Annotated in this window: 49 protein-coding genes, 4 tRNA genes, 1 pseudogene and 1 riboswitch (1 of these 55 only partly in view); of the genes and pseudogenes, 16 read left to right on the top strand and 38 right to left on the bottom strand. The window is 59.3% G+C overall.

Annotated elements, in window-relative coordinates:
• Nucleotides 1–118 precede the first annotated feature (118 nt).
• The 8 genes from JFT44_RS10775 to JFT44_RS10740 all read right to left on the bottom strand — a co-directional run bounded on the left by JFT44_RS10775 (nt 119) and on the right by JFT44_RS10740 (nt 6,852).
• Nucleotides 119–451 carry a hypothetical protein gene (locus JFT44_RS10775; protein ID WP_198830626.1) on the bottom strand — a complete coding sequence of 111 codons (333 nt, stop codon included), beginning with the start codon at nt 449–451 and terminating at the stop codon, nt 119–121.
• Nucleotides 452–667: 216 nt separating this feature from the next.
• Nucleotides 668–1,987, bottom strand: a complete 1,320-nt coding sequence (gene flgE, locus JFT44_RS10770; RefSeq protein WP_057960428.1) for a flagellar hook protein FlgE — start codon at nt 1,985–1,987, stop codon at nt 668–670.
• A 31-nt stretch (nt 1,988–2,018) separates the two neighbouring features.
• On the bottom strand, nt 2,019–2,750 hold the full coding sequence (flgD, locus tag JFT44_RS10765; protein ID WP_198830625.1) for a flagellar hook assembly protein FlgD: 732 nt from the start codon (nt 2,748–2,750) through the stop codon (nt 2,019–2,021).
• 16 nt (nt 2,751–2,766) lie between these two features.
• Complete coding sequence (flgC, locus tag JFT44_RS10760; protein WP_029294486.1) at nt 2,767–3,210, bottom strand: flagellar basal body rod protein FlgC; 444 nt, start codon at nt 3,208–3,210, stop codon at nt 2,767–2,769.
• Nucleotides 3,211–3,213: 3 nt separating this feature from the next.
• A complete protein-coding gene (gene flgB / locus JFT44_RS10755) occupies nt 3,214–3,621 on the bottom strand; it encodes a flagellar basal body rod protein FlgB (RefSeq protein ID WP_057439685.1) in 408 nt (135 codons plus the stop codon).
• 308 nt (nt 3,622–3,929) lie between these two features.
• Nucleotides 3,930–4,835: a hypothetical protein gene (locus tag JFT44_RS10750; protein WP_198830624.1), complete on the bottom strand. Its 906-nt coding sequence runs from the start codon at nt 4,833–4,835 to the stop codon at nt 3,930–3,932.
• Nucleotides 4,836–5,048: 213 nt separating this feature from the next.
• Entirely contained in the window at nt 5,049–5,876 is an 828-nt protein-coding gene (gene cheR / locus JFT44_RS10745) for a protein-glutamate O-methyltransferase CheR (RefSeq protein ID WP_198830623.1), read from the bottom strand.
• 43 nt (nt 5,877–5,919) lie between these two features.
• A complete protein-coding gene (locus tag JFT44_RS10740; protein WP_057439688.1) occupies nt 5,920–6,852 on the bottom strand; it encodes a chemotaxis protein CheV in 933 nt (310 codons plus the stop codon).
• Nucleotides 6,853–6,933: 81 nt separating this feature from the next.
• Here JFT44_RS10740 and flgA point away from each other — a divergent pair, with 81 nt between their 5' ends.
• The 4 genes from flgA (at nt 6,934) to JFT44_RS10720 (ending at nt 9,518) form a co-directional block, all read left to right on the top strand.
• On the top strand, nt 6,934–7,698 hold the full coding sequence (flgA, locus tag JFT44_RS10735) for a flagellar basal body P-ring formation chaperone FlgA (protein ID WP_057960431.1): 765 nt from the start codon (nt 6,934–6,936) through the stop codon (nt 7,696–7,698).
• A 141-nt stretch (nt 7,699–7,839) separates the two neighbouring features.
• The gene (flgM, locus tag JFT44_RS10730) at nt 7,840–8,157 is read left to right on the top strand and encodes a flagellar biosynthesis anti-sigma factor FlgM (RefSeq protein WP_057960432.1); all 318 of its coding nucleotides are present in this window, start codon (nt 7,840–7,842) and stop codon (nt 8,155–8,157) included.
• Nucleotides 8,158–8,205: 48 nt separating this feature from the next.
• A complete protein-coding gene (locus tag JFT44_RS10725; protein ID WP_057439691.1) occupies nt 8,206–8,673 on the top strand; it encodes a flagella synthesis protein FlgN in 468 nt (155 codons plus the stop codon).
• Between the two features lie 95 nt (nt 8,674–8,768).
• A complete protein-coding gene (locus JFT44_RS10720; protein WP_120733932.1) occupies nt 8,769–9,518 on the top strand; it encodes a flagellar brake protein in 750 nt (249 codons plus the stop codon).
• Nucleotides 9,519–9,578: 60 nt separating this feature from the next.
• Here JFT44_RS10720 and JFT44_RS10715 read toward each other — a convergent pair whose 3' ends face one another.
• A complete protein-coding gene (locus tag JFT44_RS10715) occupies nt 9,579–10,958 on the bottom strand; it encodes an MFS transporter (protein WP_057439693.1) in 1,380 nt (459 codons plus the stop codon).
• A 384-nt stretch (nt 10,959–11,342) separates the two neighbouring features.
• A complete protein-coding gene (locus JFT44_RS10710; protein ID WP_169990015.1) occupies nt 11,343–12,731 on the bottom strand; it encodes an MBL fold metallo-hydrolase RNA specificity domain-containing protein in 1,389 nt (462 codons plus the stop codon).
• Nucleotides 12,732–13,011: 280 nt separating this feature from the next.
• Between JFT44_RS10710 and JFT44_RS10705 the strand changes: the two genes are divergently transcribed.
• The gene (locus tag JFT44_RS10705) at nt 13,012–13,575 is read left to right on the top strand and encodes a GNAT family N-acetyltransferase (RefSeq protein ID WP_198830622.1); all 564 of its coding nucleotides are present in this window, start codon (nt 13,012–13,014) and stop codon (nt 13,573–13,575) included.
• A gap of 54 nt (nt 13,576–13,629) precedes the next feature.
• Here JFT44_RS10705 and JFT44_RS10700 read toward each other — a convergent pair whose 3' ends face one another.
• The 3 genes from JFT44_RS10700 to JFT44_RS10690 form a co-directional block, all read right to left on the bottom strand.
• On the bottom strand, nt 13,630–14,553 hold the full coding sequence (locus JFT44_RS10700) for a universal stress protein (protein ID WP_120733938.1): 924 nt from the start codon (nt 14,551–14,553) through the stop codon (nt 13,630–13,632).
• Nucleotides 14,554–14,654: 101 nt separating this feature from the next.
• The gene (locus JFT44_RS10695; protein ID WP_120733940.1) at nt 14,655–15,893 is read right to left on the bottom strand and encodes a DUF4010 domain-containing protein; all 1,239 of its coding nucleotides are present in this window, start codon (nt 15,891–15,893) and stop codon (nt 14,655–14,657) included.
• 315 nt (nt 15,894–16,208) lie between these two features.
• Nucleotides 16,209–17,282 carry an NAD(P)-dependent alcohol dehydrogenase gene (locus JFT44_RS10690; RefSeq protein ID WP_057444072.1) on the bottom strand — a complete coding sequence of 358 codons (1,074 nt, stop codon included), beginning with the start codon at nt 17,280–17,282 and terminating at the stop codon, nt 16,209–16,211.
• A 263-nt stretch (nt 17,283–17,545) separates the two neighbouring features.
• Here JFT44_RS10690 and JFT44_RS10685 point away from each other — a divergent pair, with 263 nt between their 5' ends.
• Complete coding sequence (locus JFT44_RS10685) at nt 17,546–18,469, top strand: universal stress protein (RefSeq protein WP_057960439.1); 924 nt, start codon at nt 17,546–17,548, stop codon at nt 18,467–18,469.
• Between the two features lie 400 nt (nt 18,470–18,869).
• On the opposite strand, the gene JFT44_RS10680 is transcribed toward JFT44_RS10685, so the two are convergent.
• Nucleotides 18,870–18,946: transfer RNA gene (locus JFT44_RS10680), tRNA-Arg, on the bottom strand.
• A gap of 330 nt (nt 18,947–19,276) precedes the next feature.
• On the opposite strand from JFT44_RS10680, the gene JFT44_RS10675 reads away from it, so the two are divergent.
• From JFT44_RS10675 to JFT44_RS10665, 3 genes are all read left to right on the top strand, one after another.
• On the top strand, nt 19,277–19,501 hold the full coding sequence (locus tag JFT44_RS10675; RefSeq protein WP_115128775.1) for a hypothetical protein: 225 nt from the start codon (nt 19,277–19,279) through the stop codon (nt 19,499–19,501).
• Nucleotides 19,502–19,512: 11 nt separating this feature from the next.
• On the top strand, nt 19,513–19,692 hold the full coding sequence (locus tag JFT44_RS10670; RefSeq protein WP_198830621.1) for a PA3371 family protein: 180 nt from the start codon (nt 19,513–19,515) through the stop codon (nt 19,690–19,692).
• A gap of 412 nt (nt 19,693–20,104) precedes the next feature.
• Nucleotides 20,105–20,431, top strand: a complete 327-nt coding sequence (locus tag JFT44_RS10665; protein ID WP_057439705.1) for an Arc family DNA-binding protein — start codon at nt 20,105–20,107, stop codon at nt 20,429–20,431.
• Nucleotides 20,432–20,527: 96 nt separating this feature from the next.
• Here the strand turns inward: JFT44_RS10665 and mgtE are convergent, their stop codons facing one another.
• The 8 genes from mgtE to ltaE all read right to left on the bottom strand — a co-directional run bounded on the left by mgtE (nt 20,528) and on the right by ltaE (nt 28,313).
• The gene (mgtE, locus tag JFT44_RS10660) at nt 20,528–21,970 is read right to left on the bottom strand and encodes a magnesium transporter (protein ID WP_057960442.1); all 1,443 of its coding nucleotides are present in this window, start codon (nt 21,968–21,970) and stop codon (nt 20,528–20,530) included.
• Between the two features lie 375 nt (nt 21,971–22,345).
• Nucleotides 22,346–22,422, bottom strand: a tRNA-Arg gene (locus tag JFT44_RS10655).
• Nucleotides 22,423–22,494: 72 nt separating this feature from the next.
• Nucleotides 22,495–22,571, bottom strand: a tRNA-Arg gene (locus JFT44_RS10650).
• Between the two features lie 108 nt (nt 22,572–22,679).
• Nucleotides 22,680–22,770, bottom strand: a tRNA-Ser gene (locus JFT44_RS10645).
• Nucleotides 22,771–22,832: 62 nt separating this feature from the next.
• Nucleotides 22,833–23,021: a carbon storage regulator CsrA gene (gene csrA, locus JFT44_RS10640; protein WP_003178872.1), complete on the bottom strand. Its 189-nt coding sequence runs from the start codon at nt 23,019–23,021 to the stop codon at nt 22,833–22,835.
• 183 nt (nt 23,022–23,204) lie between these two features.
• On the bottom strand, nt 23,205–24,446 hold the full coding sequence (locus JFT44_RS10635) for an aspartate kinase (RefSeq protein WP_057439706.1): 1,242 nt from the start codon (nt 24,444–24,446) through the stop codon (nt 23,205–23,207).
• A 97-nt stretch (nt 24,447–24,543) separates the two neighbouring features.
• On the bottom strand, nt 24,544–27,162 hold the full coding sequence (gene alaS, locus JFT44_RS10630) for an alanine--tRNA ligase (RefSeq protein WP_057960444.1): 2,619 nt from the start codon (nt 27,160–27,162) through the stop codon (nt 24,544–24,546).
• A 146-nt stretch (nt 27,163–27,308) separates the two neighbouring features.
• A complete protein-coding gene (gene ltaE / locus JFT44_RS10625; protein WP_198830620.1) occupies nt 27,309–28,313 on the bottom strand; it encodes a low-specificity L-threonine aldolase in 1,005 nt (334 codons plus the stop codon).
• Nucleotides 28,314–28,498: 185 nt separating this feature from the next.
• A riboswitch (FMN riboswitch) is annotated at nt 28,499–28,668 on the top strand.
• Between the two features lie 113 nt (nt 28,669–28,781).
• On the opposite strand from ltaE, the gene JFT44_RS10620 reads away from it, so the two are divergent.
• Nucleotides 28,782–29,291, top strand: coding sequence for a 6,7-dimethyl-8-ribityllumazine synthase (locus tag JFT44_RS10620; protein ID WP_057960446.1), 510 nt, complete (start codon nt 28,782–28,784; stop codon nt 29,289–29,291).
• Between the two features lie 130 nt (nt 29,292–29,421).
• Here the strand turns inward: JFT44_RS10620 and astE are convergent, their stop codons facing one another.
• From astE to acs, 14 genes are all read right to left on the bottom strand, one after another.
• On the bottom strand, nt 29,422–30,426 hold the full coding sequence (gene astE / locus JFT44_RS10615) for a succinylglutamate desuccinylase (protein WP_057960447.1): 1,005 nt from the start codon (nt 30,424–30,426) through the stop codon (nt 29,422–29,424).
• A gap of 12 nt (nt 30,427–30,438) precedes the next feature.
• Complete coding sequence (locus JFT44_RS10610) at nt 30,439–30,729, bottom strand: hypothetical protein (RefSeq protein WP_029294458.1); 291 nt, start codon at nt 30,727–30,729, stop codon at nt 30,439–30,441.
• 23 nt (nt 30,730–30,752) lie between these two features.
• Nucleotides 30,753–32,099 carry an N-succinylarginine dihydrolase gene (gene astB, locus JFT44_RS10605; RefSeq protein ID WP_057439710.1) on the bottom strand — a complete coding sequence of 449 codons (1,347 nt, stop codon included), beginning with the start codon at nt 32,097–32,099 and terminating at the stop codon, nt 30,753–30,755.
• A gap of 121 nt (nt 32,100–32,220) precedes the next feature.
• Nucleotides 32,221–33,690 (bottom strand): succinylglutamate-semialdehyde dehydrogenase, encoded by a 1,470-nt coding sequence (astD, locus tag JFT44_RS10600; protein ID WP_164844863.1) that lies wholly within the window; start codon nt 33,688–33,690, stop codon nt 32,221–32,223.
• The gene (astA, locus tag JFT44_RS10595; protein ID WP_057960449.1) at nt 33,687–34,712 is read right to left on the bottom strand and encodes an arginine N-succinyltransferase; all 1,026 of its coding nucleotides are present in this window, start codon (nt 34,710–34,712) and stop codon (nt 33,687–33,689) included. Before astA ends, astD begins: the two co-directional genes overlap by 4 nt.
• A gap of 51 nt (nt 34,713–34,763) precedes the next feature.
• Nucleotides 34,764–35,783 carry an arginine/ornithine succinyltransferase subunit alpha gene (gene aruF, locus JFT44_RS10590; RefSeq protein WP_032861580.1) on the bottom strand — a complete coding sequence of 340 codons (1,020 nt, stop codon included), beginning with the start codon at nt 35,781–35,783 and terminating at the stop codon, nt 34,764–34,766.
• A 194-nt stretch (nt 35,784–35,977) separates the two neighbouring features.
• Nucleotides 35,978–37,198, bottom strand: a complete 1,221-nt coding sequence (locus JFT44_RS10585; RefSeq protein WP_115128780.1) for an aspartate aminotransferase family protein — start codon at nt 37,196–37,198, stop codon at nt 35,978–35,980.
• Nucleotides 37,199–37,439: 241 nt separating this feature from the next.
• Entirely contained in the window at nt 37,440–38,420 is a 981-nt protein-coding gene (locus JFT44_RS10580) for a GlxA family transcriptional regulator (protein ID WP_057439714.1), read from the bottom strand.
• Between the two features lie 228 nt (nt 38,421–38,648).
• Nucleotides 38,649–39,413: an ABC transporter ATP-binding protein gene (locus tag JFT44_RS10575; protein WP_029294441.1), complete on the bottom strand. Its 765-nt coding sequence runs from the start codon at nt 39,411–39,413 to the stop codon at nt 38,649–38,651.
• A gap of 27 nt (nt 39,414–39,440) precedes the next feature.
• Nucleotides 39,441–40,553, bottom strand: coding sequence for a succinylglutamate desuccinylase/aspartoacylase family protein (locus tag JFT44_RS10570; protein WP_057439715.1), 1,113 nt, complete (start codon nt 40,551–40,553; stop codon nt 39,441–39,443).
• Nucleotide 40,554: 1 nt separating this feature from the next.
• On the bottom strand, nt 40,555–41,253 hold the full coding sequence (locus tag JFT44_RS10565) for an ABC transporter permease (protein WP_115128781.1): 699 nt from the start codon (nt 41,251–41,253) through the stop codon (nt 40,555–40,557).
• The gene (locus JFT44_RS10560; RefSeq protein ID WP_029294434.1) at nt 41,250–41,939 is read right to left on the bottom strand and encodes an ABC transporter permease; all 690 of its coding nucleotides are present in this window, start codon (nt 41,937–41,939) and stop codon (nt 41,250–41,252) included. Before JFT44_RS10560 ends, JFT44_RS10565 begins: the two co-directional genes overlap by 4 nt.
• A 91-nt stretch (nt 41,940–42,030) precedes the next feature.
• Complete coding sequence (locus tag JFT44_RS10555; RefSeq protein WP_057439716.1) at nt 42,031–42,816, bottom strand: ABC transporter substrate-binding protein; 786 nt, start codon at nt 42,814–42,816, stop codon at nt 42,031–42,033.
• A 583-nt stretch (nt 42,817–43,399) separates the two neighbouring features.
• A complete protein-coding gene (acs, locus tag JFT44_RS10550) occupies nt 43,400–45,355 on the bottom strand; it encodes an acetate--CoA ligase (RefSeq protein WP_029294430.1) in 1,956 nt (651 codons plus the stop codon).
• A 393-nt stretch (nt 45,356–45,748) separates the two neighbouring features.
• Here acs and JFT44_RS10545 point away from each other — a divergent pair, with 393 nt between their 5' ends.
• From JFT44_RS10545 to JFT44_RS10520, 6 genes and pseudogenes are all read left to right on the top strand, one after another.
• The gene (locus JFT44_RS10545; RefSeq protein ID WP_057444078.1) at nt 45,749–46,018 is read left to right on the top strand and encodes a DUF2790 domain-containing protein; all 270 of its coding nucleotides are present in this window, start codon (nt 45,749–45,751) and stop codon (nt 46,016–46,018) included.
• Between the two features lie 496 nt (nt 46,019–46,514).
• On the top strand, nt 46,515–47,765 hold the full coding sequence (locus JFT44_RS10540) for a ribonucleotide-diphosphate reductase subunit beta (protein WP_090291778.1): 1,251 nt from the start codon (nt 46,515–46,517) through the stop codon (nt 47,763–47,765).
• 51 nt (nt 47,766–47,816) lie between these two features.
• Nucleotides 47,817–48,005, top strand: a pseudogene (locus tag JFT44_RS10535) (HNH endonuclease); the annotation flags it as partial.
• Nucleotides 48,006–48,077: 72 nt separating this feature from the next.
• Nucleotides 48,078–48,722, top strand: coding sequence for an HAD family hydrolase (locus tag JFT44_RS10530; protein ID WP_057960453.1), 645 nt, complete (start codon nt 48,078–48,080; stop codon nt 48,720–48,722).
• A gap of 116 nt (nt 48,723–48,838) precedes the next feature.
• A complete protein-coding gene (locus JFT44_RS10525) occupies nt 48,839–49,789 on the top strand; it encodes a hypothetical protein (RefSeq protein ID WP_198817649.1) in 951 nt (316 codons plus the stop codon).
• Between the two features lie 123 nt (nt 49,790–49,912).
• Complete coding sequence (locus JFT44_RS10520; RefSeq protein ID WP_057441910.1) at nt 49,913–50,287, top strand: helix-turn-helix transcriptional regulator; 375 nt, start codon at nt 49,913–49,915, stop codon at nt 50,285–50,287.
• A 21-nt stretch (nt 50,288–50,308) separates the two neighbouring features.
• Here JFT44_RS10520 and JFT44_RS10515 read toward each other — a convergent pair whose 3' ends face one another.
• Nucleotides 50,309–50,857, bottom strand: a complete 549-nt coding sequence (locus JFT44_RS10515) for a hypothetical protein (RefSeq protein WP_169990009.1) — start codon at nt 50,855–50,857, stop codon at nt 50,309–50,311.
• Nucleotides 50,858–51,183: 326 nt separating this feature from the next.
• Nucleotides 51,184–51,616, bottom strand: the final stretch of a protein-coding gene (locus tag JFT44_RS10510) for an MBL fold metallo-hydrolase (protein ID WP_057960456.1). Its footprint extends 623 nt past the window's final position; the window shows 433 of its 1,056 coding nt (coding positions 624–1,056); its start codon lies off the right edge, out of view; the stop codon is at nt 51,184–51,186.

The following is a 51,616-nucleotide window of genomic DNA, read 5'->3' as shown; positions in this document are numbered from 1 at the left end:
TGAAGTCACTGCGCGAGAAGCGGGGTGTATGCATACGTAAGGTAGTTGTAGACAGCGAGATCAAAGAGCCAGATGACAGGTCTCTTGCTTCTGTCAAGCGTTTGCTGGAGGAAGAGTGTCACGACGAAGGAGCGATACAGATCCAGCCAACACCAAGAAGTGGCGGGGTCGGTGGTGCTACATCCTCGGGAAACCATTCCTCCAGCAACCGCTTGAGAAACTCAAAAAACTTGTCATCAGCGTCTTTGATCTCACTGTTGAGAATTTCCTTGAATTTCTCGTCACCCAGCTTCTCGCGCAGCGCATTCAACTTGTCGCGTAGATCCTGAACCGTCTGGGTCCTGGCGCCTTGCTCAGCATCGAACATCTGGCGCAGCGACGTCGTGACCGTAGACTCTGCGCTTACGGACTGGGCAGGCGATGGCACACTTGATGCTGCAGGTACAAACATTGCGCGCCCAGCACCTGGCGCAGACACCCCTGAACTCCACATTCTCAGCCCCCCTGATGGATGAGCCCGCAGGGCTCTGGACCAATCAGTGGCAAGGCAGAAGCGGCGTGTTCCTTCCTAAGGATTTCACCGCGTTACCTGACGCGTCGCGGGGGATTTTCCAACGCCCACAAAAAAGCCCCTCTTCCGAGGGGCTTCTTGTCCAGCGCTAGCGCATCACGTCATCTGAATGATGGTCTGCATGATGGTGCTCTGGGTGGAGATCGTCTTGGCGTTCGCCTGGTAGTTGCTCTGGGCCTTGATCAGGTCCACCAGCTCATTGGTCAGGTTGACGTTGGAGTTCTCCAGGGAGTTGGCCACGATCGAGCCCAGGGTCCCGGCTTCCGGTGTATCGTAGCCAGGCTGGCCCGAGGCAAAGGTTTCTTTCCAGGTGGTGCCACCGGCAGGCTGCAGGCCTTGCTCATTGTTGAAGCTGGCCAGGGAGATCTGGCCAATGGCCTTGCTCTGCTGGTTGCTGAAGGTGGCGAACAGCACACCGCTGCCGTCGATTTTCAGCCCGGTGATTTCGCCGGTGGCATAGCCATCAGTGATCGGCGGGTTACGGTAGCTGGCCGAGTTGTACTGAGTGATGTCGGACATGTTGATCGCGATACCGCCCGGGTTGGCAGCAGCCCCGTTGTCAGGGTTCCACACGCCATTTTCCATGACGCCCGGCTTCCAGTCGCTGATGGTCAGGGTGGTATTGGATACGGTGCTTGGCGGGGTAATGATCCCCGTCAAGGTGCCTGAGGTATCAAATGTCACCGTGGAGGCCACCGGAGCAACCGCACCGGTTCCCTTGAGCGGCGTACCGTCAGGGTTACGTCCGTCGATCAGGGTGTAGGAGTTCCAGGTATTGGAGCCGGTTTTCACCATGTACTGCACCATCTCATGGGCGTTGCCTTGAGTGTCATACAAGGTGGTGCCGTACTGCTCGGTAAACGAGCTCGCTACAGTCGGGTCAAACGGGTTGGTCGTCTGGTCGATTACCGGTTTGGAGGAGTTCAGGTTGCTGCTGGAGTCAACCTTGGTCGACGCTTTAGGCGGCAGGTTGGACAGGTTGATCCGCAGATCGGTCAGGCCGCTCTTGGAAATCTTGCCATCTTCATCGGCAGCATAGCCCTGCAGGCGCGAGGTGCCGGTGTTGTTGGTGATGTAGCCGTCCTTGTTCGCCTGGAACGAGCCATTACGGGTGTATTCCAGCGAACCGTCGCTGCCCTTCTGCACGAAGAAGCCGCCGCCCTGGATACCCATGTCCAGCACGCCGCCGCTGCCGTTGACTTCACCCTGGGTGAACTGCTGGGAAACGGCCGCCAGGTTCACGCCGGTGCCGATGGTTTTATTGCCGGTGCCCAGGCGGGACGCGGCATAAATGTCGCCGAATTCTGCGCGGGACGACTTGAAACCGGTGGTCGCGACGTTGGCGATGTTGTTGCCGGTCACGTCCAGTTGTTTGTTGGCCGCATAGAGGCCGCTAAGGCCGATATTAAAAGACATGTTTCTCTCCTCTTGCCGTATTTAGCCGGCTCTATGTACCGATAGTCTGAATTTGCGACAGCTTGATGCTGCCCATGCCGCCAGAAAGATTGAGCAGCATTTCGCCGCCGGTCTGGCTCAAGGTCACGCTGGTGACCGTGGCCGGCAGCGAGGTTTTCAGGGAGACCGAATCACCGGCGTCATTCTTGGTGCTGGCTGCGAAGGTGTAGGTGCCAGAATCAAGCTGCTCGCCCGCTTCGTTTTTACCGTCCCAGATAAAGTCCGACTTGCCGGCGCTCTGGGCGCCCAGCTCGATGGTCTTGACCAGCTTGCCGTCCTTGTCGGTGACCTTGACGGTGACACTGCCCACCGACGCCCCCACGGCAACCGAGCCGGTAAAGCTCTTGCTGGTATCAACCAGGGCCTTGTCGGTTTCAATAATCACCGAGCGCCCTACCAGCGAAGACGCTTGCAGCGCTTGCGACGACTTATAGTTGCCGGTGATGGTGTTCACCGAGTCGTTCAAGGTGTTGATGCCTTCCAGGCTGCTGAACTGCGCCAGTTGGGCCACGAACGCGCCGTTGTCCTGGGGCGACAGCGGGTTCTGGTTCTTCAGTTGGGTGACCAGCAGTTGCAGGAATGCATCCTTGCCCAGGGACTGGTTGCCCGAGGCCGCCTTGGCCGTATCGGCCAGATTGCCCTGGGTGGACTTGGCATCCTTGACCTTGGAGTCGAACAGACTCTGGATCGTCGAATTACTCGACACATCGTTAGTGACAGACATGCTTTAGCGCCCCTTATCACTGACCGAGGGTCAGGACCTTCTGCATCATGGCTTTGGCGGTGTTCATCATTTCCGCGTTGGTCTGGAACGAGCGACTGGCGGAAATCATGTCAGCCATTTCCTCGACCACGTTGACGTTGGGGTAATACACGTAACCCTTTTCGTTCGCGGCAGGATGATTGGGCTCGTAGCGCGCGTCGAGGTTGCTCTGGTCTTCGACCACCCCCAGCACCTGGACGCCCTGGCCAGCGGCATCCTGGCTCTGGAACAACGAATCGCTGCCGCCGTTCTGACCGGCCTGGAACATGGTGGCGAACACTGGGTGCCGGGCGCGGTAGGTCTGGTCGATGCTCGACGACACCGTTTCGGCGTTGGCAATGTTACTGGCGACCGTGTTCAGACGCGTGGTCTGGGCGCTCATGCCACTACCGGCAATATTGAAAACACTGGATAGAGACATGGCTTATTCTCCGCGCAGGGCTGACATCAGCCCTTTGAATTTGCTGTTGAGCAGGGTGAAGCTGGCCTGGAAGTTCACCGAGTTCTCGGCGTAGTTCGATTGTTCCAGCTGCGCGTCGACCGTGTTCTGGTCGATCGACGGCTGCATCGGCGTGCGATACATCAGCGACTCATCGCCACTGCTCAGGCCCTGCGCTTCGATATGACGGTTATTGGTCATGTTCAAGGCGAAGGAGCCGTTCTTGGTCTTGTCGCTCTGTGCGGCGAGCACGGCGGCAAAGTCCAGGTCCCGAGCCTTGTAGTTCGGGGTATCGGCGTTGGCGATGTTGTTAGCCAGGACTTCGGCACGCTGGGCGCGGAAGCCCAGGGCCTGTTCATGGATACCGAGCGCTTTATCGAAGCTGATGCTCATGGCGGAAACCTTTAGGGGCTGACCTGCTTTTCTGTAACAGGGTTATAGCAAGCGCCATGCCAGGTTTTTCAGAGCCCATAAATCAAGGGCTTAGGGAGATATTGCCGGTGGCAATGCCGGAAAAGCGGCAACGCTTGACCGCGAAACGTCAGGAAAGCGGCAATGGGTGTTGCCGTTTTATGCCGGGGAGATAATCGATGGCGTTGCCGCCAGCGATGGCCGGCCGGGACCTTTGGTTGACGATGAGCAACCAAAGGTCTTTTCTTGCAAGATTTCCACTGCCGGCATCACGTGCCTTGAAGGCGCCATCAAGTCAAAAGGATTACGTTTTCCTTAAATACGACGCCGTTTCCGGTCATGGTTCCCCTCTGGACCCTGCCGCCCTTGCTCCCCCAGTGGTCCTCTACTCCTCCAACCACCACCATCGAATGGGCCGTACCGGGCCCCGCAACGTCCTTCTCTATGATGCCCAACCGGCCATTCTGCAGATCGCTTACGGTCCCCTGCCGAATATGATCCTTCATGCCTAGCCGGATAAAGGCGTCCTTGGTGTGCTCACCATTGCCAAGAGAGTCCAGGGCCTTGGAAAAGTCATATTTCGAATTTTCATGGTTGGCTTCCTGTGCTTTCTTGGCACTGGTGGCATAGGCCAGGACTGCGGTCTTTTTCATCACAGGATCATTACCTTTAAAGCCGGCATGACGCTCTGCCGCCTCCATCTCCTGGCGAGTCAAATTCACCTCACTGCCGTCCTTCAACGTGATGTGGTAGCCATTCTTGGTTTCCTTCACATCCTTGAAGAGGTCGGTCTCCTTCTTGCCATAGCGCTCCATCATTGCCTTGATGGCTGAAACCGTGGCGCAGTTACCATTTCGCCCTTGAAAAAACCCTGCAAAAACATCCCCGGTATCTTTCCCGGCCTTGAGTCCGGCACGGACTGAATCGCCCCCTCCAAAAGAAGAGAAATCGTTTGTCGGTAGAGAGTCACTGGAGGCAAAAGAGTCGTAGTTAAAAGCCTGTCTCGAAACCCCACTATTGACCGGGGAAAAGCTGATGCTCGGCGCCCCGAACGCCTGAGTGCCAGGCATAGGGCTGGAACCTGCCCACCCCCTTGCCGCCCCTGCGGGGGGATCCTGCACACGCCGCGATTCAATAACCGGATCGAACGCAAAACGTGCACCTCCCGGACGATGCTCTGTCGAAATGTTTCCCATACCCTCCTCCTTCCGGTGAACGTGGCGATAAAGACTTCGCGCCCTCGTCAACACGGCTTACGTTTTGAACGAACGGAACTTGCCCACCCATCCGTGGCGAGCTGAGAAACATAAGTTCCAGAAGGGGGAACATCCCGCGCAAAAAAAGGGAGACCCTTGCGGGTCTCCCTTGTTTGCACGGCTTGCCGCGTCCTGAAGAACGGGCTCAAACCATCACTTGGTCTGGTAGATAATACCGGGGCTGCACTGCACCATCTGGTAATGATCCGGCAAGCCATTGAGCGCCTCGGAAGCACCGAGAAACAGATAGCCTCCACGCTTGAGCGTGCCATGGATGCGCAACAGGATGTCCTTCTTCACTTCAGCCGAGAAGTAGATCAAGACGTTGCGGCAAAACACGATGTCGAACTTGCCCAGGCTGGCGTAGCTGTCCAGCAGGTTGAACGAGCGGAACTCCACCCGGCTCTTGATCGGCGCCTTGACCGCCCAGCGCCCGGCCCCCTTGGGGTCGAAATAACGCTGCAGGCGCTCCGGCGACAGACCGCGGCCCAGGGCCAGGCTGTCGTATTCGCCCGTCTTGCAGTTGGTCAGCATGGTGCCGGACAAGTCAGTGGCGACAATTTGCACCCCTGCCTTCAACTGGCCCATGTTGGTCCGCTCGAACTCGTCGATGGACATCGACAGCGAATACGGTTCCTGCCCCGACGAACACGCCGCCGACCAGATGCGCAGGCGCTGGCCAGGGCTGGCCTTGATCGCCTCGGGCAATACCTTGTTCTTGAGCACCTCGAAGGGATAAGTATCGCGAAACCATAAGGTTTCGTTAGTGGTCATGGCATCGACCACCATCTCCTTGAGCCCGCTGCGCGGTTGGCCCTGGATGCGCTGCACCAGCTCGCCCAGGGACTTGATGCCCTGCTGCTCCATCAATTTGTTGAGACGGCTTGATACCAGGTATTGCTTGTTTTCACCAAGCAATATGCCACAGGCTTTTTCCAGGAATACCCGGAACTGTTCGAAATCCAAATTACCCGTAGACAATGAAACCGCCTCTTAACTCGTGTGACCGCCAGGGAGAAAGCCCCTAGCCGTGATCTGCAGATTTGATCCGGTCGACTACCCGGGATGCCAGGTCATCAGGACGGAATTTGGCCAGGAAGTCATCGGCACCGACCTTCTTGACCATCGCCTGATTGAATACACCGGACAATGAAGTATGCAGGATGATATGCAATTTTTGCATGCGTGGGTCGTTGCGTATCTCGGCCGTGAGGGTGTAGCCGTCCATTTCCGGCATCTCGATGTCGGAAATCATCATCAGGAATTCTTCTTCCGGTTTCTTGCCTTCGTCCACCAGCTTACGCAGATAATCCAGCGCCTGGCGGCCATCATTGAGCGCCACCACTTCGACACCCACGGTCTGCAGGCAACGGGACACCTGCTTGCGCGCCACCGAGGAGTCATCCACCGTCAACACCCGCAGGGACACGGCCTTTTGCTGGGTCTGCTCATCCACGACCCCCACCGAAATCTGCTCCGACGTGGGTGCCACTTCCGCGAGGATCTTCTCGACGTCGATGATTTCCACCAACTGGTTATCGACCCGCGTCACTGCCGTGAGGTAGTGATCGCGCCCGGTGCCCTTGGGTGGTGGATGGATCTCTTCCCAGTTCATGTTGACGATGCGTTCCACCGAGCGCACCAGGAAACCCTGGGTCTTGGTGTTGTACTCGGTGATGATCACAAACGGGCTCTCACGATCCTGCAAGCCGGAAGAGCCGGTGGCCATCGCTAGGTCAAGAATCGGAATCGTCGCACCCCGGATGTTGGCCACGCCACACACCACCGGGTTGGACTTGGGCATTATGGTGAGCTTGGGACATTGCAGCACCTCCCGCACTTTAAAGACGTTAATGCCATAGAGCTGCTTGCCATCGAGACGAAACAGCAATAACTCCAGGCGATTCTGCCCTACCAGCTGTGTGCGCTGGTTCACTGAATCCATTACACCCGCCATGCCCAGACTCCTACGCTACAAAACTTACGGGTACGACGCGTACCCAACACAAAACGGCACGCGCTTTGCTATTTATTGGCCATGGACATCAAAACGACAGTTTCCCGACGCCTTCGCTCGCCACAGTACCGCAGATTGCTCTGCGCCTGGACGGCGTTGTTTGCCTTGGGTACCGGCCTTGCAGCCCGTGCCGACAACGTCACCTTGCCTGATCTACTTATCGGCGTCACTCAAGGCTTTCTTGAGTTCACTGTAGAAGATTATCTGGCAACCACACAGACACCGGGCCGTTATGAAATCCAGGTCAACCAGTTGGACCCGCGTTTGCGCATGCCCATGTGTGACAAGGAATTGACAGGCTCCCTGGAAAGCCCCGCCCAGCCCATTGGCCGCGTGACCGTGCGCGTGCGCTGCGACGGCAGTTCGCCCTGGACCGTGTTCGTGCCGGCCCAGGTCCGCCTGTATCGCGACGTGGTGACCGTCACCCGCCCGCTCAAGCGCACCGGCATCATCGGTTTTGAAGACGTGGCCCTGCGCGAACGGGACATCAGCCAGATCAGACAGGGTTACCTCACCTCCGTGGACCAGGCCGTCGGGCAAAAACTGACCCGACCAATGGTCACCGACCAGGTCATCACCCTGGTTCACCTGGAACAGGCAGAAGTGGTGCGCAAGGGCGACCATGTGGTGATATCCGCCAGCAGCGGGGGGCTGAACGTGAAAATGCCGGGGGAAGCCCTGGCCAGTGGCGGGATGAGCGAGCAGATTCGCGTGAAGAACCTCAACTCCAAACGTGTGATCAAGGCTCGGGTAACAGCCCCTGGCCAAGTGGAGGTGGCGCTATAGATCACTGGCGTGGGACGCTGGCTTTTCCTACACTGTGCGCATGATCTGGCGGTGTACAGGTTTATTGTCGATCGCGCCTAAAGTTTGTCCGGGTATGGCCGAAAACATGGCAAGCGTCCAAATACCCAGAGGTTTTTTAACATGGTCATTGATTTCAGCCGATTGAACAGCGCCCAGGCAACGCCCGGCGGCACGCGTACCAACGCGGCCAAGGACAGCGTTGAAGCCAAGGCCCCGGCACTGCCTGCCAAGGCAGAACAGACCGCTTCGACCCAAAGTGGCGAATCGGTGCATTTGAGCAACGAGGCTCAACAGTTGCAGAAGATCACAGACTCGCTGCGCGATCAGCCGGTGGTCAATAAAGCCCGTGTGGCCGAATTGAAGCAGGCGATTGCCGATGGCAGCTATCAGATCGACAACGACCGTTTAGCCGGCAAAATCATCAAAGCCGAGCGCTAGGCCAAGGCCTGCGCCAGGCTTTTGGACGCTTAAACCCCAAGGCCAGCCATGCACGACGAAAATCTGCTGCAACTGATCAATGAAGACCTGGCTCCGGCGCAACAGCTGCTGGAGCTGCTTCAAGACGAATTCGTGGCCCTGTGCGGCCGCGATATGCGCGTGCTGGAAGACATCCTGGCACGCAAGCAATCGCTGATCATCCTGCTTGAACAACACGGCCAGAAACGCAGCCAGATCCTGCTCAGCCTGGGCCTGCCCGCTGATCACAGCGGCCTGGAACAGCTCGCCAGCCATTCATCGGTCGGTGACCAGTTGCTGGCTCAGAGCGCAGCGCTCAATCAGTTGTTGATCAGCTGCCAGGAGGCCAATGTGCTCAATGGCCAGTCGATCCAACTGCAGCAAGCCACCACCGCCAACCAGTTGCGCATCCTCCACGGTGGCGAACCTCCAGCACTGTATAACGCCCAGGGCTCCACCTCACGGCTGGTCAAGCCCAGCACCCTCAGCCAAGCCTGACGCCGGTTTATCGCGCGCCCTATCAAGGCGCGCCACATACTGGCAAAATGCCGGTTCTTGCGTGTAGTCGTATTTTGTCTGGAGATGGAAGAACCGTGTTCAACACCCTCAACGCGGAAGATGCTCCGCAGCCACCCAAGGTCCTCACCACCCCTCTGGAAATTGCCGGCACCCTGCGGCTGCTGCAAGAGAGCCACGACCCGCTGATCATCACCTTCCACGAACGCAACCAGCGCTTCCAGAGCTACCTGGTGGATGTCGACAAGGACAGCAAGACCCTGAGCCTGGACGAAATGATCCCGCCCGAAGGTGAGCGCTATCTGGAAAATGGCGAAGCATTTCGCATCGAAGGTTTCCACGAAGGCGTGCGCGTGGCCTGGGACAGCAATGGCAGCCTGACCATCGGCACAAAAGACGGCCACCGCATCTACAAGGGCAGCCTGCCTGAAGAAGTGGTCTACCATCAGCGCCGCAATGCCTTTCGTGCGGCATTGAAACTGGCGCAACTGGTGAATATCGAATTGGGCGGCGAGAAACTCAAGGCGCCTCTCAGCGGCAAGTTGCTGGACATCTCCGCCACCGGCTGCAAGCTGCGCTTTGAAGGTGATATCTCCGAGCGCCTGCAATTGGGCCAGGTCTACGACCGCTTTATCGCCGCCCTGCCCTTCGGCAGCATGACCACGGCGGTGGAGTTGCGTTACCTGCACTTTGAAGAAAGGATCAACACCACCTTTGCCGGTGTGCGCTTCCACAACATGAGCGGCCTGGTGCAGCGTCAGGTTGAGCGTTTTGTCTATCAACTGCAGCGCGAGGCGCGCCGGTTCGACAAAGACGACGATATGTAAGCGCCGAACCACAGGCACAAAAAAACGGGCAGTTCCTTGGGGAACTGCCCGTTTTTCGTTTCAGGGACGGGCCCGGCTCAGGTCATGGGGGTGGTCTTCCGGGTCCGGATGCTCCGGCGGCTCGGGCTCAGGTTGTGGCTCCACGTCAGGTTCGGCTTCGGGCGCAGGTTCCGGCGCGGTGGTTTGCATCTGGTCCTGCACCACTTGCTCATCCACACGCGGATCGAGGGCAGCCACCAGGGGCGAGCTGGACATGCTGTCGGGCATCGCCACGTGATGCAGCGGCGCATCGTCCACCTGATGCAGATTGGTCACCGCCTTGGGGCGGATGCGCCAGACCAGGATCAAGGCGCACAAGCTGAAGAACGCATACAGCATCTGGTTGCCGAACAGCTTCATGACCACGCCGGCCAGCAACGGCCCGACACTGGCGCCCACCCCGTAGGTCACCAGCAACATCGCCGTGAGCGAGACCCGGCGATCACCTTCGACATGGTCATTGGAAAATGCCACGGCCAGCGGATACAGGCAGAACTGCACCAGCGAGCACAGGAAGCCGGCTATAAACAGCACTTCCAACGGCACCTGAGTCATGATCGCCAGCGGCAATGCCGCCACCGCCAGGCACAGGGCGAAGCAGCGGATCAGCAGCGCACGGTCATAACGATCCGACAGCCAGCCCAACGGCCACTGCACCAGCAGGCCGGCAAAAATGCAGCTACCCATGAACAGACCGACCTGCTCGGTGCTCAACCCCTGCTGGGCCGCATACAGCGGCGCCAGACCGTAGAAGGAGCCGACGATCAGGCCGGCACCCAACACCGTACTCAGGGACTGCGGCACGCGCTTGATAAAGAAGCGTGGCTCCATGGGCGCCGGATGCAAGGGCGCCGGGTGAATACGCCGAGTCATGGCCACCGGCACCAGGCACAGGGCGAAACACAGCGCCACCAACATCAGCAGCTCAAGCCCCAATTGGGGGTGCATGACCAGAATCAGCTGGCCCAGCACCAGGCCCAGGTAGGAGGCGATCATATAACCGCTGAACACCACGCCCCGCTGCTTGGCGTCGGCCTGCTCGTTGAGCCAGCTCTCGATGACCATGTACTGGCACATCATGCCGAGGCCGACGATTATCCGCAGCACGATCCAGGCCGGCAGCCAATCCACCAGGCCATGGCCCAACACCGCCGCACCGACGATCCCGGCACACGTGGCATAGGCCCGGATATGCCCGACCCGGGCGATCAGGCGATGCCCGATCTTGCCCCCCAGCACCAGGCCAAAATAGTTGGCCGCCATCAGCGCACCGACCCACAGGCTGTCGACGTTATCCGCCGCCAGGCGCAAGGCCAGGTAAGTACTGAGCAGGCCGGAGCCGATCAGCATCATCAAGGAGGCGAAATAAAGGGCTCGAAAAGATTTCCAGATTTGGCGCATCGGCGTTCCGAGCGGCTCCTTGCAGTGGGTGTCAGGCTATTTACACGATAGCCTGAAGACGAAGCCTCGTTAAGCCCTGGCACCTAGGGCACCCGGGAATATTTTGATCCGACAAGCGGGACAACTTCGGGTTTATCGAAGCATGAAGCCTTCGATGAACTCGACACCCAACAGTTCCGTCTTCTGTGAGTTACGTGTCAGACGCACTCAGACCGGGAGCAAGGTACAAGGTCTGCACAATATATCGCGCCCGCCAGCCAGACGGCACTGGCCAAACGGCTAACGAGGCCCTGCTCCTGGAAAAAACCCGAGCGTCAGCGGCTGGCTGCGTCAACCCCTTGGCCAGTCTGGAGCCTGCCGTAAAGCGGCAAGGACTGTTTGCTATCAGCCGGATATGTTCGAAGGGTGATCGGTGGCGCTGAGTTCGACGCTATCGCGATACTCCGGCACCGAGACCGACCAGCCCAGCTCCAGGCTGATACGTCGGCGCAGCACATCCGAGGCATTGGGTTCGCCGTGCACCACATAGGTGTGTTTCGGTGGCTGCTTGAACCCGCGAAGCCATTGCATGATTTCATCGGCATCCGCATGTGCCGACAGGGACTGCATCGGCACCACCTCGGCCCTGATGGGCACCTCCTTGCCATGAATACGCACGGAAGGAGCCCCCGCGACAATTTGCGCGCCGCGGGTACCGCCCGCCTGGAAGCCGGGAACCAGCAGCGTATTGATCGGGTTGGGGGCCAACGCCTTGAGGTGGTGGATCACCCGCCCCCCGGTAGCCATGCCGCTGGCAGCGATAATCACCGCCGGCGTGCGCTGCTGGTCCAGGCGGATCGAATCTTCGGTGGTGCGCACAAACTTCACGACGTGGCACATGCCTTCGCACTCCTGCGCGGTCAAACGGTGTTCGCTGCGAAAACGCTGGTACAACGTGGTGACGTCGGTGGCCATGGGGCTATTGAGATAGATCGGCACATCGGGAATCAAGTGTTGCTGCTTGAGCCGATACAAGTGGTACATCAGCAACTGCGCCCGACCGACGGCGAAGGAAGGTACCAGGGTAATGCCATGGCGCAGCGCGGTGCGGGTGATGACGTCGGCCAATTGCTCCTCTGGCAGCTCGGCCGGGTGCTTGCGGTCACCGTAGGTCGACTCCACCAACAGGTAGTCCGCCTGCTCGATGGTCTCCGGAGCGAACATCAAGGGGTCGTCGGGTCGCCCCAAGTCTCCCGAGCACACAAGCGTAACGCCATCGGCGACCACCTCGACCGTGGCCGCGCCCAATATATGCCCGGCGCCGCGCAGCTGGAGGGTCATGCCGGTGACGATCTCAATCCTGTTATGCAGTTCGATCGGCCGTAACAGCTTCAGCGCTCGCTCGGCGTCCTGTTCGGTATACAGCGGCGCCGCCGGGCTGTGCTTGGAAAAGCCATGCCGATTGGCAAACTCAGCCTCTTCTTCCTGGAGGCGACCACTGTCTAGCAGCAGGATCTTCAGCAGGTCACAGGTCGCAGGCGTGGCATAGACCGGCCCGCGGTAGCCATTGCGCACCAGGACCGGTAGATAGCCACTGTGATCCAGGTGGGCATGGGTAAGCACAATCGCATCGAGTTCACCGATCGGAAACGGCAGCGCATCCCAATTGTGCAGCCGCAGCTGTTTATAGCCCTGGAAAAGGCCGCAGTCGATCAGGACATGATGGTCGTGGTGCTGCAGCAGGTACTTACTGCCGGTGACCGTGCCCGCAGCACCGAGAAATGTCATATGCATAGCCGTCTCCATGAATACTCAAGGGAAGTGCCATTGATCGCTCTTAATGACGCAGGTGCAGTTGATTTCAATCAACTGCCTGGGTGACGGGCCGCCAATTCCGTAAATGGCTGATCCGCCCAGGGCCGCCGCGAAATCCACCTCAGTCATCCGAAAATCAAGGATGCCAACACAAGTAGCTGATCCAGATCAGCGCCCAAAGCCCTCAACGACGTAGAAAGGAAGCACCGCGAGGTTTATCTGCGCGCGCCGGCCTTTTACATCAGATGGAGGCTCACCCATGCTCACCTTCAAAGACCACAATGATCGGGCGGCGGCAGTTTATGCCACCGTCACCGCAGAACACTGGATCGAAGCGCTCAGGGACGGTCGCCACGTACTGATACGGCCGCTCGAGGACAAGGATCGCGAGCGTGAGTATGCGTTTATCAAACGCTTGTCCCCCGAATCGAGACATATGCGCTTCCTGGCGCAGATCAACGAGCCCAGTGACAGCCTGCTCAATACGTTGATGGACACCGATAAGCAACATCGAGTGGCCTATATCGCGCTGGCGCACGAAAACGGTCATCTGATCGAGATCGGCATCAGCCGTTACGCCGCTACCGGCAAGGATGACTGTGAGTGCGCAGTAACAGTAGCCGATGAATGGGCGCACCTGGGCCTGGGCACTCTACTGATGAAACATTTGCTCAACGCCGCCAGCAAGAATGGCTACCGCCGGATGTATTCGGTGGATGCCGCGAGCAATATCCCCATGCGTAACCTGGTCAGAGCCCTGGGCTTCGAGTCATGCATTGATCCCCGTGACCCCCACCAAGTGATCCATAGCCGTCACCTGTAGAGCTACGGCCCCGCGCTGCTGCGCTCAACGCTCCAGCGCGGGGCCGTGGCCTGCTCAGGATTGCAATACCCGCCCGGGCTTGATTGCCAGCACACTGCAGGGCGCCCGCTGCAGGAGTTGTTCAGCGGTGGTCCCGAGCAACTTGTTCAACCCCTTGTGCTGAATCGTGCCCATCACAATGATGTCCGTGCGATGCTCGGCAGCGAACTCACAAATACTCAACACCGGGTTGCCCTCGATGAAGTGGCGATACTCTGGCGGTACACCATGGCGTTCAGCCATGGCGGCAAACACTTCCCGCTGAGTCGTGCCCAGCGCCTCATAAATCCCAGTGGCCAGGGGCAAGGCACCAAAGCCCATGTCCTGGACGTAGATCGCCGCCCAGTCATACACATGCATCAACTCAAGGTGGGCATCGCACTCGTTGGCCAGCTTTACCGCTGCGTTGATGATCTGGTCGTTGAACACATTGTCCTGCTCCTCATTGCGCAGCACATCGACGATGGCCAGGATATTGCGCGGCCGAGGGTTGAGCGCGTTGGTCACCAAATGCACAGGTACCGGACAATCGCGCAGTAACTGCCAGTCCAGGGGTGCGAAAAAGATCCGCTGCAAGGCTGATTCTTCCTGCGCATCCTTGATGATCAACGCCAGTGGCATCTCACTGACAAAGTGCAGGATTTCTTCGTAAGGGTGTTGCACCCACACCACTTCGCTGGTGACCTGCACCCCGTGTTGGCTGATCAACCCCGCCTGCTCCGTGAGCCACTGCCTGTGGTTTTGCAAATAACCGTCACGGGCCCGGTTCATTTGCTCAGGGGCGAACAGGCCGGCCACCGCCAAGGCCTGCAAGTAGTCAAATGCGACAATGTGCAAAGGCATTTGCATCGCCTTGGCCAACGCGCCGGCCCGCTCGAACGCGGGTGTACGGGTCAGGGTTGAGGGGGCAATTAACAGTAAACGCTGAGCCTGCGACATGGGACACCTCGGCACGTGGCCTTTTGGTTGCTGACACCTATAGAGTGAACGCACCCGACTCAGCCAACTTGATCTTCATCAGGTACCAGGTTGAATGTGTTTCAAAGAAGCAAGATCCCGGCCCACATGGCCAGCGTCAGCAAGACCTGGCCTGGGATAACGTAAGCGGCGAACCGTCGCCCGCCGCTGATCCACGCCACCAGGCATTTGCTCAGCGTGTTACTGCTGACTGCAATCAGTATAGGAATAGTGGTGGCGCTAAGTGGCAACTGACCGGACTTGGCCAATGTCGAAATTGATGCTGTCGAGGAATGGGCATCGGCGAGGCCGGACAGGGTCGCCGTGAGCATGACTCCGATTTCACCGAAGTGATTGAGCATCACCGACGACAGGAAAGTGATGCCGGTCATGGTCAATGAGACCACCAGCGCCAGCTTGAGATTGAACGCGCCGCCGACCTTGATCGGTTGCCCCACGTCATTCGCAGGCCGGGGAAACATCAAGCACAGTCCATACAGCGCTGTAGCAGCGGCGCCGCACAACAGCGGTCCCCAGATATGACGTAACAGACTGCTGTCGACCGCCCCCATGATCAGCCCGACTTGGGTGACAGTCGCCAGGTTGGAGAAGATCGCGGCGGCACTCAAGACCTTGATGTTCTCCGGCTCCCTGGCGGCGATATTCCCCATGGTGGCAATGGTCACGGTGCTGGAGGCAAATCCCGAAGCAATGGCACTGATTGCATACCCATACCGGGTGCCCAGGGTGCGCACAGCAATATGCCCCACCGCCCCCACTACCATGAGCAATACCGTGAGCGTGCAAATGGTGCGCAGGTTGATCGCGGCGTAGGCGCCGATAAAGCGGTCAGGGACCAGCGGCAGCACCACCAGCGCGGCAGTCGCCAGTACCAGGCCGTCGCGCACTTCCACATCAGTCAGTTGGTTACGGGCAAAGTAGTGCAGCTTCTGTCGATAGGTCAGCAGGCCCGCCATCACCACGGCGATGGCGATGGCCAGTTCGGGCGATGTACTGCACATCGCCCCCAGCAGCAAAACCGTGATCAATGCCACTTCACTGGTGACGCCCGGGTCATCGCTCAGGCTGCGCCAGTACGCCACGGTGACCAGCAACCCAAGGGTTATCGCCACGATCCCGACCAGCAGACCGGCGCCGACCTGCATCGCCACATAACCCAACAGCGCGGTGATCGCAAACGTGCGCAGTCCTGCACAGGCGCGGCCTTGTCCCTGCCCTTTGTGCCGCTCGCGCTCCAGCCCAATGAGCATACCGATCCCCAGTGCGGTTGCCGCGCCTGCCATGCCGAGGGTTTCATTCATGGTTTTGTCATCGATGCTGGCCTTGTCTTGCGACCCACTCGTGACTCCACGAGGTCGGCCGAACCGTTGCAACCATGTCGCTGGGCTATCGAGCTGCGTGGGCCGCTCGCCGGACAGGGGGCGGATCGACATTGATCGGCCAGGCATGCGGCGCGTCTATACGCGTCCGGAGTCGCCTGACGAATGCCTGCGCACCTTCCAGGGTTTTGAACTCCACTGCGACACCTTCCATGTGCACAACCCAGCATGCGGTTGCCTGCTCCTGCGTGATATCAATTAGCATTGACGACCTCCAGACCCCCTCTAACCCCATCTTCACGGCGTAATCGCGACCTTCATCACACCATCCTGCTGGTGAGCAAACAGCTCATAGGCCGCTTCAATGTCGTCGAGCTTGAAACGATGGGTTACCAGGGGTGACAGGTCCACACCGCCGCTGTTAACCACCGCCATCAGCCGGCGCATACGCTCTTTGCCGCCGGGGCACAGGGTCGTGACAATACTGTAGTCCCCGAGCCCGGCGGCGAAGGCATCCAGGGGTATGCGCAAGTCACTGGAATAAACGCCGAGACTGGATAACCGACCACCGGGGCGCAAGACCCGCAAAGCGGACTCGAACGTGCCTTGCGTGCCCAATGCCTCGATGGACACATCCACCCCACGCCCATCGGTCAAGGCCATGATTTGCTCGACGACATTACCGTCCTTGAAGTTGACCACATGGGTGGCCCCCAGGCGCCGCGCAACACTCATCCGCGCAGGCACGGCATCGACGCCAATGATGGTAGTCGCGCCCTTGAGACGCGCGCCGGCCACTGCACAGAGGCCGATTGGCCCGAGGGCGAACACCGCAACGGTATCGCCGATGCTGACCTCGGCGCGCTCTGCCCCGGAAAAACCGGTGGACATAATGTCCGGGCACATCAACACCTGCTCATCGCTGAGGCCGTCCGGAATCGGGCATAAATTGGCGGTGGCGTCTGGCACCAGCACGTACTCCGCCTGGCAACCGTCAATACTATTGCCGAACTTCCAGCCACCCGTGGCGCGAAAACCGTGGCGGGTGTCCGGGCCATCCTGCGAAGCACAGCCACAGAGGCAAGCGTAACTTTGCCCGCTGGGAGTGATGGCACCGGCAATGACCCGCTGCCCTTCGACAAAGCCGCGCACCTGCGAGCCCAACTGCTCAATGACCCCTACGGGCTCATGCCCCACCGTCAGCCCTTTGGCCACCGGATACTCACCGCGCAAGATGTGCACGTCGGTACCGCAGAGGGTCGTCGTGGTAATCCGGATCAAAGCATCCAGAGGCCCCACAGTGGGGATGGGTTTGTCTTCCAGGACGATCCGGTTCTTTTCAACGAAAACAGCCGCTTTCATGGTCGCCATGGTGATCCTCCGCCACTGTGGGTGCGCCAGGTTCGGCACGCCTATAAGACTGCGCCGAGGAAACACTGGAAAGATTGATAATGGTCAACAATTTCGTCGCTGACCGACCGCACGTCGGGTTGCCACCCGATTGCCCCCTGGGTTTGACAAAGATCAACCCGACCTCCCGCAGTCCGCCACACTCTAATTGCGAGGTTTCAGGTTCCAATGGCTGCGCGGCGATTGGGGCGGGCACCTGCGCATTTACCTACGGGAGAGATGTCATGTCTGATCAATCACGCTTCATGTTGGTCGTCCCACCCTTGATGGAGAACAGCCCCGCTTTTGATCGAGCCGCCGCCCTGGCCAAGGCTGCGGATGCGGCATTGCACATCGTGGCATTTGACTATCTCGAGGGGCTGGCAACGGCCGGGCTGGTCAACGAGCAAGCGCTGGAGCAAATGCGCATCGGCTATGTCGAACGCCATCGCCAATGGTTGGAAGACCAGGCCCGCCCGTTGCGCAGAATCGGGGTGCATGTCACCACTGAAGTGGTCTGGGTGAACGACCCCTTGCAGGAAATCCTCATCCACCTCAAAGAACAACCCATGGCGGTGTTGATCAAGGCGCTGGAGCATGAATCGCTGCTTTCACGCCTGATGTTTACGCCACTGGATGTCCACCTGTTGCGCGAATGCCCGGTACCCTTGCATTTCGTCAGCCATATGCACCACGCCCTGCCCCGCAAGATCATCGCTGCAGTAGACCCTTTTCATCGCGACGGGCAATACAAAGATTTCAACGACACCATTGTGCAAGAGGCCGCGAAACTAGCGAGCATCTGTCACGCAGAACTAGACGTCATTTATGCCCACGACCTTTCAGCTATCAGTGCCGATGAATTCGGTTTCGAAAATGGCGCAAGCTTCTTCTCCTCCAGCAAAGCCCGGACACTGTTTGATGCCCAGGCCGATGCCTTCCACGAACTGGCGGAGCGCAACGGTATTCCACCGGAGCGCCAGCACATGATCATGGGCAACCCCGCCAAGGTGCTTGCCAGCTACGCGAGTGCCTATGAGACCGATGTGATTGTGATGGGCCGAATAGGCCATCGGGCCATGGACCGATTAATCGGCAGCACGGTGGAACACCTGCTGTACAAGATGCCCTGCAGCGCTTGGGTGATTTCTCCGCAGGAGTTGCTTTGAAGGCAGGGTGGGATGTGGGGCTGGCGGGGCTGGGCGGGAGAGAAAAATGGGGGCCCCGCCCTAGCGCTCGGCGCTGGACGTTCGGGAAGTGGAGATAAGCCCCTAATCTTAATGGCGTCAGGCGATCGCCATGCTACTCAACGTCTGTAGCCTTAAAGTCATCACTTGGAAATGATGCTCGAACATTCCAACAAAGTTCCGACGAAGGGTCAGTTTTCAATCAGCCCGACAGTCGAGGCAGGCTGCACCAGCCAGTTAACCCAATCGAGGTGACAAAGCGCAGAACGAATCCTGAGCCGGGGAGGATGTGCTTTGAAATGCCTTGCGCATGTCTTTCACTGGCCCGGCTATAGCCCAAACCGAGGGTGAGGTGCGAGAAAAGCTCAAACCCGGCTAAATATGGTGTCCCAGGGCCGGTTCGAACGGCCAACCTTCCCCTTAGGAGGGGGATGCTCTATCCAATTGAGCTACTGGGACTAATGACAGGCGCTGGGCCAGATGGCGTTGCGACGGACGGCGTGCATGTTAACGGTCAGGGTGGGTTTTGTCATGTCGTCCGTCAGCTTTTTAGGCGTAAGCCTTTATCCCACCCAACCGGCGATAAGCCGTTGCCCACAGGCCTGCCGAGCCCATCGTGCAAAATGCATTGGCACGAAATGCCATCATTGCATATTGCAATGAGCCATACTTTTGAGATCAACTTAAGTTATTGTTTTAAAAGGATTTAAATCAAAATAATAGCTGGCATGATGACTGCACTCTTTGTACTTATAAAACTGTCCTGCACGTGAACACGGGGAAACACCCATGAACAGCACCCTTCTGCTTCTGAACGCCCTGGCCTTGGCCGTACTGGTGACATTCCACTTCCAGGCCGGCAATGACAGCGATTCAGCGCAGATCAGCCAAGCGGGCAGCCACCACGCTCAACAACGGCCTCAATTGGCCCTGATGACAGGCGATGGACAATCATCGGTGCACCTGGCACAGGGCGCACAGGCCGCGAGCTCTTCTGAACACCTGATTTTCTAAGTGAGCCCATCATGACCAAGTCAGTCTGGCTATTTCTGACCCTGGCCCTTACCACCGGTATTCTGGGTCTCAACCTTCCGTCGAATGACTGGCAAGCCCTTTGCCTGGGCGCCTGCGCCCTATTCACAGTCGCGCTGGTGATCGCCATGGTCGTCGGGCGTCGCTTCAAGTTCGACCCGATCCTGCGCTGACCCTGCCTGTGACGAGAGATTGATACCGTCTCAATCCTGCTCGCCTGACCGCCCTACCTTATGTCGCCCCGGCTCGCAAATCGGCCATTTGCCACTAGTCTTAAAATTAAGGGCAAAAGGCCACATTGCTATAGGATATGCGCCCGAAAACCCCATCGGAGCGAGAGCCTGCGGCCCGGTTCTTGCGCAGAAAAGTTTTCCAACCAGTCCGCAAATTTGAAAATGAGTACTGGCACAAAGCCTGTAGTAAGCTCAATATTTGTCACAGAATTGACGCCAAGGAACCGGCAAAACTGAGGCATGATGCGGCCTCTTTGCAATTCGGGTTGAACATTTGTCCGCAAGCCTTGTCCTAACACACATGTTGCGGCCAATTCCAAAAACCGCTCCCCTGAACTAACCGGTTAAATATATGCGCCCATTGAAACAGGCAATTTATTCCAGCCGTACGGCTGACAAGTTCGTCGTACGTCTGCCAGACGGAATGCGGGAACGCATTGCCGAGGTGGCTCGCAATCATCATCGCAGCATGAACTCTGAAATTATCGCGCGCATGGAGCAAAGCCTTATTCAGGAAGGCGCGTTGGGTGATGAGCCGAGCATGCGTATGGACAGCCCGGAGCTGTCACTGCACGAACGCGAGCTGCTACAGCGGTTTCGCCAACTGTCCCACCGCCAGCAAAATGCGCTTGTGTCGCTGATTGCTCATGACGTTGAGGCAGCCGCAGAAGCCGAATAATCGGCAACTGAAAGCTGAAGCCAGCCTTGCGCTGGCTTTTTTTTGCCCGGGATTTTTACTTTTGTGCAGGAGCCGGCGTGCCGGCTCCCAATAGGTTCAAAGCAGGAAGATCGTCGCCAGCCCCAGGAAGATGAAGAAGCCGCCACTGTCGGTCATGGCCGTGATCATCACACTGGCCCCCATCGCAGGATCGCGCCCGAGGCGCGCCAGGGTCATGGGGATCAATACCCCCATCAGTGCCGCCAGCAATAGGTTAAGGGTCATGGCCGCGGTCATGACCACGCCCAGGGACCAACTGCCATACAGCAGGTAGGCCACCACGCCGATCACGCCACCCCATACCAGACCATTGATCAGGCCCACAGCCAGCTCCTTGCGCATCAGGCGCGAGGTGTTGCCGGTGCTTACCTGATCCAGGGCCATCGCCCGCACGATCATGGTGATGGTCTGGTTACCCGAGTTACCCCCAATACCGGCGACAATCGGCATCAGTGCCGCCAACGCCACCAGCTTCTCGATAGAGCCCTCGAACAGACCAATCACCCGCGAGGCAATGAACGCAGTGACCAGGTTGACCGCCAGCCACGCCCAACGGTTGCTCAGGGAGCGCCAGACTGACGCAAAAATATCTTCCTCTTCACGCAGACCCGCCATGTTGAGGACTTCGTTTTCGCTTTCCTCACGGATCAGGTCGACCATCTCGTCGATGGTCAAACGGCCAATCAGCTTGCCGTTCTTGTCGACCACCGGGGCCGAAATCAAGTCATAACGCTCGAATGCCTGGGCGGCATCGTAGGCGTCTTCATCAGGATGAAAGCTCACCGGGTCGCTGGCCATGACCTCAGCCACTTGTTTGTCCGGGTCGTTGACCAGCAGGCGCTTGATCGGCAGCACGCCCTTGAGGATGCCGTCGTAGTCCACCACAAACAGCTTGTCGGTATGCCCTGGCAGCTCCTTGAGACGCCGCAGGTAACGCAAGACCACTTCCAGGCTGACATCCTCTCGGATGGTGACCATTTCGAAGTCCATCAATGCGCCGACCTGTTCCTCGTCATAGGACAACGCGGAGCGCACACGCTCACGCTGTTGACCGTCGAGGGTCTCCATCAGCTCATGGACAACATCACGGGGCAGTTCAGGGGCCAGGTCGGCCAGTTCGTCAGCGTCCATCTCCTTGGCGGCGGCCAGGAGCTCGTGATCGTCCATGTCGGCGATCAGGGTTTCACGAACCGAATCGGATACCTCGAGGAGGATGTCGCCATCGCGATCCGCCTTGACCAACTGCCAAAGCGTCAGACGGTCGTCCAGCGGCAGAGCTTCAAGGATGTAGGCAACGTCGGCAGAGTGCAGGTCATCGAGCTTGCGCTGCAACTCGACGAGATTCTGCCGATGGACCAGGTTCTCGACCCGGTCTTGATGAGGGCCTTCCTGGCGATGGGTCAGATCTTCGACCACACGCTGGCGCTGCAGCAGCTCAACGACTTGAGCCAGGCGATCCTGCAGGCTTTCTTGTGTTTTCTTTACTTCTACTTCGGTCATAGGCGAACTCCACTCCCAGCAGCGGGGCACGCCGGAAGGATCAATCAGTCAATTCATGATTGGTAAAACGGGGTACTGAGTAACTACTGGGTAAGTCCATGGAGGTATTCCACAAGCCCCGGCGGGGCTGACGGGCGCAATGATACACCGCCCGGCCGTTTTAAACGTTAAAAAACTGGAAAGAACAAGCGCTTGCGCAACAAAGCTGAGTGTTGGCCGCACGCATGAAACTGCGACGACGCTGACAGAAAAGAAAACACATGGCCGAGAGAAAAACATGCAGGCCGCAGACGATTCCTACACAAGCACACCCCCACGGGAAAATAAAAACCCCAGACGGCAAAAAGCCCGCACTAGGCGGGCTTTTTGTTTGTATGGTGCACTCGACAGGATTCGAACCTGTGACCGCTCGGTTCGTAGCCGAGTACTCTATCCAGCTGAGCTACGAGTGCAGATTGTGGTTTTATACCAGATCACAACTGGTTGAAGCCAAGTTATCTGCATTGCTGCAACTAACTCTTAAATGGTGCACTCGACAGGATTCGAACCTGTGACCGCTCGGTTCGTAGCCGAGTACTCTATCCAGCTGAGCTACGAGTGCATTTGTTGCCGCGCATTATAGGCCGTTCAATCTCTATGTAAAGCTATTTTTTCGTTTAGTTTCAAGCACTTAGCGAAAAAACCAGATTGCAACGTACTAAGCAAATAATGGCGGAGAACGGGGGATTCGAACCCCCGACACCCTTTTGAGGTGTACTCCCTTAGCAGGGGAGCGCCTTCGGCCACTCGGCCAGCTCTCCGCAACACGGGGCGTATATTAACCAGCTTCATCCCCGTTTGCAAACATAAAAAACGATAAAAATTAATGGCTTGGTTCGTCGTCCTTCTCTTTCTTGATCCGCAGGTAGATTTCCTCACGGTGGACGGCCACCTCTTTGGGGGCATTGACCCCAATCCGCACTTGATTGCCTTTGACGCCGAGCACGGTCACGGTGATTTCGCCATCACCAATAATCAGGCTTTCTGCGCATCGACGAGTCAGAATCAGCATACCTTTCTCCTCACGCATTTCATTTCGGGAACAACAGTCTGCAAAAAAAGGCCCTGGGCCTATGACCAAACGGCCATGGACCTGCACGCCTTAGTATTGTCGAGCACGGGCAAAAGAACAGGCTTGCGCCCTCAGCCGACAAAAAAGAAAGGCGCGGATCAACCGCGCCTTCCTGGCAACGCGTTACTCGCCCTGTCGGGCCGGCGCGTCTAGTTCGAAAGCGGTGTGCAGTGCACGCACAGCCAGTTCCAGGTACTTCTCTTCGATCACCACCGATACCTTGATCTCCGACGTGGAGATCATCTGGATATTGATGGTTTCCTTGGCCAGGGATTCGAACATGCGGCTGGCAACACCCGCATGGGAGCGCATGCCCACACCGACGATCGAGACCTTGGCGATCTTGGTGTCGCCGACCACTTCACGAGCACCGATTTCCTTGGCAGTGTTCTGCAGGATACGTTCGGCCGCATCGTACTCGTTGCGGTGCACAGTGAAGGTGAAGTCGGTGGTGTTATCGTGCGCAACGTTCTGCACGATCATGTCGACTTCAATGTTCGCGCCGCTGATAGGCCCGAGAATCTTGAACGCCACGCCCGGGGTGTCTGGCACGCCACGGATGGTCAGCTTGGCTTCATCGCGATTAAAAGCGATGCCGGAAATGATCGGCTGTTCCATGGATTCCTCTTCATCAATAGTAATGAGGGTGCCCGGACCCTCTTTAAAGCTGTGCAATACGCGCAGCGGTACGTTGTACTTGCCGGCGAACTCCACCGCCCGGATCTGCAACACCTTGGACCCGAGGCTGGCCATTTCCAGCATCTCTTCGAAGGTGATCTTGTCCAGGCGCTGGGCCACGGACACGACGCGCGGGTCGGTGGTGTAGACGCCGTCCACATCGGTATAGATCTGGCATTCGTCAGCCTTCAAGGCTGCCGCCAGCGCCACACCGGTGGTGTCGGAACCGCCACGGCCCAGGGTCGTGATATTGCCGTGCTCGTCGACGCCCTGGAAACCGGCGACAACCACCACGCGACCGGCCTTCAGGTCACCACGAATCTTCTGGTCGTCGATCTGCAGGATGCGCGCCTTGGTATGCGCGCTGTCCGTCAGGATCCGTACCTGGGTGCCCGTGTAGGACACCGCCGGCACGCCACGCTTGTTCAGCGCCATGGCCAGCAGGGCAATGGTCACCTGCTCACCGGTGGACACGATCACATCCAGCTCACGCGCCAGCGGCGCCTGATCGCCACTGATTTGCTTGGCCAGGTCGATCAGGCGATTGGTCTCGCCGCTCATGGCCGACAGCACCACCACCAGGTCGTCGCCGGCATCGCGGAATTTCTTAACCTTGTCGGCGACCTGCTCGATTCTTTCGACAGAGCCGACCGAGGTGCCTCCAAATTTCTGTACGATCAAAGCCATTTCTAAGCCGCCTCAGCCCGTAAAGGAGCGCCCAATAAACAAATCTTCCAGCAGCTAAGCGAGCCCATGACTAGACCATGGGCTCATTAACAGCGCCTTAAATACCGGCCTCGACAAACGGCACGGTCAGGGCCAGGGCCGCGTCCAGGGCTCCGGCGTCTACACCACCGCCTTGTGCCATGTCCGGACGACCACCGCCCTTCCCGCCCACTGCCGCGGCGGCTTGCTTCATCAAATCACCGGCTTTGAGTTGGCCAGTCAGGTCTTTGGTTACACCGGCAACCAGTACGACCTTTTCCTCATGGACACTGCCGAGCAGGATCACTGCGCGGCCGAGCTTGTTCTTCAACTGATCGACCAAGGCCAACAGCGCCTTGCCATCTTGACCGTCCAGACGTGCAGTCAGAACCTTCACGCCCTTGATGTCCAGGGCCGAGGCCGACAAATCGTCGCCCGCGGCGCTGGCCGCCTTGGCCTGCAACTGCTCCAGCTGTTTTTCCAGCTGGCGGTTGCGCTCCAGTACGGCAGAGAGCTTGTCGATCAGGTTGTCACGGCTGCCCTTGACCAGGGTCGCCGCTTCCTTGAGTTGTTCTTCGGCCGCATTCAGGTAGGCCAGGGCCGCAGCACCGGTCACTGCCTCGATACGCCGTACACCGGAAGCCACACCGCCTTCGCTGGTGATTTTCAGCAGGCCGATGTCGCCGGTGCGCGCGGCGTGGATACCGCCACACAGCTCCACGGAGAAGCTGCCGCCCATGCTCAGCACGCGCACTTCGTCGCCGTACTTCTCGCCAAACAGCGCCATGGCGCCTTTTTTCTTGGCGGTTTCAATATCGGTTTCTTCAGTTTCTACCGGGGTGTTCTTGCGAATCTCGGCGTTGACGATATCTTCCAGTGCCTTCAATTGCTCAGGCTTGATCGCTTCAAAATGGCTGAAGTCGAAGCGCAGGCGCTGGCTGTCGACCAACGAACCCTTCTGCTGGACGTGCTCGCCCAATACCTGGCGCAGCGCGGCGTGCAGCAAGTGGGTGGCCGAATGGTTCAAGGCGGTTGCATGCCGCACCTCAGCATCAACCTGAGTTTCTACCGGAGCGCCGACCGTCAGGTTACCCAGCACCAACACACCGTGATGCAGGAAAGCACCGCCGGTCTTGGTGGTGTCGCGCACGTCGAAACGACCGGATGTCGAACGCAAGAAACCACAGTCACCGACCTGGCCGCCGGATTCGGCGTAGAACGGCGTCTGATCAAGCACCACGACCGCCTCTTCGCCTTCGCTCAAGACATCGACCGACTTGCCATCTTTATAGATAGCCACGATCTTGGCCGAGCCGACGGTAGCGTGATAGCCGGTGAACTCGGTCGCCACGTCAACCTTGACCAGGGTGTTGTAGTCCAGGCCAAAAGAGCTCGCGGAACGAGCGCGTACACGCTGGGCTTCCATCTCACGCTCGAAACCAACCTCATCGACCGTCAATTCACGCTCGCGGGCGATGTCGGCCGTCAGGTCCATCGGGAAGCCATAGGTGTCATACAGCTTGAACACCACATCACCCGGCACCACGGTACCTTTGAGCTCAGCCAGGTCCTGTTCCAGGATCTTCAGGCCGTGCTCCAGAGTCTTGGAGAACTGCTCTTCTTCAGCCTTGAGCACGCGCTCGATGTTGGCTTGCTGCTGCTTGAGTTCCGGGAAGGCTTCGCCCATCTCGGCCACCAGCGCGGCAACGATTTTGTAGAAGAAGCTACCCGTGGCGCCCAACTTGTTACCGTGGCGGCAGGCACGACGGATGATGCGGCGCAGCACATAGCCACGGCCTTCGTTGGAAGGCAGCACGCCGTCGGCAATCAGGAAACCGCAAGAACGGATATGGTCCGACACCACTTTGAGCGAAGACTGGTTGTCGTTGGCGCAGCCAATGGCCGCGGCCGACGCGCTCAGCAGGTTCTTGAACAGGTCGATTTCGTAGTTGGAGTGAACGTGCTGCATCACCGCGCTGATCCGCTCCAGGCCCATACCGGTATCGACCGACGGCGCAGGCAGCGGATGCAACACGCCATCGGCGGTGCGGTTGAACTGCATGAACACGTTGTTCCAGATCTCGATGTAACGGTCACCGTCTTCTTCCGGCGAGCCCGGCGGGCCACCCCAGATGTCGGCGCCATGATCGTAGAAAATCTCGGTGCACGGGCCGCACGGGCCGGTATCGCCCATGGTCCAGAAGTTGTCGGAGGCGTAAGGCGCGCCCTTGTTGTCGCCGATGCGAATCATGCGTTCGACCGGCACACCGATCTGCTGGGTCCAGATGTCGTAGGCTTCGTCATCGGTGGCGTAGACGGTGACCCAGAGTTTTTCCTTCGGCAGCTTCAGCACGCCAGTGAGGAAGGTCCAGGCGAAGTTGATCGCGTCTTGCTTGAAATAATCGCCAAAGCTGAAGTTGCCGAGCATTTCGAAAAAGGTGTGGTGACGGGCGGTGTAGCCAACATTCTCCAGGTCGCTGTTCTTGCCGCCGGCGCGCACGCACTTCTGGCTGCTGGTGGCGCGGGTGTAGGCGCGCTTTTCCTGGCCCAGGAAGCAGTCCTTGAACTGGTTCATCCCCGCGTTAGTGAACAGCAGGGTAGGGTCATTGCCTGGGATCAAGGAGCTGGAGGCGACACGGGTGTGACCTTGCTCTTCGAAGAAGCGAAGGAAGGCTTCACGGATTTCTGCGCTTTTCATTAGGTTCTTCCACGGAGGCTGCGGCCAAAGGCCAGTGCTAAACGTCATCAGACGGAGCGACGGCAAAGGGCCGCATTATATCGGCCCTTTGCCCGTGGTACAGCGTGTTTATACGATAGAAACAGTCAATTAGACGGTATACACGGTCATTTCCGGGAAAACTCGACAAATGTCGCCAGCACTTGCTCGATCTGCGCCCGGCTGACGTCCAGGTGCGTGACCATGCGCAGGCGCGGCGCGGTGCTCAACTTGATCCCACGGGCCTCGGCAAACGCCTTCAGGGCCTGGGCCTGCTCGCCGATCTGCACGTAGACCATATTGGTCTGCACCGGCTCCACGCTGTAGCCGGCCTTGCGCAGCTCGTCGCCCAGCCAGTGGGCATTGGCATGGTCGTCGGCCAGGCGCGCCACCTGATGGTCCAGGGCATACAGCCCGGCCGCCGCCAGCGAGCCGGCCTGGCGCATGCCGCCGCCGACCATCTTGCGCAAACGACGGGCCTTGGCGATCAACGCACTGGAGCCACACAGCACCGAGCCAACCGGCGCGCCAAGGCCCTTGGACAGGCACACCGAAACCGAATCGAAATGCTGGGTAATCTCCCGGGCATCCACGCCCAGCTTGACGGCCGCGTTGTACAGGCGCGCGCCGTCCAGGTGCAGGGCCAGGCCGTGCTCACGGGTAAATGCGCGGGCAGCGGCCAGGTAGCTGATGGGCAAGACTTTGCCCTGCATGGTGTTTTCCAGGGCCAACAGCCGGGTGCGGGCGAAGTGGAAGTCGTCCGGCTTGATCGCTTCTGCGACCTGGGCCAGGTCCAGCGAACCGTCGGCCTGGACTTCCAGGGGCTGCGGCTGGATCGAACCCAGCACCGCCGCGCCGCCGCCTTCGTATTTGTAGGTGTGGGCCTGCTGGCCGACGATGTATTCCTCGCCCCGCTCGCAGTGGGCCATCAGCGCCAACAGGTTGCTCATGGTGCCGGTAGGCACGAACAGCGCCGCAGCGAAGCCCAGGCGCTTGGCCAGTTCGGCTTCCAGCAGGTTGACGCAGGGGTCTTCACCGTAGACATCATCGCCGCTGGGGGCGTCGGCCATGGCAGCTCGCATGCCAGGGGTGGGTTGGGTCACGGTGTCACTACGAAGATCAATAACCGACATCAAATCTGCCTCTGCGAGTGGGGAATTCCCTGTTGTAACCGATTACTGCGGGCATCACCGGCAAATATCAAGCCGGCTCCTGAATGGAGCTGCCAGCAAACCTGTCGATAGTCGATATTAACAAGCACCCTATGCAGTTTTTCGAAATGTATGGTAAAAACTCTCCGCCGCCAGGGTTCTGGCGGCAACGTTCTCAGGGCGGGGTGTAATTCCCCACCGGCGGTAATTGCGCGCAATGCGCATAGCCCGCGAGCGCTTGGCGCCTCGAACTGCTCACGCAGGACGGCGGCAAGGTCAGCAGACCCGGTGTGATCCCGGGGCCGACGGTCATAGTCCGGATGAAGAGAGAACGGGATTGGCGCCTAAGGGCCGAACGCTGATGGCATGCCTGCATGCTCCAGCCGCTCGCACCCTTAAATCCCATTCGATTCATAACGCCCTGTTTTTTTCATAAACAGGAGTCAGAACATGCAACCCACCGCAATCGACAGCAAGAGCAAAAACCACCACGGTGAGCGCGTCGCGTTTATCCAGGCTTGCTGGCACAAAGATATTGTTGATCAAAGCCGTAAAGGCTTCCTCGCCGAAATGCTCGTCCAGGGCTACCAGGAGTCGGATATCGACTTCTTTGAAGTCGGCGGCGCCTTTGAAATGCCCCTGCACGCCAAGCTGCTGGCCAAGTCCGGCCGTTACGCCGGCATCGTCGCTGCCGCCCTGGTGGTGGACGGCGGGATCTATCGCCATGAGTTCGTCGCGCAATCGGTGGTCAGCGGCCTGATGCAGGTGCAGTTGGAAACCGAAGTGCCGGTGTTCTCGGTGTCCCTCACGCCGCATCATTTCCACGCGGGCAGCGAGCACCACAACTTCTTCTTTGAGCACTTTGTGCACAAGGGCAAGGAAGCCGCGCAGACCTGCGCCGACACCCTGCACAAGATCCGCGCGATCCGTCGCAATGAGCCGCGTGCTGTAGCGGTTTAAGCGACACTGCAAAGCAAATGTGGGAGCGGGCTTGCTCGCGAAGGCGGAGTGTCAGTCAATACCTGTATGACTGATCCACCGCTTTCGCGAGCAAGCCCGCTCCCACATTCGACCGAGTCAGTCTCGGGGTTCAGGCCAGGCCAACATCTGTGGTCGGCACAATCAATATCCCCGCCCGCAAGCCATTCTTGACCTTCGGATTGGGGAAGATGATGCGCGCACCCTCCTCCTCGATCACCCAGCGGGTCTTGGCGATGTCTTCGGCCAGCAGATAGCCCTTCTCCAGCTCTGAAAAGTTCTCCACGTCCGCCGGCAAATGCAGGGTGAAGGCGTCGCTGTGCTTGATAACTTCCCGCGCCACGCTGAACAACTTCAGGCCGTCCAGGCCCTCGGTGGCCGGCTCGTTACCTTCGATGATCTGCTTGAGACGGGTTTCCAGGCGCGACACATCCACCCCCTGGTTCTGCCCAAATGGCCGGGCCTTGCCCAGCTCCAGGGTGAACGACTCGGCGCCCAGTTGCTCGTAGGTAAACGCGGTGAAGGTGATGGAGGTCTTGTTCTGCAACAGCACCGCCTCCATGCCAGCCGCACGTAAACGGGCCAGTTCGGCGCGTGAGTGCTGACGGCCTTCTTTGAAGGGGTACAGGGCGAACTGTTCGATCTTCGAGCCACGGATGGCCGTGTGCAGGTCGTAGTGCAAGCGGCTACGGCCGGGCACGCTGAAGAAGGTGCGGGCCAACTGCTCGAGCTCGGCGGCACGCATGGCTTCAGGGCCTATGCTTTGTTCGTGACGGCCGTTGAACAGCCGGTTGACGTCCTGCTCGAGATAACGCTCGCCGCGGCGTATGGCCTCGGGGTTGCCGAACAGGAACAGAATACGGGTGCGAGGCTTGATCTCCCCACGGGCAATGCCATGCAACAAGCGGTCGGCCAATTCGATCGGCGCGGTTTCGTTGCCATGGATACCGGACGACAGCAGCACATCGGCGCCGTTGTCCCGGGCTTCGGGAGGCCGCACTTCAAGGGCGCCCTCACTGAGCCAGCGCATCTGCACGCCGTCGACAGTCAGTTGAATTTTTTGCGCCGGTTCACGACCGGCGAGGGTCAGTTCAAGCAGTTTGCCGAGGGCGAGCATAGAGCAGCTTCCTTAGTGGTTGCAGCCTGGGCCGTGGACGTGATCGTCGTCATCACCTTCAACGTCGGCCGGTTCCATTTCCAGTTGCAGGCTCATCAGGTTGGTCGCCAGGGGGCGCATCAGCAGGTTGGCGTATTCGGCATCACCCTCTTCCACGTCCACGCCGATCAGCAGTTGGCCACGGCCGTCGTGCTGGATCCAGATTTCCTTGCCCTGCCACACCACGGCGAGGCGGGTGCAGGAGGTTTCCAGCTGGGTGCCGTCGGTGTCTTCAAGGATCAGCTTCAGGGTATCGGTGGTCATAAATAAGTCTCAGCCGTGGGGCTTTAATTGATCTGGAAAGGATAAACCGAGCCCAGTTTAAGGATTTGCGTCAGTTCATCCAATGCCGTGCGACATTCGAGCAGCAACTGCGGGTCAGCCAGGTCGGTTTCGCGCAGGCTGTCGCGGTAGTGCTTGCCGACCCATTGGGTCAACGTTTCATACAGCGGTGCCGTCATGATAACCCCTGGGTTGACCGCCGCCAGTTCAGCCTCCTTCAGCGCCACGCGCAAACGCAGGCAGGCCGGGCCGCCGCCGTTCTGCATGCTCTGCTTGAGGTCGAAGACTTTCACTTCGCCGATCGGCCCACCGGAACGGGTCAGGCTTTGCAGGTAGTGCCAGACGCGCTCGTTGTTGTGGCACTCTTCGGGCACGATCAACAGCATCGAACCGTCGGCGCGGCTCAGCAACTGGCTGTTGAACAGGTAAGAGCGCACGGCGTCTTCGACGCTGACCAGGGCGCGGGGCACGCAGATCGCCTGGAAGTTGCCGCCAACCTTGCCCAGCTTGGCCTGCAGCTCAGCCAGCATTTGCTCGGTATTGAGGAACGCATCCTCGTGATAGAACAACACTTCGCCGTTGCCCACCGCGATCACATCATTGTGGAACACACCGGCATCAATCACGGCCGGGTTCTGCTGGCCGTAGACCACACCGTCATCCTGCAGGCCATGCAAGCGCGCAACCGCCTGGGACGCTTCGAGGGTCTGGCGCGCCGGGTACTTTTGCGGCGCCGGGTAACGGGTGTCGAACGCACTGCGCCCAAACACAAAAAACTCCACGCCCGCCTCGCCATATTCGCGGCAGAAACGCGTGTGGTTAGCCGCGCCTTCGTCACCGAACTGCGCCACGGCCGGCAACGCGGCGTGGTGGGCGAAGTGCTTCTGGTCAGCAAACATGGCCCCCAGCACGCGGCTGGTGGTCGGGTGTTCGATGCTGCGGTGGTATTTGCAGTTGAGGTTGGCGGCGGTGAAATGCACGCGGCCGTCGGCCGTGTCGGCACTCGGGCTGACCGTGGCGGCGTTGGCCACCCACATGCTCGATGCGGAACAACTGGCCACCAGTAACGGCATGGCTTGCTTGGCCGCCTGCTGGATCACCTGGGCGTCGCTACCGGCAAAGCCAAGGCGGCGCAATGCGCCCACATCCGGGCGTTCCTGGGGCGCGAGCACGCCTTGCACAAAGCCCATGTCCATCAGGGCTTTCATTTTCGCCAGGCCCTGCAACGCCGCTTCCTTGGGGTTGGAAGATTGCTGGCTGTTGCTCTGGGACGCGACGTTGCCGTAGGACAAACCGCCGTAGTTATGGGTCGGCCCCACGAGACCGTCAAAATTGACTTCACAGGATTTCATCGGCGAGGCTCCACGAACATCTGTTTTTATAGGCATCAAAGGTCTTCAACACACCACAAATCTGTCTCTGCAAACCCGATCAACTGTAGGAGCTGGCTCCCACACAAGCCAGCTGCCACATTTAGATCAGCGTCACACCCGGAGTCAGCGCGGCCGGCAAGACCAGGCTCGGGGTTTCCAGGGACGCCACCGGGTACGCGCAATAATCCGCCGCGTAATACGCACTGGCGCGATGATTGCCCGATGCCCCTACCCCGCCAAAGGGCGCGGTGCTGGCGGCGCCGGTCAGTTGCTTGTTCCAGTTGACGATACCGGCCCGGCTCTCCAGCCAGAACTGCTGGTAACGCGCCTCGGAGTCCGACAACAGACCAGCGGCAAGGCCGTACTGGGTGTTGTTGGCTTCACTGATCGCCGCTTCGAAATCCGCGTAACGAATCACTTGCAGCAACGGGCCGAACAGCTCTTCGTCCTCGCGCTCGGTCACGGCCGTGACGTCGATGATGCCTGGCGTCAGCAAGGCTGCCTGCGCCTGGGGCTGAGTCATTTCCAGCAGCGCCACGGCGCCGTTGGCCAGCATCAACTCCTGGGCCTCCATCAAGGCCTTGGCCGCCGCCAGGGAGATCACCGAGCCCATGAACGGCGGCGGTTGCTGGTCGTAGGCACCGACGGCAATGGTCGCGCTGACCGCCACCAGGCGCGCCAGCAGTGCATCACCCCAGGCGCCTTCCGGCACCAGCAGGCGCCGGGCGCAGGTGCAGCGCTGGCCGGCGGAAATAAAGGCCGACTGGATGATGGTATAGACCGCAGCGTCCACATCGGCCACCTGGTCCACCACCAGCGGGTTGTTGCCACCCATTTCCAGCGCGAGGATCTTGTCCGGGCGCCCGGCGAATTGCTGGTGCAGGTGGTTGCCGGTGCGGCTGGAGCCAGTGAAGAACAGCCCGTCGATACCTGGATTTGAGGCCAGGGCAATCCCGGTCTCGCGCGCGCCTTGCAGCAGGTTCAACACGCCCGCTGGCAGGCCGGCTTCGACCCAGCACTGTACCGTCAGCTCGGCCACTTTAGGGGTCAGCTCGCTCGGTTTGAACAACACGGTATTACCCGCGAGCAAGGCCGGGACGATATGCCCATTGGGCAAGTGGCCTGGGAAGTTGTAAGGGCCAAACACGGCGACCACACCGTGAGGCTTGTGGCGCAATACAGCGGTGGCGTCGCCCAGGGGGCCGCTCTTCTCGCCGGTACGTTCGCGGTAGCTTTGCACCGAGATCGCGATTTTATTGGCCATGCTGGTGACTTCGGTGGCCGATTCCCACAGAGGCTTGCCGGTTTCCTCGCCAATGCAGCGGGCGATTTCATCGGCACGGCTTTTCAGGGTGGCGGCAAAGGTTTCCAGCACACTGATGCGCTCTTGCAGCGGGCGCTTGGCCCAGGCCGGGAACGCTTGGCGTGCGGCCTGCACCGCGGATTCGACCTGCTCGACGCTGGCGCCATTGCCGGCCCAGACCACTTGCTGGGTCACCGGGTTCAGCGACTCAAAGCGTTCACCCTGGCCAGCCAGCCAGCTCCCTGCGATATACAACGCATTCATTATTTCGACTCCCGGGCAGCAGACAACGGTACCGCACGCACTTGATCACCGGCCACCAGTTGCAGGCGCTTGGCGGTCAGCGGATCGACCACCAGCGTGCCGGCAGCCAGGCGCGCCGGTGCGGCGGTGATGCGGCACTCTTCACGTTTACGGTTATGCATCAGGAACGGCGTGGCGTCGTCCCCCGGCGTGCCAATGGCCAGTACCAGCGCCTGGCTGTCGCGCACCGCGCGGATCTTGCTGGTCTCACACTCCACCGCCGGACCTGCGTCGAAGATATCGACGTAACCCTGGTAGCTGAAGCCTTCGCTCTTGAGCATGCTCAAGGCCGGCTCGGTGTCGGGATGGACCTTGCCGATCACGTTGCGGGCGTCCTCGGACAAAAAGCAGGTGTACAGCGGGAACTTGGGCATCAGTTCGGCGATAAACGCCTTGTTGCCCACGCCGGTGAGGTAGTCGGCCTGGCTGAACTCCATCTTGAAGAAGTGCCGGCCCAGGCTTTCCCAGAACGGCGAACGCCCGGCGTCATTGGACACCCCGCGCATCTCGGCGATGATCTTGTTACCAAACAGCTGCGGGAACTCGGCGATAAACAGCATCCGCGCCTTGGCCAGCATGCGACCGTTGAGGCCGTTGCGGTAATCGGCATGCAGGAACAGCGAGCACAGCTCGGAGTTGCCCGTCAGGTCGTTGGCCAAGAACAGCGTAGGAATCTCGCGGTAGATATTCAGCTCCTGAGAGGCGCTGACAGTCAGGCCGACCCGGAAGTTGTACCACGGCTCGCGCAGGCCAACGGCGCCGGCAATCGCGGAAATCCCCACCACGCGGCCTTCGTCGTTTTCCAGCACAAACAGGTAGTCGGCATCCCCGCGCCCGGCTTCGCCGCGAAAGGTTTTTTCAGCCCAGCCCACCCGGTGGGTCAGGCGCTCTTCGTTGGCCGGCAAGGTGGTGAGACCGGTGCCAGTGCTGCGCGCCAATTCAATCAGGGCCGGTAAATCGCTGCTGCGTACGGGACGAACGATCATGCTATCTCCTCAAACGGGCCGCTGGCTGCAGCCACCCGCGAAACTCTGCTTTTAAACCGCGACCAGACGCACGCTGGCGCCTTCGCCGACGCCCAGGGCTTCGGCCGCTTCCAAGTCCAAGGTCACGGGCTTGCCCGGCGCGTAGTCCAGTTCGAGCATGACCGCGCGGTAATCCTGCAACTGCGCGTTGCTCACCAGGTACTGGCGGCCGACGCCCTTGACCATCTCGCCGATCTTCACCGGCACCACGCGGCTCTGGGCGATCGAACGAATGCCCGAGACCCGTGCATGCAGGGTCGGGCCACCGTCGAAGATGTCGATGTAATGGTCGGTTTCAAAGCCTTCGCGCATCAGGATGTCGAAGGTGATCTGCGCACGCGGGTGTACCTGGCCCATGGCTTCCTGGGCTTCGTCGGGCAACAGCGGCACGTAGATTGGGTAGTGCGGCATCAGTTCGGCAAGGAAGGTGCGGCTCTTCAACCCGCACAGGCGCTCGGCGGCAGCATAGTTGAGGTCGAAGAAGTTGCGGCCGATGGCGTCCCAGAACGGCGAGTCACCGTTCTCATCGCTGTAGCCGACAATCTCGGTCACCACCGAATCGGCAAACCGCTCCGGGTGGCTGGCGACAAACAACAGGCGGCCACGGGAGTTGAGTTCCGACCAGGCCGACCCCACCAGCTCCGGCACCACATAGAAGCTGGTCAGCAAGCTGTTGCCGGTCAGGTCGTGGCACTGGGACAGGACGTGAATCTTGTTGTGGATCTTCAGTTCACGGGAGGCGTGGACGAAGGTCTCGTTGCGAAAGCTGTAGAACGGCTCGGAATAACCGGCCGAGGCGACGATGGCCGAACAGCCCACCAGCTTGCCGGCAACGGTGTCTTCGAGAACAAAGAAATAGCTTTCTTCGCCGTTGAAACTCACTTCGGCGGCGAAGGACGCTTCGCTGGCGGCGATTTTGTCGCTCAGGCGTTCAACGTCATCCGGCAGGGAGGTGACACCAATCGGGCTGTCCGCAGCCAGACGCTGTACCTCGCCCAGATCAGCCATTTGCGCGGGGCGCATCACCAGCATGGTGTCACTCCTTAACTCGAAAACTTCATAAAAAAATGCCGGACACCAAACCTGGAATCACCCAGGTTCCAATGTGGCAGCGGGCTTGCCCGCGATTGCGGTGGGCCAGTCACAACAACGTCGACTGACAGATCGCTATCGCGGGCAAGCCCGCTCCCACATTTGATCCGGTTCGTTAGATAAATGTGTATCTATCAGGCTTGCGTCAGTGTTTTTACAGCACGCTCAAAACGATCCAGCCCTTCAGTGATATCCGCATCTTCCACCACCAGGCTCGGCGCAAAGCGCACCACGTCCGGGCCGGCTTGCAGGATCATCAGGTTCTCTTTCTCGGCCGCGTTGAACACGTCCTTGGCCTTGCCTTTGAAGGCGTCGCTCAATACGCAACCGAGCAGCAGGCCCATGCCACGCACCTGGGTGAAGATCCCGTATTGCTGGCCGATCTGCTCCAGGCGGGCCTTGAACAGGTCGTGCTTGGCATTCACGCCGGCCAGCACCTCAGGGGTGTTGATCACGTCAATCACCGCTTCCGCCACCGCGCATGCCAGCGGGTTGCCGCCGTAGGTGGTGCCGTGGGTGCCGACCACCAGGTGCTTGGCCAGGTCTTCACGGGTCAGCATCGCGGCAATCGGGAAACCACCGCCCAGGCTCTTGGCGCTGGTAAGGATGTCAGGCACAACGCCGTAGTGCTGGTAGGCAAACAGATGGCCGCTGCGGCCCATACCGGTCTGCACTTCGTCGAACACCAGCAGTGCATTGTTGGCGTCACACAGGTCGCGGGCACCTTGCAGGTAGGCCAGCTCGGCCGGCAGCACGCCGCCTTCACCCTGGATCGGCTCCAGCACCACGGCGCAGGTCTTGTCCGACACCGCGGCTTTCAGCGCGTCCAGGTCGTTATAAGGAACGTGGGTGATGCCGGTGATTTTAGGACCGAAGCCATCGGAGTACTTCGACTGGCCACCGACGTTGACGGTAAACAGGGTACGGCCGTGGAAGCTGTTCAGTGCGGCGATGATCTCGTATTTCTCGCTGCCGAAACGGTCGAACGCCACGCGACGGGCCAGCTTGAAGGCGGCCTCGTTGGCTTCGGCGCCGGAGTTGCAGAAGAACACGCGCTCGGCAAAGGTGGCGTCGATCAGCTTATGGGCCAGGCGCAGGGCCGGCTCATTGGTGAACACGTTGGAGACGTGCCACAGCTTGTTGGCCTGTTCAGTCAGTGCACCGACCAGCGCCGGGTGGGCATGGCCCAGTACGTTCACTGCGATGCCGCCGGCAAAGTCGATCAGCTCGCGACCCGACTGGTCCCACACACGGGAACCTTCGCCACGCACAGGGATAAAGGCGGCAGGGGCATAGTTGGGCACCATGACCTGGTCGAAATCGGCACGTTGCACCGGGGCTTGCTCAACGGACATCGGAGTCTCCTGAAGAGGAACGCCTGCCTGAAACTGGCGGGCGATGCAGGGATTGTAAGGACAGTTTTCAGCGCGGCCTTGCCGCCAAGCGACAACTTCTTATAGCGCCAACCCCCGTTTTACGCGGGTTTACGCCAATGCGACAAATAGCTTCGCAATGGCGCAGTTTAAACAGAAGACAGGCGGTTGCGGCAGTGCCGTGGGAATTTTGCTCAGTTGCATGCGCCGGACAAGACGCTGCTCAGCCGCGCTCGGACGGCACCGACGACAACTCGAACGGGCTGCTGCTGCGACGCTGGTTGCGGTCTTCACGCGGGGTGGCGCCGAAGAAGTTGCGGTAGGCGCTGGAGAAGTGCGGCCCCGAGGAGAAGCCGCAGGACAGGCCGATCTGGATGATCGACTTGCTGGTTTGCATCAACATCTGGCGCGCCTTGTTCAGGCGCAGTTCCAGGTAGTACTGGCTGGGAACGCGGTTGAGGTATTGCTTGAAGATCCGTTCCAGTTGTCGTCGCGACACGCACACATGCTGGGCGATTTCGTCGGTGGTCAGCGGTTCTTCGATATTGGCCTCCATCAGCAACACCGCCTGGGTCAGCTTCGGATGGCTGGAGCCCAGGCGGTTTTGCAGAGGGATGCGCTGGCGCTCGCCGCCTTCACGGATGCGCTCCACCACCAGTTCTTCGGAGACCGCGCCCGCCAGTTCGGCGCCGTGGTCACGGGCCAGCACTGCCAGCATCAGGTCGAGGACCGACATGCCGCCACAAGCGCTCAGGCGATCGCGGTCCCAATCGAACAAATGGCTGGTGGCAATGACCTTGGGAAAACGCTCGGCAAAGTCGTCCTGCCAGCGCCAGTGCACGGCAGCACGATAGCCATCGAGCAACCCCAGTTGCGCCAGGGGATACACCCCTGCCGACAAGCCACCGATCACGCAGCCGGCGCGTACCAGCTGCTTGAGCGCAGAGCCCAGTTGCGAGGCGATCACCGTCGGCGGCTCATCGGCCAGCAGGAACAGCTTCTGGAAACCTTCCAGCTTGCCGGCCCAGGGTTCGCCGGGCAATTTCCACTCACCCTCGACCGGCGGCTCGGCCTGCAGGAATGACACCTCGTAGACCACATCCGGATGCACCCGCTGGGCAACGCGCAAGGCCTCCTCAGCCAGCGCAAGCGTCAGGGCTTTAGTGCTGGGCCAAATCAGGAAACCGATGCGATGGGCTGTCATGGAATGCTATCCGAAACGAAAAACGGGAGTAGAGGCATGGGCCAATGCTAGCCCGTAAGTAAACACAAAACTCAACACAAACAGAGATCTGATGTAGGGGCTGGCTTGCCTGCGACAGCGGCGGGCCAGTCACCTCGCCATCGCAGGCAAGCCCGCCCCCACAGGGAATCGAGGCCAACCTCAAGGCTGCGAAGCATGCACTATTTCAGTGCATAAACGCAGCCCTGTTTACTTCAAGCTACCGGACAAGAACTGCTGCAACCGCTCGGACTGCGGGTTGACCAGCACTTCACGCGGGTTGCCGCGCTCTTCGACAATGCCTTTGTGCAGGAACACCAACTGGTTCGACACTTCACGGGCAAAGCCCATTTCGTGAGTCACCACCACCATGGTCCGGCCTTCCAGGGCCAGGTCCTGCATGACTTTCAAGACTTCGCCGACCAGCTCCGGGTCGAGGGCCGACGTCGGCTCGTCAAACAGCATCACCTCAGGCTCCATCGCCAGCGCCCGGGCAATTGCCACGCGCTGCTGCTCGCCACCGGACATATGGCCGGGGAAGGCGTCCTTGCGGTGGGCCACACCCACTTTGGCCAGGTAGTGCTCGGCCTTTTCGCGGGCGTCTTTTTTCGACATGCCCAGCACGTGTACCGGGGCTTCCATGACGTTTTCCAGGGCGGTCATGTGCGACCACAGGTTGAAATGCTGGAACACCATGGACAGGCGCGAACGCATGCGCTGCAACTGCTTGGGGTCGGCGGCCTTCATCGCGCCGTCCTTGTTGGCCACCAGCTTCAGCTCTTCGTTATTGAGCAGGATCTTGCCGGCGTGAGGCTGCTCCAGCAGGTTGATGCAGCGCAAAAAGGTACTTTTGCCCGAGCCACTGGACCCGATGATGCTGATCACATCACCGGCCGCGGCGGCCAGGGACACGCCTTTGAGCACTTCATGACTGCCATAGCGTTTATGCAGGTCTTGGACTTCAAGTTTGTACATGCGGTCGGTTCTCACAAAAACAGTTGGTCAGTCGTTGAGCAAGCGCCCGTGACGCAGCGCTTCGCGCCCCGCCACCTTGGCCAGCCAGAAACCCGCTTGGGCATAACGTAGCCGTTCAACGGCAAACAACACCCCCGACGTACCGGCACAGACAATGCTGACGCGGTCGGCCAAAGGATCAATCACTTCAAAAATCGGTTCGCCGGTTTCCACCCAGTCACCGGCTTTACGCAGGTAACTGATCACCCCGGCGTGGGGTGCGAACAGCAATTCGGTACCTTCAAAGGGCACCCCTTCACACGGCTCATGTTGCGGCGCCGGCCACTCACCCTTGATCAGGCCCTGCTCGGCGAGGAACGCGAGGATGCCTTCGGCGTGAAAAATCGCCTCATCCCGACCGGTGTCGGCCTGACCGCCCAGCTCCAGGGTGGTTGCCAGGCAGGCCAGAGGGATCTGCGCCTCGGGGAACGCCCGCGACAAACGCAGCCACGGTAACGAGCAGGCTTCATCAAACGAGCTGCCGCCGGAGTCTTCCGCCAACAGACCGACCTTCACATTCAAATGCGCCGACAACGAACGCCACTGCGGCCAGTGCTGGGGCAGCGCGTACATATGCAGCGCAGCTTCGGCATCACAGTGCAGGTCGAGGACCACATCGGCGGTGCAGGCATGGCTCAGCAAGACCCGCTGCATGCCTTGCAACTGGCTGCTCGGCTCGGGCAATGCATTGAGCGCATCGCTCATCGCCTGGCGGATCATGCGCACGTTGGCGTGAGGATCGTCGCCCAGCCGGCCTTCCAGCAGGGCCGCCACCGGCGCGCTCAACTCGACGAAATCACGGTTGAAGTTCTTGCCGCTGCCAATCTCGAAACGCCCCTGGTGGCTACCTTGCAGCAACTGGCCCAGGCCCATCGGGTTGGCCACCGGCACCAGTTCGATCACCCCATTGAGCGCGCCCTGCTGCTCCAGCTCAAGCAGGCGCTTTTTCAGCTCCCAGGCCGCGCGCATCCCCGGCAACTCATCGGCGTGCAGGCTGGCCTGCAGATACGCCTTGCGCTCGCCGTGGCCGAAGCGGAACACCGTCAGTTGGCGCTCGCAGCCCAAGTGCCCCCAGGGCAATACGTGGTCGATGCGTTCCATATCAGTGCTTCCGTGGAGCCAGGTAGCTCAACCAGCGACGCTCGGCCAGCTTGAACAGACGCACCAGGATGAACGTCAGGCACAGGTAGAACAGGCCCGCGGTGATATAGGCTTCGAACGGCAGGTAGTACTGGGCGTTCACCGTGCGCGCGGCACCGGTGATGTCGATCAGGGTAACGATGGAGGCCAGGCTGGTGGTCTGCAACATCATGATCACTTCATTGCTGTACTGCGGCAGTGCCCGGCGCAGGGCCGAGGGCAGCAGGATGCGGCGGTACAGCTTGTAGCGCGACATGCCCATGGCCTTGGCGGCTTCGATCTCGCCATGGGGCGTGGCCTTGAGGCTGCCGGCGATGATTTCTGCGGTGTAGGCACTGGTATTGATGGCAAAGGCCAGGCAGGCGCAGAAGGTTGCGCTGGACAGCCACGGCCAGAGGAAGCTCTCGCGTACCGCTTCGAACTGGGCCAGGCCGTAGTAGATCAGGAACAGCTGCACCAGCATCGGTGTGCCGCGGATCACATAGGTGTAGAGCCAGGCCGAGCCATTGACCAGCGGCTGCTTGGACACCCGCATCAGGCCCAGGGGTACGGCGGCGAGCAGGCCGAAGAACAGCGAGATCAGCAGCAGTTTGAGGGTGGTCAGCAAGCCGCCAAGGTACAGCGGCATGGCCTCCCAGATGACGTTGTAGTCGAAGATCATAGATCAGCCGCCTTTACGCCTACCGAGTAGCGCTTCTCAAGGTAACGCAGGGCCAGCAACGAGACGCTGGTGATCACCAGGTACATCGCCGCCACCGCGAGGAAGAAGGTAAAAGGTTCGCGGGTGGCATCCGCCGCCTGCTTGGCCTTGAACATCATGTCTTGCAGGCCCACCACCGAAATCAGTGCAGTGGCCTTGGTCAATACCAGCCAGTTGTTGGTAAAGCCGGGGATTGCCAGCCGGATCATCTGCGGCACCATCACCCGGAAAAACACCTGGAACGGGCTCATGCCATAGGCCATGCCCGCCTCGGCCTGCCCCTTGGGGATGGCCATGAAGGCACCACGGAAGGTTTCCGAGAGGTAGGCGCCAAAGATGAAACCCAGGGTGCCGATACCGGCGGCCAAGGGGTTCAAGTCAATATAGTCGTCGTAGCCCAGTAGCGGCGCGACGCGGTTGAGCAGGTCCTGACCACCGTAGAAAATCAGCAGGATCAGCACCAGGTCGGGGATCCCGCGGATCACCGTGGAATACAGGTCGCCCAGCCACGCCAGCCAGCGGACCGGCGACAGGCGTAGTGCAACCCCAATCAGACCCAGAACAATGGCCAAGGCCATGGACGACAAGGCGAGCTGAAGCGTCAACCATGCGCCATCGAGGATAACGGCCCCGTAGCCTTTCAACATGATTCAGGTCCTCGAAAAGGCGGATGAAAAAATGGCGCAAACTTCAGAGACCCTGGTGCTTGCGCCATTCTGGACAGACAACTGCGAAGGTTTACTTGGCGTCAGCGCCGTAAATATCGAAGTTGAAATACTTTTTCTCGATTTCTTTGTACTTGCCATTGGCGCGGATCGCAGCAATGGCTGCATTGATGCGCTCCAGGTTGGCCTTGTCGCCTTTACGCACTGCGATACCGATGCCGTCGCCGAAGTACTTGGCGTCGGTGAACGCAGGACCTACGAACGCGTAGCCTTTGCCCGCGTCGGTCTTCAGGAAACCGTCTTCGAGCAGGGTCGCATCAGCCACGGTGCCATCAAGGCGACCGGCAGCCACGTCCAGGTAGATTTCGTTCTGGGTGCTGTAAGGAACGATGGTCGCACCTTTAGGCGCCAGGACTTCCTTGGCGAAACGGTCGTGGATCGAACCGCGCTGTACGCCGATCTTCTTGTCCTTGAGCTCAACCAGGCTGTCGCTGACGGCAACGCCGTCCTTCATCACCAGGCGCGCCGGGGTCAGGTAGTAGCGGTTGGTGAAGTCCACGGACTTCTTGCGGTCGTCAGTGATGGACATGGACGACAGAATCGCGTCGATCTTGCGGACTTTGAGCGCCGGAATCAGGCCGTCGAATTCCTGCTCGACCCAAGTGCACTTGACCTTCATCTCTTCGCACAGGGCGTTGCCGATGTCGTAGTCGAAACCGACGATGTTGCCGTCCGGCGCCTTCGAGGCAAACGGAGGGTAGGCTGCTTCGATACCAATTTTCAGCGGCTTCTCTTCAGCGAAGGCTTGCATGGACAGCACGGACAGCGCCAGGGCGCCCAACAGCACGAGTTTCTTCATCTTGGGACTCCATCGGTATAGGACAAAAACAGCAGTATGAGCCATGGCCCACGATGCGACTGAGTGAAACCGAATAGCGGTGCTGCGTCCTACACCAGTTCAACACGGCGACGACGAGCGAGTGATCGGCATTCTAACGACAGGCCGGAAGCCGATATTTCCTCAATGCGACAACAATTTACAGAAGCACCGAGAAAGCGACTCCAATACATTGACAACCCCTGAAATCTATGCAGAGGCAAAAGATATTAAACCTATTAACGCTGCAAATTGCGGGCCTATTATTCGCAAACCCTTCTATCCCGGCAAGTGTAGCGTTTGATCTTATTTTGCCGGGTGTCTAAAACGGGCATTTTCGGGGCACTGATGTAGCACTTTGCCTCATGTTTGGGCGCAGGGTTACACATTTGCACCGCTGGGTAACATTCAGAAACGCCCTACGAGATAAACCGATATTTATTGACTTGCTACTGAGAGCGGTCTGTCAGCCGCCAGCACCCACATTGATGGCGCTTCAAAGTGAATTCCCACAAAAAAGCCCCACCCGGCCTACACCGAATGGGGCTTGGTCCCATAAACCCGCTTACGCGACGTTCATGGTCTTGTGAGTATCAATCAAATGCTGCACCACGCTTGGATCGGCCAGGGTGGAGATATCGCCCAGCCCGTCATACTCGGCCGTGGCAATCTTGCGCAGGATACGACGCATGATTTTCCCCGAACGGGTCTTCGGCAGACCCGGTGCCCACTGGATCACGTCCGGCGAAGCAATCGGGCCAATTTCCTTGCGTACCCAGTTCTTCAGCTCCAGGCGCAATGCTTCAGTCGGCTCCTCGCCGTTTTTCAGGGTGACATACACATAGATGCCCTGCCCCTTGATGTCGTGAGGTACACCGACCACTGCTGCTTCCGTGACTTTCGGGTGGGCAACCATGGCGCTTTCGATCTCGGCGGTACCCATGCGGTGCCCGGAAACGTTGAGCACGTCATCCACACGGCCGGTGATCCACCAGTAGCCGTCTTCATCGCGACGCGCGCCGTCGCCGGTGAAGTACATGCCACGGAAGGTCTTGAAGTAAGTGTCGACGAAACGGTCATGGTCGCCGTACAGGGTACGCGCCTGGCCTGGCCACGAATCGAGGATCACCAGGTTGCCTTCGGCGGCGCCCTCGATGATGTTACCCAGGTTGTCCACCAACGCCGGTACCACACCAAAGAATGGGCGTGCCGCCGAACCCGGCTTGAGCGCGTGAGCGCCCGGCAATGGGCTCATCAGGGTCGCGCCGGTTTCGGTCTGCCACCAGGTATCGACAATCGGGCAACGGGATTGGCCGACGTTCTTGTAGTACCAGTCCCACGCTTCCGGGTTGATCGGCTCACCCACCGAACCCAACAGGCGCAGGCTGCTGCCGTCAGTGCCTTCGCAGGCGGCGGTGCCGGAAGCCATCATTGCGCGGATCGCCGTCGGCGCGGTGTAGAGGATATTGACCTTGTGCTTGTCGACGATTTTCCCGACCCGGGTGATATCCGGGTAGTTCGGCACGCCTTCGAACAGCAGCGTGGTCGCGCCATTGGCCAGCGGGCCGTAGACAATATAAGTGTGGCCAGTGACCCAACCGACGTCGGCGGTGCACCAGTAGACTTCGCCCGGGCGGTAGTCGAACACACGCTCGTGGGTCAGGGCCGCGTACAACAGGTAGCCGCCGGTGGTGTGCTGCACGCCCTTGGGCTTGCCAGTGGAGCCGGAGGTGTAAAGGATGAACAGCGCTTCTTCGGCACCCATCTCTTTTGGCGCACAGACAGTGCCCGCCACTTTCATCAGGTCTTCATACCAGATGTCGCGATGCTGGTTCCACTTGATCTGGCCATTGGTGCGCTTGCACACGATGACTTTCTGGATGCTGCTGGTTTCCGGGTTGGTCAGCGCGTCGTCGACGTTGGCCTTGAGCGGCACCTTCTTGCCGGCACGGATGCCTTCGTCAGCGGTGATCACCACTTTGGATTTGCAGTCGATGATGCGACCGGCCAGGGCCTCAGGCGAGAAACCGCCAAACACCACCGAGTGGATCGCACCGATGCGGGTACAGGCCAGCATGGCGACCACGGCTTCGGGAATCATCGGCATATAGATGGTCACCACGTCGCCGCGGTGCACATCCTGGCCACGCAGGGCGTTGGCGAACTTGCAGACTTGTTCATGCAATTCGCGATAGGTGATGGTACGGCTCTCGGAAGGGTCGTCGCCCTCCCAGATGATTGCCGCCTGGTCGCCACGCTCGGCGAGGTGACGGTCCAGGCAGTTATAGGAAACGTTGAGGGTGCCGTCTGCGAACCATTTGATATCGACATGGTGGTCGTCGAACGAGGTCTGCTTGACCGTGGTGAAAGGCTTGATCCAGTCAAGACGCTTGGCTTGCTCGCGCCAGAAGCCGTCGGGGTTGACCACCGACTGCTGGTACATGGCCTTGTAGGTCGCCTCGTCGGTCAGCGTGTTGGCTGCTACTTCGGGGCGAACGGGGTACAGGGAAGCCGCACTCATCTTTCTTACCTCGGTGACAATAGTTGTTGTTGTATGCCCCTGTTTTAGCCGGGGTAGGCCTATAGAACCATTCGACGATGGTAGTAACAAGCCCCTACAAATTACCCTGATATCTCCTTGCAATGCTCTGGTTCGGGGCTTGTGGCGCTTTTCTCAGCCTCTAAAAAAACCTCTGTGGTGGATTGTTACGAAAACCGCCAAAAGTGTTTATCAAAAGTACGGGTATATGAATGCAACCCAGGCGCCTAAAATCAGCCTCGCCAACAAGGCACCGTGATTAACCAAGTTGCAGCCCCCACGAAGGCACGTTAATCCGAACTCACTACTCAAGTTACACACGTGGCCTCACAAAGGCCCCGTGACCCCCTTCGACTGTAAAAAGGTAAATTGGAAATGAAAGCTTTATTAGTTATGGCCCTTGCCAGCTTGTGCGCCACCGCCGCCCTGGCCGACGAGATCCCGACTGACGTAGCCAGCCAGCACACCGCCATTGTTGAGGAATACACCTACTCCACCGATCTGGATATCGCCAAAGTGGTGTCCATGAGCGCCATCCCAAATGTCTGCGAAGTTGTTCCAGCGCGCATGGAATATGAAGACCACCAGGGCCAGCGTCATATTCTTAATTACAAAGTCATGGGCAATGGTTGCTCTAACGGTTAATAACTTAGTTAGTTAGAACTTAACCTGACAATGTTCGCCGCAAGGAATTGTCCTTGCGGCAAAGAATCACCCGCAAAATCCTCGCCTTGCCCCCTGCTTCAAAAATCCCTCACCGCCCGTCAAAAAAATCCTACCCCGGCAAACCCTTGTAAACCCGTGCCCCCGCCGGAAATACCCTCATTTTGCCCCTCGACTGAGGCTATCCGCCGCAACACAAAGGCAAATTTTTCCCTATAATGCGCGGGTAAATCGGGCCTGCAATATCCCTTTACATGGGGTAACGAGCCAGACCTGAGGCCCCGCAGGAGTACGACACTGTCGCTCCGCCCCTCAGGCCTCAAGCAGAACACCCGTAGCCCTATTCCGTTTAGTGCCTGCGCGAGCTGTTGCAACAAACGATTCCTTAAAGATCCACCGCGGCCCTTGGGCCGTGTGAACACCCAACCATCCGGTTTCACACGGGCACCATTGGCCCACACGCAGGAGACGACACGTCATGCTGAGCTGGGACGAATTCGACAAAGAAGAAGAAGGCGAAGTAGCCGCTAAAGGCGCCAACGCCGGCCACGCCACCGAAGCCAACATGGACCGCCTCGACGGTGCCGGCGCTGCCGCCGCCATCGAAGCCCGCGCCGTCACCGCCAACGACTCCGCCGCCATCGTGCGCGCCAAGGCTGCCCTGGACAAACTCGACGTCGCCGAAGGCCTCGCCGAACTCGAAGGCGCTTCCGCCCGTGTCGCCGTTGACGAAAAGCGCATGATCAACTGCCGCGCCGACCTCAACCAACTCGTACCCTTCAAGTACGACTGGGCCTGGCAGAAATACCTCGACGGCTGCGCCAACCACTGGATGCCGCAAGAGGTCAACATGACCGCCGACATCGCCCTGTGGAAAAACCCCGAAGGCCTGACCGACGACGAACGTCGCATCGTCATGCGCAACCTGGGTTTCTTCTCCACTGCGGACTCGTTGGTCGCGAACAACCTGGTGCTGGCCGTGTACCGCCTGATCACCAACCCGGAGTGCCGCCAGTACATCCTGCGCCAGGCCTTCGAAGAGGCGATCCACACCCACGCCTACCAGTACTGCATCGAATCGCTGGCCATGGATGAAGGCGAGATCTTCAACATGTACCACGAGATTCCATCGGTCGCCAAAAAGGCAGCCTGGGGCCTGAAATACACCCGTTCGATCTCCGATCCGAAGTTCGAAACCGGCACCGTCGACACCGACAAAGAACTGCTGCGCAACCTGGTCGCTTACTACTGCGTGCTGGAAGGCATCTTCTTCTACTGCGGTTTCACCCAGATCCTGTCCATGGGCCGCCGCAACAAAATGACCGGCGTGGCCGAGCAGTTCCAGTACATCCTGCGCGATGAGTCGATGCACCTGAACTTCGGCATCGACGTGATCAACCAGATCAAAATCGAAAACCCACACCTGTGGGATGCCGACATGAAGGAAGAAGCGACCCAGATGATCCTGCAAGGGACCCAGCTGGAGATCGAATACGCACGCGACACCATGCCACGCGGCGTGTTGGGCATGAACGCGGCGATGATGGAGGACTACCTCAAGTTCATCGCCAACCGTCGCCTGTCGCAAATCGGCTTGAAGGAAGAATACCCAGGGACCACTAACCCGTTCCCGTGGATGAGCGAGATCATGGACTTGAAGAAAGAAAAGAACTTCTTTGAGACCCGGGTGATCGAGTATCAGACCGGTGGGGCGTTGAGCTGGGATTGATCAGCTCATAGTCGCGGCGTGAAAAAGCCCTGGGGTCGCACCCGGGGCTTTTTTATGGCCGCCGGTTTGCCATTTCTTGAAGTACATCACCTCAAGCACCTGGCCCGTAAGGGTTCGGATCGCATCTCCAATGCTGTAGCCTTGTGCCCCAATTGCCATCAGCGTTGTCACTGGTCGAGCGACCGGGATGATTTCACTGCGGGGTTTTACTCGAGAATCAGCAGATTGATACCGGAGTAGACTCCTGCGGTCACAGCTTATGCATTCCAAAAAAATAGTAGATAGGACCGAGGCCACCCCGTGAACCCAGACATGCTAGAAGCCGGCCCCGTGGGCGCCAAGGTACTTTCAGTGTTCGACTTCGACGGCACCCTGACCCGCCACGACAGTTTTGTACCGTTTCTCAAGTTTGCTTTCGGCAAGCAGGAATTCAATCGCCGGATGCTCAAACTGGCGCTGCCGGGCTTGCGTTTTCTGGTGCGCCGGATGAGCCGTGATGAGCTCAAGGCGCAGTTGATTCGCACCTTTATGACCGGCGTAGAAAAGGCCTGGGTGCAGCGCAAAGCCGAAGAATACTGCCAGGCTTATTGGAACAAGCTGATGCGCCCTGCCGGTTTGCAGTCGGTGGCCGATGAAATTGGCTCCGGTGCCGAAGTGACGTTGTGTTCGGCTTCGCCGGCAATCGTGTTGCAACCTTTTGCCGATCGCCTGGGAATCAAACTGATCGGGACCGAGCTTGAGGTGGTCGATGGGGTGTTGAGTGGGCGCCTTACGGGCAACAACTGCCGTTGCGAGAACAAGGTGTTGCGGCTTGAGGCGGTGTATGGCGACCTGGGTGAGTATCGGCTCAGGGCCTGGGGCGACACGCGCGGGGATCGCGAGTTGCTGGCGGCGGCGCAAGATGCGCATTGGCGGCATTTTCATTCGGCCAAGCGCCGAGGCAAACCGAAGCCGTAAGCCGCTTGGAACCAGCCCTTTCAGACGCGTTGAAAGGGCTGCGCCCCGATAGCGGACATTTGTGCTACCTGCGCAACCCCGCTATTAATAGCGAATCTTGCCACGGACCCGCCCCGATGAAATTCGACACAGCCTATTGCCTGAGCCTGGACGAAAAGCTGTCGATCTATGACGTGCGCGACCTGAATTTCGACGAAACCGCCGCCTTCGACTCCGACAAGGACAGCTTCCTCTGCCCCAACGATGATTGCCGCGCAGCGTTTGCGGCGGGCAATGTGCTGGGTACGTTCAATGGCAAGAACGTCAACTACCTGCGCACCCCGCACTTCAAGAACCTGCCCAGCACCCGGCATATCGACGGCTGCCGCTATGCCAGCCACAAGGCCGCTGCGGGAGACGCTGCGGACGAGCGCGAGGAGAACTTCCCGTCGGAGTTTGTGCTGACTCGACGTCAGTACGAACGCAAGACAGTCATCCAAGGTTCCGCAGACGCTATCCCACAAGATCCGGCGAAAGCACCTTCGAAAATCTCCAATACTTCCCACAACGCCAGCGAAACCACCCCGGACAAGACCAGCGTCTTCGCCCACCCGGTGGAATGCTACGTGTCCAATATCGACGACAAGGACAAGCTCAAGGGCATGCCGTTGAAGATCGGTGAGCACACCGCGACGTATTGGGCGTTTTTCAAGAAGATCGAATACCTGCAAGACAACAAGGGCTTGATCTACTGGGGCCGGATCAAAGCGATCAAGGACTACACCAGCAGCGTTCGCATCGACTTTGAAAAGAAAGTGTGGCTCGACAAAAAGCCGTATTCCGTCAACGTCTACCTGAACAAGAAGCTGATCGAGAACTACCGCAAGCGCAAGGCGTTCCTGGAGCAGATCAGGGCCGCCGTAAACAGCGATCGCCCGCTGTATTGCTTCTTTTATGGTGTGACGCCGGAGTTGAAACAGGTACCAAGCAAGAAAAACCCCGAGCAGACGTTCGGGGTGTTCAGTGCCGATATCCAGAACCTGGACCACCTGCTGATCCGCGAGGCGCCGGGGCTGGAGGAGAAGTGACCGGGAGCGCCCGCCAATCGCGGGCCGATCAGCCGAGAAAGAATCCAGTTGATGAACGGTCAAAACAACTGTACAAAAACACAGTATAGTTTGCCCTCCCCCGTTGGATTCCTGGAGAACCCCATGTCCTCTCTGGCAGTGAGCACCACCGTAGATCAGCAAATCGTCCTTCATCAATTCACCCCACGGCACAGTGTGCAGGCCCGCGCGCTGCTGGGCTGGAGCCGGGAAGACCTGGCCCGACAAGCCGGGGTTGGGGTGGACGCTATCCAGCGTTTTGAAAGCCATCAGGAGGTGGATGACGCCATCCGCATCGCCCTGGCATTTCGTCTGGAGCACGAAGGCCTGGTGTTTTTCCCAGGGTTTGCGCCGGGATGGGGCATGAGCGGGCGGCGCTCCCCTGCGCCACAGGCGGATGCCGAACCGGCTCGTCGGAGCCTTATCGCCCGGCTGCTGGGCTCGCCATCCTCGAACACGCCTCAACCCAACGGCGCTTAGGCCCGATGACCGCGCAAAGGGTCACCTCACGGGCATGTCGGCGTGAGCCTGCATCGCCTGTTGATAGACCCGCACCAAGACCGACAGCGAGTCCCGTGCCCAACGGGCACCGTAGAACCAGAGTACGACCCTCGTGCCTTGGAGACCGTCGCTGAATATCTGGCATACGCCTGGGTATCCGGTTTTGCAGAAGAGGTGGAAGGCTGGGCTTTGGCCGTCTGACACCAACGCGTCGAGGCGATGCTCGTTCGTTCGCTTGTCGATCTCGTTGCTGGACTCCAGGGTGAAGTACGCGGCATCCGGTAACTGTGCCTCCACTGGCACCACTTGGGCGCCGGCAGCCTTTAACACCTCCAAAGCCTGGAGAAATCCGCTGGAATGCTCCACCGTTTCACGTACACCGTTGCGCAAATATCCGTCGGCAAAACCGATACGCCAATCGGCCAGGGCGGGAGCGGATTTGGCGGCGTTGTTTTCCATGATGGGCGGAACTTCCACCATGACCTGGCCTACAGGGTCCAGGCCGCTCAAGGCAATAAGCGATAGCGACGGATCACGTACGGTCTTCATCATCGGGCCAGGGATATCAAACCTGGGGCCCTGGACGACAGGCGCAGCAGCAGGCTGAAACTCAATGCCACCGCGAGACGTTGACACATTGTCTGTCGACCCGGAAGGAGCGGCAGGCCCACAAGGCATTGCGTTAAAGGCGTTGAGCACCAAAGGCAACCCCACGGAACAGGGTGCACCGGGCGACAAGGTTTTCCTACATTTGTCCTCCATCAGGCCCCACTCCCAGAAAATGGCTTTCCGAGATCATCGCACCCTTTTCCAGTCGATTCTCCGGGCAGAAATACCTTGAAAGCCCTTTTACCGTGTGGCTTTAGCAACCCCTTTCAACTCACTAACTGTTCTGCCGCCTGGGCCTCGACATCCAGCCACCAGGCATGCCCACGTTCAGGGGCAGCCAGCATAAAAGCCTGGCCCATGGCGGGTGTGGCAATTGACACATTGCGCTCCCAGGCCAGGGCCATGATGCGGTCAAACGGCTCATGCCAGGCATGAAATGCCAGGTCAAAGGTGCCATTGTGGATCGGCAGCAACCAGCGCCCCTTCAGGTCGATATGGGCCTGCAAAGTTTGTTCGGGCTGCATGTGGATATCGGGCCAGTCGACGTTGTAAGCACCGGTTTCCATCAGCGTCAGGTCAAATGGCCCATATTGCTCGCCAATACGCTTGAAACCTTCGAAATAGCCGGTGTCGCCACTGAAAAAGATACGCCGGGCATCATCGACCATCACCCAGGACGCCCACAGCGTCTGGTTGCCA

This window comes from Pseudomonas sp. MF5691 (genome assembly GCF_016405645.1).
Taxonomy (GTDB): domain Bacteria; phylum Pseudomonadota; class Gammaproteobacteria; order Pseudomonadales; family Pseudomonadaceae; genus Aquipseudomonas; species Aquipseudomonas shahriarae.
The sequence above is the reverse complement of the archived record's forward strand: the minus strand, read 5'-3'. Positions and strand labels throughout refer to the sequence as shown.

Excerpts from the sequence above, each read along its gene's own strand:
- acs (WP_029294430.1), bottom strand. The coding sequence starts at position 45,355 with ATGAGTGCGGCTTCCCTGTACCCCGTTCGCCCCGAAGTAGCAGCCAAC.
- JFT44_RS10695 (WP_120733940.1), bottom strand. The coding sequence starts at position 15,893 with ATGAATGAAACCCTCGGCATGGCAGGCGCGGCAACCGCACTGGGGATC.
- JFT44_RS10705 (WP_198830622.1), top strand. The coding sequence starts at position 13,012 with ATGCTCACCTTCAAAGACCACAATGATCGGGCGGCGGCAGTTTATGCC.
- JFT44_RS10635 (WP_057439706.1), bottom strand. The coding sequence starts at position 24,446 with ATGGCTTTGATCGTACAGAAATTTGGAGGCACCTCGGTCGGCTCTGTC.
- JFT44_RS10575 (WP_029294441.1), bottom strand. The coding sequence starts at position 39,413 with ATGTACAAACTTGAAGTCCAAGACCTGCATAAACGCTATGGCAGTCAT.
- flgM (WP_057960432.1), top strand. The coding sequence starts at position 7,840 with ATGGTCATTGATTTCAGCCGATTGAACAGCGCCCAGGCAACGCCCGGC.
- flgD (WP_198830625.1), bottom strand. The coding sequence starts at position 2,750 with ATGTCTGTCACTAACGATGTGTCGAGTAATTCGACGATCCAGAGTCTG.
- JFT44_RS10610 (WP_029294458.1), bottom strand. The coding sequence starts at position 30,729 with ATGACCACCGATACCCTGAAGCTGATCCTTGAAGACACCGACGGCACC.
- JFT44_RS10530 (WP_057960453.1), top strand. The coding sequence starts at position 48,078 with ATGCTAGAAGCCGGCCCCGTGGGCGCCAAGGTACTTTCAGTGTTCGAC.
- ltaE (WP_198830620.1), bottom strand. The coding sequence starts at position 28,313 with ATGTCGGTTATTGATCTTCGTAGTGACACCGTGACCCAACCCACCCCT.
- flgB (WP_057439685.1), bottom strand. The coding sequence starts at position 3,621 with ATGAGCATCAGCTTCGATAAAGCGCTCGGTATCCATGAACAGGCCCTG.
- JFT44_RS10525 (WP_198817649.1), top strand. The coding sequence starts at position 48,839 with ATGAAATTCGACACAGCCTATTGCCTGAGCCTGGACGAAAAGCTGTCG.
- JFT44_RS10580 (WP_057439714.1), bottom strand. The coding sequence starts at position 38,420 with ATGACAGCCCATCGCATCGGTTTCCTGATTTGGCCCAGCACTAAAGCC.
- flgE (WP_057960428.1), bottom strand. The coding sequence starts at position 1,987 with ATGTCTTTTAATATCGGCCTTAGCGGCCTCTATGCGGCCAACAAACAA.
- flgC (WP_029294486.1), bottom strand. The coding sequence starts at position 3,210 with ATGTCTCTATCCAGTGTTTTCAATATTGCCGGTAGTGGCATGAGCGCC.
- astB (WP_057439710.1), bottom strand. The coding sequence starts at position 32,099 with ATGAAATCCTGTGAAGTCAATTTTGACGGTCTCGTGGGGCCGACCCAT.
- JFT44_RS10690 (WP_057444072.1), bottom strand. The coding sequence starts at position 17,282 with ATGGCGACCATGAAAGCGGCTGTTTTCGTTGAAAAGAACCGGATCGTC.
- flgA (WP_057960431.1), top strand. The coding sequence starts at position 6,934 with ATGGACATCAAAACGACAGTTTCCCGACGCCTTCGCTCGCCACAGTAC.
- JFT44_RS10675 (WP_115128775.1), top strand. The coding sequence starts at position 19,277 with ATGAACAGCACCCTTCTGCTTCTGAACGCCCTGGCCTTGGCCGTACTG.
- JFT44_RS10715 (WP_057439693.1), bottom strand. The coding sequence starts at position 10,958 with ATGCGCCAAATCTGGAAATCTTTTCGAGCCCTTTATTTCGCCTCCTTG.
- JFT44_RS10740 (WP_057439688.1), bottom strand. The coding sequence starts at position 6,852 with ATGGCGGGTGTAATGGATTCAGTGAACCAGCGCACACAGCTGGTAGGG.
- JFT44_RS10685 (WP_057960439.1), top strand. The coding sequence starts at position 17,546 with ATGTCTGATCAATCACGCTTCATGTTGGTCGTCCCACCCTTGATGGAG.
- JFT44_RS10555 (WP_057439716.1), bottom strand. The coding sequence starts at position 42,816 with ATGAAGAAACTCGTGCTGTTGGGCGCCCTGGCGCTGTCCGTGCTGTCC.
- JFT44_RS10750 (WP_198830624.1), bottom strand. The coding sequence starts at position 4,835 with ATGGGAAACATTTCGACAGAGCATCGTCCGGGAGGTGCACGTTTTGCG.
- JFT44_RS10565 (WP_115128781.1), bottom strand. The coding sequence starts at position 41,253 with ATGATCTTCGACTACAACGTCATCTGGGAGGCCATGCCGCTGTACCTT.
- JFT44_RS10570 (WP_057439715.1), bottom strand. The coding sequence starts at position 40,553 with ATGGAACGCATCGACCACGTATTGCCCTGGGGGCACTTGGGCTGCGAG.
- JFT44_RS10585 (WP_115128780.1), bottom strand. The coding sequence starts at position 37,198 with ATGTCCGTTGAGCAAGCCCCGGTGCAACGTGCCGATTTCGACCAGGTC.
- aruF (WP_032861580.1), bottom strand. The coding sequence starts at position 35,783 with ATGCTGGTGATGCGCCCCGCGCAAATGGCTGATCTGGGCGAGGTACAG.
- JFT44_RS10515 (WP_169990009.1), bottom strand. The coding sequence starts at position 50,857 with ATGAAGACCGTACGTGATCCGTCGCTATCGCTTATTGCCTTGAGCGGC.
- JFT44_RS10545 (WP_057444078.1), top strand. The coding sequence starts at position 45,749 with ATGAAAGCTTTATTAGTTATGGCCCTTGCCAGCTTGTGCGCCACCGCC.
- JFT44_RS10710 (WP_169990015.1), bottom strand. The coding sequence starts at position 12,731 with ATGCATATGACATTTCTCGGTGCTGCGGGCACGGTCACCGGCAGTAAG.
- csrA (WP_003178872.1), bottom strand. The coding sequence starts at position 23,021 with ATGCTGATTCTGACTCGTCGATGCGCAGAAAGCCTGATTATTGGTGAT.
- JFT44_RS10670 (WP_198830621.1), top strand. The coding sequence starts at position 19,513 with ATGACCAAGTCAGTCTGGCTATTTCTGACCCTGGCCCTTACCACCGGT.
- JFT44_RS10775 (WP_198830626.1), bottom strand. The coding sequence starts at position 451 with ATGTTTGTACCTGCAGCATCAAGTGTGCCATCGCCTGCCCAGTCCGTA.
- JFT44_RS10560 (WP_029294434.1), bottom strand. The coding sequence starts at position 41,939 with ATGTTGAAAGGCTACGGGGCCGTTATCCTCGATGGCGCATGGTTGACG.
- JFT44_RS10520 (WP_057441910.1), top strand. The coding sequence starts at position 49,913 with ATGTCCTCTCTGGCAGTGAGCACCACCGTAGATCAGCAAATCGTCCTT.
- astE (WP_057960447.1), bottom strand. The coding sequence starts at position 30,426 with ATGCTCGCCCTCGGCAAACTGCTTGAACTGACCCTCGCCGGTCGTGAA.
- JFT44_RS10540 (WP_090291778.1), top strand. The coding sequence starts at position 46,515 with ATGCTGAGCTGGGACGAATTCGACAAAGAAGAAGAAGGCGAAGTAGCC.
- JFT44_RS10700 (WP_120733938.1), bottom strand. The coding sequence starts at position 14,553 with ATGTCGCAGGCTCAGCGTTTACTGTTAATTGCCCCCTCAACCCTGACC.
- JFT44_RS10725 (WP_057439691.1), top strand. The coding sequence starts at position 8,206 with ATGCACGACGAAAATCTGCTGCAACTGATCAATGAAGACCTGGCTCCG.
- JFT44_RS10620 (WP_057960446.1), top strand. The coding sequence starts at position 28,782 with ATGCAACCCACCGCAATCGACAGCAAGAGCAAAAACCACCACGGTGAG.
- alaS (WP_057960444.1), bottom strand. The coding sequence starts at position 27,162 with ATGAAAAGCGCAGAAATCCGTGAAGCCTTCCTTCGCTTCTTCGAAGAG.
- JFT44_RS10665 (WP_057439705.1), top strand. The coding sequence starts at position 20,105 with ATGCGCCCATTGAAACAGGCAATTTATTCCAGCCGTACGGCTGACAAG.
- mgtE (WP_057960442.1), bottom strand. The coding sequence starts at position 21,970 with ATGACCGAAGTAGAAGTAAAGAAAACACAAGAAAGCCTGCAGGATCGC.
- astA (WP_057960449.1), bottom strand. The coding sequence starts at position 34,712 with ATGATCGTTCGTCCCGTACGCAGCAGCGATTTACCGGCCCTGATTGAA.